This window comes from Halobellus sp. Atlit-38R (genome assembly GCF_003665925.1).
Taxonomy (GTDB): Archaea; Halobacteriota; Halobacteria; order Halobacteriales; family Haloferacaceae; genus Haloquadratum; species Haloquadratum inordinatus.
In genome coordinates this window covers 1-54,590 of sequence record NZ_QXIJ01000002.1, presented here as the reverse complement: position 1 = coordinate 54,590, position 54,590 = coordinate 1, and the positions used below count along the sequence as shown (strand labels likewise).

The following is a 54,590-nucleotide window of genomic DNA, read 5'->3' as shown; positions in this document are numbered from 1 at the left end:
TAGGCCCAGGTGAAAACGGCGACCTGGCGGCCGGCATCGTTGACGTAGTAGTGCGTTTCGACGTCGTTGCCGGCGTACTCGAGCAGGCGGGCGACGGCGTCACCGAAGATGGGATTCCGAGCGCGACCGACGTGGACCGGACCGGTCGGGTTCGCGCTCGTGTGCTCGACGACGACCGACTGACCCGTATCGGGGAGCGCTCCGTACTCGGGGTCGCGACCGGCCGAGAGCGTGTCCGCGTAGTAGGCGTCGGCGACGTAGAAGTTCACGTACGGTCCCTGCGTGTCGACGCTCGCGATGTACTCCGCGTCGTCGAGGTCGATCGCCTCGGCGACGTCTTCGGCGACTGCCGGCGGCGGTGCCCCGACCTCGCCGGCGAGACGGAAGGCGACGCTGGATGCGAGCGTCGCCGGGACGTCCTCCGGCGGCTCTTCGACCCCGAGGTCGTCGGTCGGGAGGTCGAGCGCGGCCAGCGCCGCCTCGACCGCGTCCTCGACCTCCGAACGGAAGGTTCTGAACATACTCGCCGTTCTCGAACCGCGGCTAAATGCCTTTCCGAACGCTCTCGCGCTCGGGAAGCACTCCCCCGCGGGCGACGAACATCGTGCGATTGCTGTCCGAAACGGAGGTGGTGCAACCAACCCGCCGCACTGCGATCGACGCCTTTAGAAGCGGGAAGACACAATACTGAGATAAGTCACGTCTCCGTGATTTCGGGGGACGGCCACCGTAACAATTCTGTTATACATCTCATAGCCGTTATACTTAACAGGGCAGCCTCCCAACTCCGGATAATGTCTGAATCGGCAGTCTCCGCCGTGGGAAACGACGAGTTGGCGGCGCTGAAATTCGTCGCGCTCGAAGGCGCGCTCTCCGGCCCGGTCAAGATCTCCTGTTCGAGCCTCGCCGAACGCCTCGACGCGTCGAGCCAGACCGCCTCGCGTCGGCTTCAGCGGCTCGAAACCGCCGGCCACGTCGAGCGCGATGTCGTCGCCGACGGCCAGTGGGTGTCGCTGACCGACTCCGGTGAGGCGGCGCTGCACCGCGAATACGCACACTACCGGCGGATCTTCGAGGGCACTGACCCCTCGGCCGTCGAACTCGAAGGGACCGTCACGAGTGGAATGGGCGAAGGACGACACTACATCTCTCTGTCGGGCTATATGGAACAGTTCGAGGAGCGACTCGGCTACGAGCCGTTCCCCGGCACGCTCAACGTCGACCTCGACGAGGAGAGCATCCGCGCTCGCTCGGCGATGACGTCGCTTTCGGGCGTCCCCATCGACGGCTGGGAAGACGACGAACGGACGTTCGGGCCGGCGACGTGCTACGACGCGACCGTCGAGTACGACGACGAAGTCGCCGAGACGACGCACATCATCGTCCCCGAGCGCACGCACCACGACGAAACGCAGCTGGAGATCATCGCACCCGTCCGGCTTCGGGATGCGCTCGATCTCGACGACGGCGACGCGGTTTCCGTTCGCGTGGAGGCGGTTCGATGACGCGCACGCGTTCGGACGTCGCTGTCGACACGACCGGTGAGAGCGCCGTCGACCGCGCCATCGAGGCGTTCCGCGAGGGCCAGCCGGTGCTCGTCCACGACGCCGCCGACCGCGAGGGCGAGACGGACATCATCTACCCCGCCGGCGCGGTCGGCGCCGACGACGTCGTCCGTCTTCGGAGCGACGCTGGGGGATTGATCTGCACAGCCGTCTCACACCCCGTCGCAGAGACCCTCGAACTGCCCTTCCTCGAAGACGAGTTCGACCACCCTGCGGCCGCGGACCACGACCTCGGCTACGACGACCGCTCGTCGTTCTCGCTGCCGGTGAACCACCGCGAGACGTTCACGGGCATCACCGACGACGACCGCGCGCTCACGATTCGCGAACTCTCGTCGGCCGCCGAACAGGCAGCGCAGTCCGACAGCGACTACGACGCCTCGGAGTTCGCCGCCGAGTTCCGCACGCCGGGCCACGTGCACGTCCTCCGCGGCGCACCGGGACTCCTCGACGACCGGCGCGGGCACACGGAACTCGGTCTCGCGCTCGCTGAGGCGGCTGACCGCCCGCCCGCGGTCGTCGTCTGCGAGATGCTCGACGCCGACTCCGGCGGTGCTCGAACGCCGACTGCCGCACTCGAATACGCCCGTCAGAACGATCTCGTCTACGTCGAAGGCGCGGACATCATCGAGCGACTGGCCGACGATATGGACCGCGTCTGAACCGACGGTTCCACGTTCCCACTCGAGGGCTGCCGCGCTGATCGGTGGCTGCCGATTCCGTTCACCTGCCCCCTTCAGATCCGCCTCACCGGCGGCGTGATTCGCCGCAAACACTCCTGTAGGGTTTTATATCCCGGGGAGTAAATCACGGCATATGGGATTCGACGAGATGGACGTCGAGACGATTTGGCAGGACGGTTCGTTCGTCGACTGGGACGACGCGACGGTCCACGTTCTGACGCACGGTCTGCACTACGGATCTGGCGTGTTCGAGGGCGTCCGCTGTTACGACACCGAAAACGGGCCGGCGATCTTCCGCTGGGAAGAGCACCTCGATCGGTTCTACGAGTCGACGAAGCCCTACGAGATGGACATTCCGTTCTCGCGGGAAGAACTCACGGAGGCGACACTGGAACTGATCCGCCGTGAGGAACTGCGCTCCTGTTACATCCGCCCGGTCGCGTTCTACGGCTACGGCTCGCTCGGCGTCAGCCCGAAAGACAACCCGGTGAACGTCGCGATCGCGGCGTGGCCGTGGGGCGCTTACCTCGGCGAAGAAGCGCTCGAACAGGGCGTCGACGTGATGATCTCCTCGTGGCGCAAGCACGCCTCCAGTCAGATCCCCACGAACGCGAAGACGACCGGGCTGTACGTCAACTCGCTCCTGGCCGGCGAGGAGGCCCGCCGCAACGGGTACACCGAGGCGATCGTCCTGAACAAGGAGGGCAACGTCGCGGAAGGCCCCGGCGAGAACATCTTCCTCGTCCGCGACGGTGAGATCTACACCCCCGGCCTCTCCGAGAGCATCCTCGACGGCATCACCCGAAACACGGTGATCGAACTCGCCCGCGAGCGCGGCTACACCGTCCACGACCAGGCGACCATCTCCCGCGGCGAACTCAACACCGCCGACGAACTGTTCTTCAGCGGTACTGCCGCCGAGGTGACGCCGATCCGGAAAGTCGACAACGTCGTTATCGGCGACGGCTCGCGCGGCCCCGTGACCGAAGAACTCCAGCAGGCGTTCTTCGACCTCGTCGAGCGTCGCGACGACGCCCACGACGAGTGGTTCACGTACGTCTAAACCCACCTTTTTCGACCGGGGCCTCGCGCCGCCGAAGGCGGCACTCAACCCCGGTCCAAAAACCTGGAGGGAAAAATTCCGCGAGGCTCGCGTTCGCTCGCCTCGCGGTACGACTTCTCGACTACCGCACAGCACCGCCCGACACTGCCCGGCACCGGGCCGCTTCCGCACCGGACCCGACGCTCAGTCTTCTGACCGGGCGTCGATCTCGATCGGCGCGTCCCGCTCCTCTTCGCCGAACCCCGCGGACAACACCCGAGTCAGCGCCTCTTCGACGCGCTCGTCGGTTTCGGTGATATCTTCGGGATCGACCTCCATCACGAAGCCAGTCGTGATGTTCGGAGCGGTCGGCATAAACAGCACCACGCGGCCGTCGTCGGTCACCTTTCCAGTCTTGAATGCCGTCATCCGCATCCCCTGCCAGGGCTCGACTTTCACCGGCTTTTGGAGGTCCTCGGTCCCAGTCACGGCCGTTTCGACGGCTAATTTGGAGGCATTGTAGAGCACGCGTATGAGCGGCACGCGATTCATCGCCGCATCCAGATACGTCTCGAACAGGCGGCCGACCGTCGTCCGCATCAGGTACCCCACCGACAGGACGAGCATAATGAAGACCACGACTGCGACGAGGAACCCGATAGGGTCGTCCAATCGTCGGATGACCGGGAGGTCGACGATCTTCGAGTAGAGGTAGTTGAGGACGAACAGAATGACGAGGATCGGCGTGAGAACGATCAAGCCGCTTGCGAAGTCGCGCCTCCAGGAGGACATCTATCTGCCAGTACGTCGCGCCGGAGAGTTAAAGGAACTGCTGTCGATCCAGTCACAGAACCGCTGTTCTGCGGCGGCGCGTCGCGGTGGTCGAATTGGGGAGACTTTTGTCGTCGCCGTCGGACGCGACACGTATGTTCGTTGATCTCGTCGTCGTCGCTTTCTGGGCGATGCTCCCCGCCTACGTCCCGAACAACGCTGCCGTCCTCGCCGGCGGCGGCGCACCGATCGACGGCGGCCGAACGATGGGCGGCCGCCGCCTCCTCGGCGACGGCAAGACGTGGCGTGGAACGGCCGTCGGCACGCTCGCGGGCGTCCTCCTCGCGCTCGGACTGAACGTTCTCGCGCCCGTCGTCGTCCGTATGACCGGATTCGAGATCCCGGTCTTCCCGCTCGCCGCCGCGTTCGGTCTCGCGTTCGGCGCGATGCTCGGCGACATCGCCGCCTCGTTTCTCAAGCGCCGGACGGGCCGCGAGCGCGGCGCGCCGTTCCCCGGTGTCGACCAACTGGACTTCGTCGCCGGGGCGCTCGCCTGTGCGGCCGTCCTCGACTTCGGGTGGTTCCAGACGACATTTACGCTCCCCGTTCTCGGGGTCGTGATCGTTCTCACGCCGGTCCTGCACGTCCTCACGAACGCCATCGCGTACGTGCTGGGGCTGAAAGACGAGCCCTACTAACCCACCTTTTTCCACGGTGGGTTTCCTCGCGGCGCGGAGCGCCGCTGCGGGAACCCACCGCGCAAAAACCTGGAGGGAAAAAAGCCGCGAGGCTCGCATTCGCTCGCCTCGCGGTACGAGCGCTTCGACTCCGCGCCGCCTCCGCCCTGCACCGTCTCCGCGCCGCCTCCGCCCTGCACTGCCTCCGCACCGCCTCCGAATCGCCCCGTTTAAGCGCCTCGCCCGCCCTCTCACATCCAATGGCGAACGACGAACTCATCGCGGCGCTCCGTGACGCCGACGCCGTCCAGTTCGGAGAGTTCGAACTCTCCCACGGCGGCACCTCCGAGTACTACGTCGACAAGTATCTCTTCGAGACGGACCCCCGCTGCCTCCAGCTGATCGCCGAGGCGTTCGCGGACGAACTGTCCGGCGAAAAGCTCGCAGGCGTCGCGCTCGGCGCCGTCCCGCTCGTCTCCGTCACGAGCGTCGAGACCGACACGCCGTACGTCATCGTCCGCAAGAAGACCAAAGAGTACGGCACGGCCAACCGCATCGAGGGACGCTTCTCGGAGGGCGAGGAAGTCGTCGTCCTCGAAGACATCGCGACCACCGGCAAGAGCGCACTCGACGCCGTCGAGGCACTCCGCGACGCCGGCGCGGTCGTCAACCGCGTCCTCGTCGTCGTCGACCGGCAGGAAGGTGCACGCGAGCGACTCGCCGAGGCCGACGTCGAACTCGACGCCCTCGTGACTGCGGCGGACCTCCTCGACGACGAGGACCGTTCGTAGCGCTTCTCGCAGACCTCGCGATTTCGGGCTGTTTTCAGCCCCGGGACCGGACGTTCTCTCTCGCTATCTAATCCACGTTCGTGGTTTTTTCACGCTGTATCTGTATCGACATATTCATACTTACGCAACATCGCAGATCGAAGTATGAACAGAGCGGAGAAAGCGGCCCTCCAGTTGCAGGCGGTCGCCGTCCTTCGGATGCTGAAGGAGACCCGGACGTACGACGAACTCGCCGAACTCAGCGGACTTCCCGCCGGCGATCTCAATCGGTACGTCAACGGTCACGTCCTGCCGGGCGTCGAGCGCGCCCGCGAAGTCGTCGACGGGGTCGGCCGCGACGCCCTCGCGACGGAACTGCGCGCGCGCGTCGAGTTCGACGACGAGGGCTACGTCGACAACTCCGGTATCGTCTTCGACCAGTCGTTTCTCGATCTCGTCGCTCCGGTCGCCGCCAACGCACTCGGCTTCGAGCGCCCGGACGTCGTCCTGACGGCGGCGACCGACGGCATCACGCTCGGTGCGGCGATGGCCGGGTACTTCGACGCCCGCGTCGCCTACGCGAAGAAGTCCAAAGAGACGGCCGTCGAGGACTTCATCGAGTCCCGTCAGCGCCTCGCTTCGGGTATCGAACTGACCTACTACCTCCCCGGCCGCGCGATCTCGCGCGGCGAGAACGTCCTCATCGTCGACGACCTCATCCGCTCGGGCGAAACCCAGGAACTTCTCCTCGACATTGCGAAACAGGCCAATGCGGACGTTACGGGCGTTTTCGCGCTCATTTCCGTCGGTGACGAAGGCATCGATCGCGCCCGGGAACTCACCGACGCACCCGTCGGTGCCCTCTCGACGTTCGACGCCGAGTGATCGGCCGATACGGGCCTCACTGTGCCCGACGTCGATGAAAACCCTTATCGACCGTATCGGGGTTATGCTCACACGTGCATTATGGGGCTCGCTGAAACACTCGGAAACTACTTCGATGTGCAAGAACACGGATCATCGGTCCGGACTGAACTCCTCGCCGGGCTGACGACGTTCCTGACGATGTCCTACATCGTCGTCGTCAACCCCTCGATCCTGACCGACCAGCCGAACATCCCCGGCGCCGACGGGATCTCGATCGCCGGCATCCCGCCGGGCGAGATCCAGTCGATGCTCGCTGTCGTCACGATCCTCGCGGCGGCGACGGCGACGTTCGTGATGGCCTTCTACGCCAACCGGCCGTTCGCGCAGGCGCCCGGCCTCGGCCTGAACGCGTTCTTCGCGTTCACCGTCGTCAGCGCGCTCGGAATTCCGTGGCAGACCGCACTCGCGGCCGTCGTCGTCGAAGGGATCATCTTCATCATCCTGACGGCGATCGGCGCGCGCGAGTACGTGATCAAACTCTTCCCCGAGCCTGTGAAGTTCGCCGTCGGGACGGGGATCGGGCTCTTCCTCGCCATCATCGGCCTGCAGGCGATGGGGATCGTCGTCGACGACACGGCGACGCTCGTCTCGATGGGATCGATCGCGTCGAATCCCGTCGCGATCGTCTCCGTGCTCGGGCTCTTTCTGACGTTCGCGCTCTACGCCCGCAACGTCCCCGGATCGATCATCATCGGAATCGCCCTCACGTCCGTCCTCGGGTGGCTTCTCACCGCGTTCGGCCCCATCGCGGCTGACGCTGGCCTCGTCGCCGGCTCTACGTCCGTCTCCTACGACATCACTCCGCTGGCCGGCGCGTTCATCTCGGGCCTCAGCGACGTCGAGGCGTTCACGTTCGCGCTGGTCGTCTTCACCTTCTTCTTCGTCGACTTCTTCGACACCGCCGGCACGCTCGTCGGCGTCGGACAGGCCGGTAACTTCCTCGACGAGGACGGCGACCTGCCCGACATCGACAAGCCGCTGATGGCCGACGCGATCGGCACCACGGTCGGCGGAATGCTCGGGACCTCGACCGTGACGACCTACATCGAGTCCGCCTCGGGCGTCGAGGAGGGCGGCCGCACCGGCCTGACGGCGCTCACCGTCGCTGTACTGTTCCTCATCTCGCTCGCGCTCGTCCCGCTGGCGGCCGCGATTCCCCTGTATGCCTCCCACATCGCGCTCGTCGTGATCGGCGTCGTGATGCTCCGCAACGTCGTCGACATCGACTGGGACGACCTCACGCAGGCGATCCCCGCCGGGATGACGATCCTCGTGATGCCGTTCGCGTACTCGATCGCCTACGGTATCGCCGCCGGGATCGTCTCGTACCCCGTGATCAAGTTCGCGGCCGGTGAAGGCGACGACGTCCGTCTGGGCCACTGGGCGCTCGCGGGCGCGTTCGTCGTCTACTTCGTCGTCCGCACCGGCGGCATTCTCGCCGCGCAGGTGTAACCGACCGCTCGCTCGCGCTTTTGGCCGTCTGACTCACTCCCGCGCTTTTCGCCTTCCAGCTCTCACCCCCGCGACTGCCATCGGACCGCAAGAGATTCATTATTCACTGTCGGATTCGAGTACGTGACGCTCCCCCCGCGCTCCCGAGCGAACGCAGTGCGAGTCCTCGCGCTGCTGCTCGTCGTCTCTCTCCTCGCACCGGCCGGCGTGTCGGCGCTGACGTACGACCCCTCGACAGACACGAGCCTCGAACCGGGCACGATCACGAGTCCCGCGAACGGATCGACCGTCATCAGCGTCCAAGGCTACACCTTCCAGGGCAATACGAATCCCAAAAAGCCCGCGCGACTCCTCTCGGTCGGCCCGCGCGGTGACCTCCAGTGGACCCACAACGACTCTGTCGGCGGGAGCGCGTGGTTCTTCGACGTCGACCCGCTGCCGAACGGGAACCTCCTGGTCTCCTCGCCGCGGGCCGGCGATACGGTCGTCTTCGAGTTGAACCCCGAGACGCAAGAACGCGTCTGGCAGGAGCGGTTCAATATGACCGACACCCACGACGTCGCGTATCTCGCTGAGGACCGCATCGCGATCGCGAATATGCGCGAGTGGAACGCGTCCGCCGAGGTCAGCGACGACCGCATCGTCATCTACAACCGGTCGACCGGCGAGTTCACCTGGGAGTGGTACTTCAAGAACCACTTCCCCGAGAGCACCGACGGCGGTTACAACGACGACTGGTCGCACGTCAACGACGTCGACCCCGTCGGTGAGGACCGCCTGCTGCTCTCGCCGCGGAACTTCGATCAGGCACTCGTCGTCGACATCGAATCCAAAGAGATCGTCGAGCGACTCGGCTCCGACGACGACTACGACGTGATGCGCGAGCAGCACAACCCCGACTGGCTCCTGAGCGAGAACGGCACGCCGACGATCCTCGTCGCCGACAGCGGTAACAACCGGGTCGTCGAGTACGCGAAGGAAGACGGCGAGTGGGTCCGGACCTGGGAGGTCGGCACGGGATCGCTCACCTGGCCGCGCGACGCGGACCGACTCCCCAACGGAAACACGCTCGTCACGGACACGCTCAACCACCGCGTGATGGAACTCACGCCCACGGGCGAAGTCGTCTGGGAGTACTACGCCACGTGGGGCCCCTACGACGCCGAGCGCATCGGCACCGGCCCCGAGTCGTCGGGGCCGACGATCCGCGATCTGAACGCCAGCGGGTCCTACGACATCACCGGCAGTGCGAACCTCACCGCCGGCGGGAACGAGAGCGTCGGCTTCGCCGGGCGGATTCGCGCGACGTTCGCCGGCACGGTCCTCGAAGGGCCGATGAACGAGTTCGCGACGCGCTGGGCACACGTGACGCCGTGGCTCCGTCCGGTCTGGATGTCCGGCTGGGACTTCGTCTGGGCGATCAGCGCGCTCCTCGTCGGCCTCGTGTGGGCCGGCGGGGAGTTGGTCGCCGGCCGCCGACAGATCGTCGCCGGCATCCGGCGGCTCGTGGACCGATAGCGACGCGATAACACGGTACGGGAGTGCGCCCGCCGCGCAGTCCACCACGTGACTCTTTAGGTCGGATCGCGTACCGGTCGTCGATGTCTGATCTCGTCCTGTACGAAGTCGGGGGCTGTCCCTTCTGTATCAGAGTCAGGAACAAACTGGAGGAACTCGATCTGGAGTACGAATCGGTGATGGTGCCGCGATCGCACGCCAACCGGACGGAAGTGAAAGAGATCAGCGGGCAGACGGGCGTCCCCGTGCTCGTCGACGAGGAACACGACGTCCACGGGATGCCGGAAAGCACCGATATTATCGCCTACCTGGAAGAAACGTACGGCGACGGCGCGAACTGATAGGGATTATCGTAACTGTTCGGAGATTTTCGCCGTATCGTCCGGCGAGAAATCTATGCGGACTTACGATAACCCCTATGAGCGCCGGGACCCGTCGGCGGCGACGGCTCGTCGTATTTGTCCTCAGTTACGGTCGCGCACTGGAACGTCTCTGAACACAGCCAGAAACAGCGCCCGCCCCCGCCGCTACGCTTCGGTCGGCTCTTGTGACCGCTCTCGGATGAGATCCCGGATGCGGTCGGGGTCGTCGATGTCCGCTAACTCCTCACAGCTGACGAGCGCTGTGCCTTCGACGGCGTCGCGCTTCGAGCGATCTTCGGTGAAGTAGACCGAACGGGTCTGTGTGACCTCGCCGAGCGAGGACATAATCCGGGCTCGCTTCTCTGCGCTCCGTGTGAAGGCTGAGTGCCCGGTGAGCATCGGCATGAAGTCCCGTCGGCGTTCGTCGTCCTCGCTGACTGCCTTGAACGGTGCGCGGGCGGTCGGGTGTACGGTGAAGCCGGCGCGCGTCAGAACGTGTACCACGTGCTCGTCGTCGGATTCTGGGTCGGGATCGTCGGGTGTCGGCTCGGCGTCGCGAACGTCTTCTGCACCCTCCATCACCTCGACGGGGCTGGAAAACGGCTGATCGAACATCTCCTCTAACCGGATCGCAACCTCGATGCTCGCGTTCATCCCGTCTTCGTACTTCGAGACGGTGCGGCGCGAGACGCCGAGTTCCGTCGCCAACTGTCCGAGACTCCACCCGCGATCGCGGCGCTCGTCTGCCAGGAGGTCGCCGTCGATGTTGACGTAGAGGCCGCCCGGCGCGGCGTAGATGAGCGGCGGGACGCCCTCGATGAACAGTTCCATCGCCGTATCGGGATTCAGGACCGGAACGCCGTGCCGGAAGTACACGACGCCGGGCTTCAGATCCTCGTCGCGCGTTCGCAGTCCCACGACCATCGGGGTCGCGTTGAGATAGGTGCCCAGCCGTCGCATCTCCTCACCGGTCGTTCCGTCGAACGCGTCGATGTTACCCAGAATCTTCAGCAGCACCAGGTCCTCGCCTCGCCTTGCGGCGACGTCGAAGCTCTTCGGCCGGATCGCACAGCGCTCGCTGACGAGGAATCCGGCGTCCTCGAGCATCGCTGTGACGTTTCCGACTAGCGCGGACCGAGACATACTCGGTTGTACGCGATTCAGCGCATATATGCGTTGTGCCGTCGAGGCCGTCTGCGTCCACCGGTTCTCCGGTTGTCGCTGCGACTGGGCTTTCCGAACGCCGTTAGCGAAAGCCGTTAGACGCCGCGTCGACTACGCCCCTCCGATGACTATCGTCGGCCTCGACGACACCGACTCCCGCGAGCGCGGGATGTGCACGACGTACCTCGCCGCGCGACTCGCCGAGGCCGTCGTCGACGCCGGGGGCCGCGTCGACCGCAAGCTGTTGGTCCGGCTCAACCCGGCGGTCGAGCACAAGACTCGCGGGAACGCCGCGCTCGCCCTCCACGTCGATCTCGAACCCGAACAGGCGCTCGATATCGCTACCGCCGAACTCGAACCGCTTGCGGAGACTGCGGATCCGCGGACGAGCCCCGGCGTCGTCGTCGCTGACGACGATCCGAGCGACGTTCCCGAGGCGGTGTCGACGTTCACGCGACGTGCAATCCGTGACTTTCTGGAGCCCGCCGACGCGCTTCGGGTCGCGGATGACGCCGGATACGTCCACCGCGGCTGGGCGGGGGGCCGCGGCCGCATCGGCGCGCTCGCGGCCGTCGGCGCGTGGGCCGCACTCGAGGAGTGGACCTACGAGCACATCTCCTACCGCGTGTTCGACCGGTGTGGCACTCCCCGAGAAGTCAACACGGAGTCCGTCTTCGATGCTGCAGCGAAATTCTACCCGCAGGCGTGGGACACGGTCGATCGCGAGGAGGACGAACCGGTCTGCGTCCCGAACGCGCCCGGACCGATCCTGTATGGGATTCGTGGCGACGATCCCGACGCCGTCAGCGATCTCGCAGCCCGCATCGACAGTGAGTCCATCGAACGGTCGGCGACGTTTCTGACGAACCAGGGCACCGATGTCCATCTCCGCGAGGGGACGCTCGGTGAACTGTGCGACGGGCGCGCCTATCGCGTCGACGGGACCGTCGCCTCCGACCCGGAGACGCGTCGTGGGGGTCACGTGTTCTTCGGCCTCGAAGCACGAGGCGACGCCGACGATTCGGTCGACTGCGTCGCGTTCGAACCCACGAAGCGGTTTCGGGACCGCGTGCGAGCGCTTCGCCCCGGTGACGAAGTCACCGTCTGCGGCGAGGTGAGCGACGGGACGATCAAACTGGAGAAGTTCGCCGTCCGGTCGCTCCGGCGCACCGTGGAGACGACGCCGACGTGTGGCGAGTGCGGACGGTCGATGGAGAGCGCCGGCCGGAACCAGGGGTACCGGTGTCGCGACTGCGGTACCTCGCGGTCTGGTCCGGAAACCGTCCCGGTCGACCGCGACCTCGACGTCGGGTGGTACGAGGTCCCACCCTGTGCCCGTCGACACATCGCTAAGCCGCTCGTTCGTGGCGGCTTCGACGCGCCGACGCACCCCGAGCGGTGATACTGTCGGACAGCAGTTCGTGAATTGTGTTGACACCCACAGTGTGCCGATACTTTTCACCTCGTTCTGTCCGACAGTATGAACGGCTGGCGCTGGCCAACGCTAACGTCGATCGCGCTACTCCGCGACGACGAGAATCTCCGTGTTCGCGCGGCGATCCACGAACTGGCTCCCCGACGGCGGTTTCACGTCGACGACGAGCGTTCCCGTCTCCTGATTCGCCCGGGTGTCGGCCTCGACGGTGACGGTCGCGACGCCATCGGCATCTGATTTGGCCGTCACCACGCTGTCGACCTCGGCGCTGCCGTCTTTCACGATCACCGTCGCACCTTCGACCCCGTCGCCGTCGTCGTCGACGACGGTCAGCGAGAGTTCTTGCTCGCCCGGCTGGACGACGTCGGGTGAGGGTTTGACGTCGAGTTCGGAGACTGCGAGTCCCTGCACGCCGGACAACATATTCAGCATCACGCTCATCGTCGCGACCCCCACGACGAGCGCGATGACGAGTCTGATCGGCAGTCCTTCGATCGCACGGTCGTCGTCGGCGAAGCGGCGGAGTTCGTCGAACATACCGGCCGTGGTCCCGTCTCAGTACATAAACAGTCGGCCGTGCGTTTATATGGGATCCCGAGGCCACTCTCGCTGATGCACACCGAAGTTCTCGGTCGTCGAGACGAGTGTGGCCGAACGGCTCCCGCCGGTCCCGCCGGCCGACTCGGGTCCCACCGCGCTCGCGACGGTAGCCGCGGCGCACCCGTCGGGATCGATCTCGACCGGCCGCACGCCGCGCTCGTCGTCGGCAAGCGCGGTTACGGTAAGTCCTACACGCTCGGCGTCTTGGCGGAAGAAGCAGCCAGAGCACGCGGTGTCGCCCCCGTCGTCGTCGATCCGATGGGCGTCTTTCGCGGCTTGGCGGACGACGCGGCCGGGACGCCCGTCCCCGCTCGGATCGTCGACGAGCCGACGATCCGCGCAGACGCGATTCCGCCCGCACGGTGGCCACGACTCGTCGGGAGTGACCCCGACCAGCCGGTCGGCGCGCTCGTCTGGCACGCCGCGTCGACGGCCGCAACGCTCTCGGAGATGCGTGCTGTCGTCGACGCGGCCGACGCAACGGTAGACGTTCGCCGTGCGGCCGACAACCGTCTCCGGCGTGCTGATTCGTGGGGTGTCTTCGATCCCGCAGGACTCGATGCACACGCACTCGCCGGCGGCGAGGCGACGATTCTGGACTGTTCCGATCTCGACGATGCACCTTCGAACGCGGTCGTCGCCGGCGTCGCAGCGGCGCTCTACGACGCCCGTCTCGGCCGTGGAACTGCGGGTGCGGCGGACGCCGAGCCGCCGCCGATCGAACGTCTCCCCTGGCTCTTCGTCGACGAAGCACACGTCTTCTTCGAGGGCGTCGCCGGTGCATCGCTCCGGGCAATCCTCACTCGCGGCCGCGCACCGGGCGTCTCGCTCGTCGCCGCGACGCAGCGCCCGAGCGCGCTCCCGTCCGTCGCCGTCTCCCAGTCGGACCTCCGTATCGTCCATCGGTTGACGGCCGGGTCGGACGTCCGCGCGCTCGCGGCCGCAGATCCTGCCTATCTCGATACGGACGTCACAGACGCGATGCCGACGGCTCCCGGGGAAGCGCTCGTCGTCGACGACACCGCGGAGGCGACTCGGACGGTCGCGGTCCGCGAGCGCGACACGCCGCACGGCGGGGCGAGTCCGCGCGCGTCGGCGATTGCAGCGGCGTCCCCCACATCGGCTGCCGCATCTCACGCCGACAGTGCGGAGGCGACCGACGTAGCACTGATTGACACGGAGATGATCGACACAGAAACGATCGACACGGACGCCAGCGACGCGACCGAAACCGACGAGTACACTCGCGTGTGATCCACGCCCGATGGCCGACAGGCTCGTCCCCGTGCTCGTCGCAGTCGGCGGATTCCTCGGAGCGACGTCACGCTATCTCGTCGGCACGGCCGTGCCGGGGCCACGCGGAACGTTTCTCGCGAACGTCCTCGGAAGTTTCGTCCTCGCGCTCTCGATCGGCGTCGTCCGTTCGAGTCGCCTCCGCTTCTTCCTCGCGACGGGATTGCTCTCCTCGTTCACGACGTACAGCACCTTCGCCGTCGAGACGACGTCGCTCGGCCCGACCTGGGGCCTCGCGAACGTCGGGGCCAACTACGCGTTCGGATTTCTCGCCGCACTCCTCGGACTCGCCGCAGGGAGGCGGTTCGCGTGACTATCTCCCTCGGCGTCGTTCTCGCGGTACTCACCGAACTCGACAGCACTCCCCTGCCGGTCCTCGTCGGACTCGGGGGAGCGGTCGGCGCACTCGGCCGGTACGCAGTCGACGTCGCACTCGGCGGCGGCCGTCGGAGTACCTTCGCCGTCAACGTCCTCGGGAGCGCCGCACTCGGGGCGCTCGTCACCTCGTCACCGCACGCGACGACTCTCGCTGTCGCTGGGACGGGATTCTGCGGCGCGTTCACGACGTTCTCCTCGTTCACCGTCAACGTGGTCGAGGCCGCCTCGAAGAGAGATTTGCGGCTCGCGGCTGTCGACGCTGTTGGAACACTCGCGTCGGCGCTCCTCGGCGTGGCTCTCGGAACCGTTCTCGTGGGAGTATAGATAGATCGTCTCGCGGCCATCGGCCCACGCGAAAAAGCATCTGCTACGACGTTGTGAAACCGAAAAAGCGCCCGAGGCGGGATTTGAACCCGCGTCACGACCGTGACAGGGTCGTATGATGGGCCACTACACCACCCGGGCACACATCGGAGCAAAGCACAAGCGCCCGAGGCGGGATTTGAACCCGCGTCACGACCGTGACAGGGTCGTATGATGGGCCACTACACCACCCGGGCTTGCTCCACTTCTTCGTTGCCCGGTAGTCTAATTAAGACTTATCATCTGATGGCGGCGTGGGAGAGGTCACCGCGCGGCCGACGACGCGGAGAAATCCCTGGACAGAGCCCAGGCTTCGGCGAGAGCAGCGACCGGACGAAAGACAGCAAAGAGAGCGAAGAGCGAGAACCGAAGACGCGCGGTTCCGTCGTTCGATTGGCGGGGGTTCCTCAGTCGTCCGCCGGGGCCGCTGCGGCCGCTTCCTCGGCCTCTTCTTCGGCTTTCTCCTCTTTTTCTTTCTTGTTCTTGATCTTCTTCAGACGGAAGATCTCCTCGCGCTCTTGCTCTTCGAGCTTCTGCTCGATGTACTCTTTGTTCTCGTTGAGTTCGGGGAGCAGCTTGAACTCCAAGGCGTTGACGCGGCGTTTCGTCGTCTCGATCTCTTTGAGCATCTTCTTCATCGCCGTCTCGACCTCCGCGGCGAGGATGATCGTCTCGAGCAGTTCCTCGTAGGCGTCTGCGGCCTCGTCGATCCGCGCTGAGGAGCCGAGGAGTCCGTAGCCGCGCTGGTCGAGGCTCTTTTTCACGCGCGAGGACTCGATCTGCGGGACGACGACGCCCATGATGTTCTTCGACTGCGTGGTGATTTCCGGATGCTCTTTGAGCGCCGCGGCGGCACCGCGCACGGCGACGTCGCCTTCCATCGCTCGCGCCATATTGATCTTCTCTTGAGCCGTCTCGTAGTTCTGGTTCAGCTCGGAGCGGACGTCCTGTGCCTGGTCCAGAATGTCCATAAACTCCATAATGAGGCCGTCTCGCTTCTGTTCGAGCGTGTCGTGGCCCCGCTCGGACAGTTGGATCCGATCCTCGATCGCCATCAAGTTCTTGCGTGTCGGTTTGACGTCTTCGGCCATTGCCTGCCAGTTGTGAACCGAGCCTGTTAACCTTTTACTGTTCGCGGACGAGGCCGGCCAGGCCGGCGTTCTCGGTGCGGTCCATCCACGTCACGATCACTACGTGGGGAAGCGTCAACACGGCGATGAAGACGAGGTACAGCGCGGCCAACGTCTGCAGGTCGGTCTGGACGCGTCCAACGAGCGCGACGCCGACGAGCAGTCCGACGGAGATCACCGTCAGCGGCAGCGCGTCGCGCCCCGTCCGCAGGAGGGCAGGGACGGCCCCGCGGTCGGCGAACGCCCGCCTGGCGCTCGGGTCGACGCCGACGAGCCGGGCGATGTGTCGCAGCGAGTGCCACACACAGAAGTACACGCCGATAGCGAGGATCGGCGGAACGACGAGGAAGTACACCCACAGCAGCCCCGTCTCGGCGGCGTCGAGTCGCCATCCGTCACCGGGACTGCGCCGATACCCAGCGAGGAGCGTCCCGACCGTCAGCGCCGCGAACACCGCGCCGACACCGAGGCGTACGTCGGGCGCGACTAGCCACGACGCGTCGAGGCTGCCGCCGAACAGCGCCACCCAGGCGTCGACGACGTCCCGGTATCGCCCCGGAAACCGGAGCAGCGGCACGAGCATCGGCAGTCCCCCGCGCACGAGAAGCGTCCCGGTGCGAACCGCGCGACTGTCGAGATGTGACCCGCCGAGCGCCTCGAGCGCGTAGAGATCGCCTTGGCCCCAGTGGACCCAGGTCATCCCGATGAAAAACGCGGCTGATGCTATCGGTGAGAGGAGCCACAGAACCGCGTAGGCCCCGCCGAGGAGTAGATACACGAGTCCGACGATCAGGAGCCAGCGCACCGACGGTCGCTCCCCGGCCGCCCGGGCCGGTGCCAGGTGGTCGACTGCGCCGTGCGGCAACCCGAACACGAGGAGGCTCACCGCCAGTGGGGCGTACCGCGCCCACGGCGGCAGCGTCGTCGCCGGCCCGACGAGCGCCGCACCGACCCCGAGAACCGCGACCCCGGCAGTGAGCAACCACGCAGGACGGCCGCCGATCGTGCGCATCAGCGATTGTGTCACGTCGTCTTCGCTCTCGACGGCGTTCTCGTCGATGCGCCGCGTCTCTCCGTCGTGAGCTGTCGAGCCAGCCATCGTTATCGGGCCGTTTCCGCGCCGGCGCGGAGGCGATCGTACCAGTGCCGCGCCGTCGCGGCCGTGCCGTCCGCCCACCGCTGCATCACGAGCCGATACAGGACGAGTCCCTGCACGACGAAGAGGTTCGTCACGAGGAAGAACATCGCTTCCTCGACGGGCAGTCCCGCGATGGAGAGGCCAGTCGTGTACTGCTTCGAGAGGATCCAGATGCCGTACTCGATGGCGATCCTGTCGGCGACGCAGAGATACAGTGTCGGGAGCACCGTTCCGAGGGCGACGGTGCGCCGGCGCGCCCACAACTGCGGTGCGCCGACGACCCATTGCAACGCCAACACCGGGGCCGCCCACGCGAGCGTCGCACCGAGGTAGAACGTCGCGTCGGTGCCGAGCAACTGCCAGCCCCCGAGACCGATGGCGACCGCGAGTCCGAACGCGAGGAGGCGGCCCCTGATCGGATGCGACGCCGACGGCCACACCGTCGAAAACGACAGGTGTGACAGCCACAGCGCAGTCAGCCACGGTTGGACGACGATGAAGAGGTACTCCTCCAGCGGCGCGTAACCGATCGTCAGGACGGTCGTCTCGGCGCCGTACCACCAGACCCCACGCGCGATGAGGTAGTTGTCCCACGGCGTCGTGTACACGAGCGCAACGACGGTGATGATGGCTACCCCCGCCCAGTAGTTGCGCCAACTACTGCTGTCCCACGAGGCGACACCGCTGATCCGTGATCGGCTCACGAAGCCGGTCGCAGACAGCAGCATCACTGCTGGCAGTAAAAACGCGAGGTGGAATTGGAGGTACGTGAACTGAAACGTCATCTGTAATCTCGTCTCGTTAGCGGCCGTCTGCGTCGTCTCGGCGCCGGCGACTCACGCGCCGGCGTACGGTCCAGACTGTGAACGCGGGGTGGGCGGGGTACGCGTTCGGTGCTGCGTTCGAGTCGCCGGTCTTCGTCGATTAGTCTGCCGGTTCGGCGCTCGACGCTCGCGCCCCGGCAGCGTCGAGCACCTCACGGCTCGACAGCAGGATGATCCCGAATCCGACCTTTGCGACTAGGTCCAGGACCATAAATCCGGCCGTCTCGATGTTGAGCGACACGAGCTGTAGGCCTTCCGTGCCGACGATCCACCAGACGGGGTAGACCAGCCAGACGACGACGATCAGCGTACGGAGTGTGCTGAACGTCGACGCGGCGTCGCCGGTGAGTTTGCTCGCTTTCTCGTCGAGGGAGCCGTACAGCATGTACAGCAGTACCAGCAGGAAGCCGGTGGAGATTCCCCACCAGATCAGTCGGCGTGCGCCTTCACTGAGGAAGCCGGGACCGGCGGACAGCGTCGCGACGACGCCCGTCCCGATCATCAGCATATCCAGTCCGACCAGCGAGGAGAGCTCGTTCCGGTTCGCCCCGACGAGCAGCCCGAGGTCGATGAGCAAAAGCGGCGTCGTGAAGAACCAGTCAGTGTACCGAGCCCAGTAGATCGGCAGTTCCTCGCCGCCGACCTCTATTATCGTCAACCCGAATCCCAACGCCATCGCGAGATAGTTTACAAATGCGATGGCGGTGATGAATATCGTGACGATGTAGAACTCCTGTCGCCGTCTGTCTGTTTCTCCCCAGCCCCTGGCGATGAAGTACAGCATCCCCAGGAACATTCCGAGCGTTCCGAGCCAGAGCCATATCGATTCACTACCTGGTTGTGGCATATTGCGTCCCAAAATTTGCAGGTAAATGATATAAGCAACGTTCCCAACTAGTTGGGCTTCGGTTAGACGGCACGGACCTCCGTACGCAACGGTTGCCAGTTGTCGAGGAGGTCACACGGCTGCAACGCTGTTGTACTTCTCGGGGACTGGACGTGTAGAAGTCGCGACTCCGTCGTGTCTCGGTGCATTCGGACCGTCTCGCGGCGGTACGTCAATCGAACAGCGCGGCCGCGACCTTTCGCTGCGCCGCTCGCAGATGCTGGTGGAACGTCGATCGGCAGACGCCCATCGACTCGGCGATCTCCTCGCCGCTGGTGTCGTGGGGCCACTCGAAGTAGCCGGCCGTGTAGGCCCGAAGGAACGCGGCGTGCTGTCGATCTGTTAATTCCGATTCCAGCTCGGCGACGAACCCCTGGCCCGTGTCGTCGCGTGTCTCGCGACGACAGTAGCTGATCACCTCTGCGCTCTCGAAGCGCTCCATCGCGGCTGCAGCCAACGACTGGGCGAGCGCTTCCCGGCCGACTTCGACCGTCACACGAGCGATCCCGGGCTCGATCACGGCTGCACGGAGTTCGCCGCTGTGCGCTGTGAGCAGTTCCTGCAGCGTCGGATCGGTCACCGCGAGTTCGATCACGGGGCCACAGGTGGTCTCGGCGAGCACCGTATCGACCTCGATGTCGTCGCGTTCTGCGGCCGCGCCGTGCACCGCCTCCTCGTCGAGTTGCGCCGTCGGCTCGGCCACCTCGAACAGCATCGTCGGCCGGTCTTTGTCGCCGACGCTGCCGGCGTACTGCAGTTGACTCTGCAGATCGGTGGCGAACCCGGCCAACGGGTGGTCACCGAGTGCGAGCCGCAGTTCGACGGTCTCCTGCGTCTGGAGCGTCCGCTGGGTCTCGTGTGCGTTGATCCCGGTTGCGAGGGTTCGCCCCAGTGCCGCCAGAATGGCCCGCTCGTGATCGTCGAATCCGTCGTTTCGCACGTACACGCAAACGACGCCGTACGTCGCCTCCCCGTAGTGTAACGGCACGGCGGCGACCGACGTCAACGCCGCCTCGGTGCCCCCATCGAGAGATTCGATGCGGACGTGGCGTTCGGCGAGCGCGCCGGCCACGGCTCGCTCGACCGGGTCGCGCGATTCGGCCCCGTCGCCGACGTCGCCGTCACCCCCGCCCATCGCGGCCACGTCGCCGACGACGAACCGACTACCCTGGGGGACGTCCGTCTCTCCGACTACCTCGTCGGGCTCGACCGCTTCGATCGAGGGATCGTACGCTCCGAACCACGCGCCGGCGTAAACCTCTCCGATCGCCTGGACGGCTTCACGCTGCAGGTCACTCCGTGACTGTGACTGGGTTACTGCGTCTGTGACCTCTGCGACGATGCCATCGAGCCGTTCGAGGAGATGCTGTTGTGCGGTGCGTTCCCGTTCGATCCGTTCGGCCCGATCCGCAGCGGCCTGCTCGGCGCGCTTTCGGCGCGTGACGTCCTGTTGGAATCCGACGTAGTAGGCGACCTTGCCCGTCCCGTCGTACAGTGGTGCGATCGTCACCTCGTTCCAGAACAGTTCGCCGCTTTTCCGGTAGTTCCGAAGCACGACGGTGGTGGCCTGCCCGTCTTCGATGGCTGCTCGCATCTGTGCGACGGGTTTCGCACGCGTCGCCTCTCCCTGCAGAAATCGGCAGTTTCGCCCGACCGCGTACTCCGGTGCGTAGCCGGTGATCCGCTCGAACGCGGCGTTCGCGTACACGAGCGGCATATCCGGCTTCGTCGCGTCGGCGATGGTGATTCCCACCGGGGCTTCGTCCATCGTGCGCGTCTTCAGCGACTCGTCGACGGCGTCGGTACTCGCAGACATCGTTCGCGAGTCGGTTTCGGGCCGCTCCCGTGCCGCACCCGACCGCACCCGCACGTCCGCCTCCGACCGCTGTGTCATAGGCTAGCTAGCGAGCGACGCAGTAAAACGTGTGTGGCCGATTCAGGACCCGAGCGAGTCCACCCGAGCAACCTGCATAGCGGTTCTCGCGGGGGTCGAGAGCAGTCACTCGCGGGAGTGTGAGTGCTCGGAACGAACGGAGCGCCGCAAAGAACGTCGAAAAATCGCCGCCCGCGATCAGTCGGCGGTCGCTTCCGCTTCGGTCTCGCCGCCGGCGTCTTCGCGGTAGTACTCCTCGATGAAGTCCTCGTCGACCCGGTTGAGTTCCTCTTTCGGTAGCATCGAGAGGAGGTCCCACCCGATCTCGAGGGTCTCTTCGAGTTCGCGGTTCGTCTCGAAGCCCTGGTCGATGAACTCCTCCTCGAACCGGTCGGCGAAGTCGAGGTACTTGTTGTCACGCTCCGACAGCGCCTCGCGACCGACGATGTTCACGAGGTCGCGTAGGTCCTCACCCTCTGCGTACGCGGCGTACATCTGATCGGAGACGTCGCCGTGGTCCGCGCGGGTGAGGCCCTCGCCGATACCGTCGTCCATCAGCCGCGAGAGGCTGGGCAGGACGTTCACCGGAGGCTGGAGCCCCTGACTGTTGAGGTCGGGGTCGACGTAGATCTGCCCCTCGGTGATGTATCCGGTCAGGTCCGGAATCGGGTGCGTGTCGTCGTCGCCGGGCATCGTGAGGATCGGAATCTGCGTGACCGACCCCTCACGACCCTCGATCCGGCCGGCGCGCTCGTAGAGCTGCGCCAGGTCGGTGTACATGTATCCGGGGTAGCCACGGCGGCCCGGGACCTCTTCACGAGCCGCACCGATCTCACGGAGCGCCTCGCAGTAGTTGGTCATGTCGGTGAGGATGACGAGGACGTGGTAGTCCTTCTCGAAGGCGAGGTACTCGGCGGTGGTGAGGACCATCCGCGGGGTGACCGTCCGCTCGACGGCGGGGTCGTCCGCGAGGTTCATGAAGACGACAGAGCGTTCGAGTGCGCCCGTACGCTCGAAGTCCTCCATGAACTCGTTGGCCTCTTCCTGGGTGATGCCCATCGCGCCGAAGATGACGGCGAACTCGGAGCCTTCTCCTTCGCCGTCCTCCTCTTCGGGCACGCTCGCCTGACGAGCGATCTGCATCGCCAGTTCGCTGTGGGGCTGGCCCGAACTGGAGAAGATCGGGAGCTTCTGCCCGCGGACGAGCGTGTTCATCCCGTCGATTGCGGAGACGCCCGTCTCGATGAACTCCTCGGGGTACTCCCGGGAGTAGGGGTTGATCGCCGCGCCGACGATGTCCTGTCGCTCGTCGGGGACGATGTCGGGGCCGCCGTCGATCGGGCGGCCGGACCCGTCGAGAACCCGTCCGAGCAGATCCTCGGTGACGGGCATCTTCATCGTCTCGCCGAGGAAGCGAACCGATGCGTGCTGGTCGATACCACTGGTGCCCTCGAAGACCTGGATGGCGACGACGCCGTCCGAGGATTCGAGCACCTGACCGCGCAGCGTCTCGCCCTGGGCCGTTTCGATCTCGACGATCTCGTCGTAACCGATGGCTTCGTCGACCTCGGCGTACACCAGCGGACCGCTGATCTCGGTGATGGTTTGGTACTCTTTCATATTAGTAGAGGCTCCGGAGCTGTTCGGTGATCTCCGATTTGAGCTCGTCGACGTACGCTTCGTAGTCTTCCTGGACGCCGATCCGGTTGATGTTCGGAGCGGCGTCGATGTCGATGATCTCGTCGACCGGGACGCCGGCTTCCAGCGCGTCGAACGCTTCGTCGTTGAACGTCTGGATCGTCGTCAGCATCAGGTACGTCTTCTCCGGCGGACAGTAGGTGTCGACCGGGTGGAAGGCGTTCTGCTGGAGGTACGCCTCACGCAGGTAGCGAGCGACCTCGAGGGTCAGCTGCTGGTCCTCCGGCAGCGCGTCCTTCCCGACGAGCTGTACGATCTCTTGCAGTTCGGTCTCCTCGTCGAGGACGTCGACCGCCCACTGGCGCTTCTCGGGCCAGTCGTCGGCGACTTCGTCCTGGAACCAGGGGTCGAGCTGATCTTTGTACAGCGAGTACGACTCGTTCCAGTTGATCGAGGGGAAGTGCCGACGCTCGGCGAGGTCTGCGTCCAGCGCCCAGAACGTCTTCACGATACGCAGAGTGTTCTGCGTGACCGGCTCGGAGAAGTCGCCGCCGGGCGGCGAGACCGCACCGATCGCAGAGACCGATCCCTCGGTCCCGTTGACGTTCTCGAAGTAGCCGGCGCGCTCGTAGAACTGCGAGAGGCGCGCGGCCAGGTACGCGGGGTACCCTTCCTCGCCGGGCATCTCCTCGAGACGCGAGGAGATCTCACGCATCGCCTCGGCCCACCGCGAGGTGGAGTCGGCCATCAGCGCGACGTCGTAGCCCATGTCGCGGTAGAACTCCGCGATGGTGATCCCCGTGTACACGCAGGATTCACGCGCGGCGACGGGCATGTTCGAGGTGTTTGCGATGAGCGACGTCCGGGCCATGAGCGGATTCCCGGTCGAGGGGTCTTCCAGCTCGGGGAAGTCGTCGATGACTTCGGTCATCTCGTTCCCGCGCTCGCCACAGCCGACGTAGATGATGATGTCGGCGTCGGCGTACTTCGCGAGCTGGTGCTGGGTGACCGTCTTCCCGGAGCCGAACGGCCCCGGAATCGCGGCCGTTCCGCCCTTCGCGATCGGGAACAGGCCGTCGAGGATCCGCTGCCCGGAGACGAGCGGCGTCCGCGGGGTCTTCTTCTCGACGGTGGGGCGGGCCTCACGGACCGGCCACTCCTGTCGCATCTGGATCTCTTCGCCGTTGTCGAGTTCGACGACCGTCTCTTCGACGGTGAACGACCCGGACTCGACGGCGACGACTTCGCCACCCTCGTAGTCCGGCGGGACCATCACCTTGTGGTCGATGGTGATCGTCTCCTCGACGACTCCGACGACGTCACCGGCTTCGACGACGTCGCCTTCCTCGACTTCGGGCTCGAACTCCCACTCTGTGTCGAGTTCGATCCCCGGCGCGTCGACGCCGCGGTCGAGGTAGGGGCTTCCCATCTTGTCTTCGAGGACGTCCAGCGGACGCTGGACGCCGTCGTAGATGGTGTCGAGAAGTCCCGGACCGAGGTCGACGCTCAGGGGCTCGCCCGTGTTCTCGACGGGTTCGCCCGGGCTGATGCCCGAGGTTTCTTCGTACACTTGAATCGTCGTCGTGTCGCCCTCGATCTCGATAACCTCGCCCATCAGACCCTCGTCGCCCACATAGACGACGTCGTTCATCCGGGCGTCGAGATCGCGGGCGGTCACGACGGGACCACTCACGCTCGCGATAATACCGTCTTCGCTGACGGTTTGTGCTGTCTGGCTCATAGTTAGTCTTCCTCCATCAGATCGATACCGATGGCTCGTTTGATCTGGTCGCGGAGGCCGCCTGCGCCCGCGCCGCCGCCGAGAGTCACCAGCGTCGGTTCGATGCTGGTCTCGACGGCGTTGCGGACCGATCGGGAGAGATGCTCGAGGTCGTCGTCGTGCATCACCACGATGCCGACGTCTTCGTCTTCGAGCACGTCCGTCACGGCCTCGTCGAGCTGTTCGTCTTTCTCTTCGTCGGAAACCGTCTCGAACTTCCGGACGCCCGCGAGGCGGAACCCGGTCGTGAAGTCCGGACTTCCGACGACGGCGATCTCCTGGCTCATAGGATCACCAATTCCTGTTCGATCTGCTCCTCGGAGAGTCCCGCCTCGCGTCCGCGTGCGATCGCCCGGATGTTGTCGACCTCGCGTTCCTTCGCGAGGATGTACGAGGCGATCGGCGTGATCGAGAGGGGGAACACGTGCCCGAGTGCGTCCGTGTACTCAAGGAGGATGGCGTCGAGCGCGCGCTCGAAGCCGATGAGGCTCTCGGCGGCTTCGAGTTCGTCGAGCGCCTCCGAGAGTTCGTCTCCGTACTTCGACTCACGGATCGCCGACACGAGTTCGTCGCGGTTCTGCGCCAGCGTCGCGAGTTCGCTCGCCGAGAACAGCGAGCCGCCGTCGATGTAGTAGTCGGCGGGGTCGATGTCCGCCCCGCTCTGTGCGAGGCGCAGCGCGTTCCGGGCGTTCCGGAAGTCGATCTCGGCTTCGAGGAACTCGCGGTACTGCTTGGTCGCTTCGTCGACGACGAGCCCTTCGAGGAGGTGGTCGTAGTACGTTCGATCGACCGCGTTCTCGAGGGGCACGAGGACGCCGGTGTCCTCGTAGTCCTCGTAGGCCTCCGCGAGCCCGGGACCGAAGATCGTCCCCGAGAGGCGGTCGACGACGTCCTCGATGCTCGGCGCATCGAGCAACTGATCGAGCAGTTGATCGTCGAACTCGCCAGCACGGATGAGGTCGTCGGCAATCGCGTCCCGGTCGGCCTCCGAGTAGAGGCCGCGGATGACGGTCTTGACGTTCCACGCGTCGAACTTGCGCAGGTACCGCGCGATGAGGTCGTAGAGACGCCCGTCGGCCCACCGAAGCAGATCTTCGAACTGCTTTGCGAGGTTCCGATTGAGCGCGTACTCGATGAGGTCGACGCCCGAGTGTCGCGATCCGAGCGCGTTGATCTCGGATTCGTAGTCGGACTCCTCCATAAACCGGGCGATCTCGGCCGGCCCCATCCGAATCAGCTTGCGGTACTCTTCGTCCCCGTACAGCGCGCTTCGACGCGCCCTGACGCGGGCCGTCACGTACTCCGGGTTGGAACCGCCGGCGGTACTCATTGTTCGAACAGGATCTCGCTCACGTTCTTGAGGTTATCCTCCCAGACGCCTGCAAGAACCGAGTCGAAGGTGTTGTTCACGCGAACGCGGGAGTCGGCTCCCTCGACGACGACGCCGCCGAGACAGTCGTACTCGCCGGCGTACTCGAAGCCGTCGTACTCGTCGGCGAGGTCTTCGAGCAGTTCCGCGTCGTCGGCGCGGCCGTAGACCGATACCGACTCCTCTTCGGCGAACTCCGTGGTCGCGTCCTCGAGAAGCGTCCGGGTAAGCGTTTCGCGCTTCTCACCGGAGAGTTCGACGAGTTCGTCCTCGACGCGCTGGCGCACGTCTTCGAGGACGTCGCGGCGGGCTTCGAGCCGCTCCTGTTTCGCTTCGAGCTTCGCGCTCGAGAGCGCCTGTTCGCGTTCCTGTTCGATCTGGCGCTCGACGTCGGCCTTTCGCGCCTCGAGGAGTTCGTCGGCGTCCGTCTCGGCCGTCTCGACGATGTCCTCGGCGCGGCGCTCACCCTGCTCGCGTATTTCCTCCGCACGCGCGCGGGCTTCGTCTCGGATGTCTTCGACGACGTTGTCCAAACTCATTGATGGAAAGAGGCGGGGGCGGTTAGACCAGGAATACGACGACGAGCGCGAGGATGACGAGTGTCTCCGGCAGGACGGTCAGGATGAGACCGTTGACGAAGAGATCGTTGTCTTCAGCGATGGCGCCCATCGCTGCGGCGCCGATACCACGCTCGGCGTAACCCGCACCGAAGGCGGCGAGGCCGACCGCGATCGCGGCGGCGGCGGTTGGTTCGAGAGCCGGTGCAGCTGCCTGAGCTTCCTGTAGGAGTGCGTACATTGTCTTAAATTTTCGACCGGATAGTCGTCTCCGAACGTGCGTAATTGAACAGAGGCATCTCATAAAGCTTCCCAAACTAACTCGCCGTATCGGGGACAGAAGCGGCCGCACTCGGCCGTATTCGTCGATTCGAGGAATTGGCTGCGCCGCTAGTCGCGCCGCGGCGACCGGGTCGCATAGAGCGAGTCCTGCCTGCGGTGCGGTCGGATGCGTCTGCCGTCAGATGAGTGGTCGCCGACGCACGCGGCGTCGGCGAGGAGGTTCGCGTTCGTCTGCTCAGTCTTCGGTCGTGAAGCGCCGTTCGTAGCCGAACGGCTCGTACTCGCGGCCGCCGCCGTCGAAGAACTTGTTGAAGAACTCGACGTACTCGAGACGCACCGCCTGCAGGCCCGCGCTCGTGACACCGAGCGCGAGGACGAGCAGGTGGCCGAGGACGAGCACCAGGAGGCCGATCAGGATCGTCGCGGCGTCGCCGTGGACGAGCCCGCCGAACATAATTTCGGTCACCTCGTAGCCGTGGTAGCTCAGGGTTTCACCCGGCCCGAGCGCCGCGACGGCGGCGGCGTCCGGCATCCCGCCGAGGCCGAAGTGCCAGCCGCCGTGGCTGTCGACGTACACGCCGAAGAACAGCAGGTTGACCGTGAAGGCCATTCCTGCCTTCGCCAGCAGCACCGCAGCGATACGCGTGTACGAGAGGACGTTCACGAGCACGTTCAGGAACTCGACGGCCTCGATCGGCTCGCCGACTGCGAGGAGGACGAGGCCGATGAGGAACACCACGAGCGGGACAGTGATCGGTCCAACGCCCGGGATCGTGAAGATCTCCATCGCCGGGAAGCCGCTGAACCCGAGCGGCAGCACGCCGTCGCTCGCGAACGTGGTGTAGAGGAACTCCGGAGCGACGCTACGGAGCGCGTCGCTGAAGACCCACACCCACAGGCCGTTCATCATCAGGAGCCACGAGCCGTTCTCGTAGATGGCGTGTTCGAGGTCGTGCAGTTCGAGGTCTTCGAGGAATCCGAAGATCCACGCGACGTTGAGGTGGAAGATCCCGATCAGCACGCTCACGACGAGCCAACCGCGGGCCCAGTCGATGCCCTCGGGCGAGAGCCCCTTCTCGATCGGCGGGTGTGCCATTCCGAGCGCACCCTCCCAGAAGTACGTCGAGATCAGGTGCAGGCCGAAGATCTCGCCGTAGAGGATCCCGAAGATCGCCGTGAACACACCGGCGGCGATCGTGACGCCGCCCATACTCCGGAAGGCCGGTCGGTCCGCGAAGGCGGTGTAGAGATAGTAGCCGATCCCAGTGTAAATGAGGCCGTAACCGAGGTCCCCGATCATGAAGCCGAAGAACGCCGGGAACGTGAGAAAGAGCACGATCGTCGGATCGAACTCGTAGTAGCTCGGCCGGTTGACCGCCTGAACCAGAATTTCGAACGGCTTGACGGCGCCGGGGTTGTCCTGCACCGTCGGCGGTTCGTCGTTGGCCATCACGACCGGGCTGCCGCCGTCGGCGCGTGCGTCGGCGTTCGAGCCGCCGTCGGCGGCCGCGGGCGAACCCGCACCGCCGCTGCCGCCGGCGGACACGTCTTCGCGCACGTGGTCGGTGCCGTCCTTCGAGAACGTCGCGCGTTCGATCTCCTCGATCTCGGCGCGCTCGCCGACGGCGTCTTTGATCGCGCCCTTGAACTCCGTGTAGCGCTCGCTCGGAATCCAGCCTTCTGCGATGAACGCGTTCTCGGTCGTCGCGAAGGAGAGCGGCGCTTCGGTCTTTTGGACGTCGATCGAGAGTTTCTCCTCGGCAGCGAGCAGGAAGCCCGCCGCGTCCATCTTCTCGGCTTCCAGTTCGTTTTCGACCGTCGAGAGCTTCGATTCGAGCTGCTGTTTCTCGTGTTCGAGCTCCTTTTTGTACTCGCTCGGCGTCCCCTCCCAGTCCGGGATCTCATACGAGGAGAAGTCCGCGCTGACGAGCGCGTCGACGAGCGCGGAGTCGTCGGCGTCGGGCGTCGGCCGCGCGAAGACCCCGAGGACGTCGTCGCCGGTGAAGATTTCGTGCGAGCGGAGGTCGTCGGCGTCGATGATCGCCCGCTCGATCGTGTCGCGGTCGCCGTCGCCGACGGCGACCTGTAGCGTGTCGTACCCCGACAACAGGTCGAGGTCGATGCCGAGATCCACGAACGGATCGATCGCGTCGAGTTGATCCTCCACGTCGCGGATCTCCTGTCGGAGTTCCTGCCGCCGGTCGTCGAGTTCGTTGACCCGCGTCCGGATCTCCTCGAGTTCCTCGTCGAGCGCCTCCTCGGTGACGATGCGCGTCGGTCCCGCGTCCGCTTCGTCGACGTCGAGGATGCTCTCCAGCGAGCGGACGGTGACGAGGCGGTCGGAGGACTCCTCGGCGCCTTCGACCGGATCGCCCGGCTCGAAGCCGTCCCAGGAGCCGTCGTACTCGGTGACGTGCAGGAGGTTCAGTCCGTGAGCGGTCTCGATGACCTCGTCCATCACGGCCTTTGATCCCGTCACCGAGACCTTGCTCATCTGCTCAGGTCTGAGCATTTACCGCCTCCTCGAACTGACTGATCGCGTATTCGACCGCCTCGTCGGCGTTCTCCTCGGCCGACGCGACCAGTTTCTTGCGCGCTTCCTGGCCCTCCTCGAGGAGCTCTTGACGCTCCGTTTCGATCTCCTCGCGGGCCTCTGTGAGCCGTTTCTCTTCGTACTCGTCGGCCTCTTGTTCTGCCTCGTTGCGGATCTCTTCGGCTTCGCGCCGAGCCGCCTCGATTCGCTCGTCGCGATCGTCCTCGGCCTCTGCAACGATGTCGTCAGCCTCGGATTCAGCCGTTTTGATCCGTTCGAGAACCTCTGGTCTCGGCATGCTCGTATCACCGAAACGTTGCGCAAGCGCTGTATAAGGTGTTTGCGGAACACACCCGGGAGGCCTCGGCGCTGCGTCGTCCGTGACGCCCCGCGACTCGGATCCGCACCGTTATGATTCTCCCGTTCTAACCGCCGTCCAATGGGAGTCCTCGAAGACAAGGCCAACGCGCGCCTGTTCTACAAGTACCTCTCGAAGGTGTACGACCGGATCAACCCCTTCATCTGGAACGAGGAGATGCGCGACGAGGCGCTGGAGTGGCTCGCCATCCAGCCCGACGACCGCGTCCTCGACGTCGGGTGCGGCACCGGATTCGCCACCGAGGGGCTGCTTCGCTACACCGACGACGTCCACGGGCTCGATCAGAGCCGCCACCAGATGGAGAAGGCGTTCGAGAAGTTCGGCACGCGCGACCGCGTGCGGTTCTACCGCGGCGACGCCGAGCGGCTCCCGTTCGCAGACAACTCCTTCGACGTGATCTGGTCGTCGGGGTCGATCGAGTACTGGCCGAATCCCGTGGCCGCACTCGAGGAGTTCCGGCGGGTCGTCAAACCCGGCCACCGGGTCTTGGTCGTCGGACCGGACTACCCGAACAACTCGCTCTTCCAGCACCTCGCGGACGCGATTATGCTGTTCTACGACGAGGCGGAAGCCCAGCGGATGTTCGAGGAGGCCGGCTTCGTCGACATCGAACACCACATCCAGCAGGCGTATCCGGGGAGCCCACGGGCGATCACGACCATCGCGCGCGCGCCAGAAGAATAAAGTCAGACTACAATCGAGATACGCGGACCGAGCGACTGGAACGGGCCATTCTGACGCTCAATCGATGGTCCCACGGACGCGACTCACCCGATTCTCACCAACGTAGATCGTGACCGATATGGTTCGTCCGGGCTCCAACTGCGGATCGTTCGTTCCGGCGATCCGAAATGACCCTGTCTCGTCGACCGACCAGACCCCGTCGCTCGCGACGTTGAACGGGCCAGTCGGCCCGCCTCCGAACCCAGCCGCGGCGAAGAACGGGACAGGCGGCTGGTGTGCCAGCGGCTCACCGTTTATTTCAACGACGAGACGAACCCTCGCGAGCCGAAGCGGTGCGCCGGCCTCGTGGGTCAGTGCGACCGTGTCGCCGTCTACATAGAGCGACACTGCGACTGGGCCCGGACGGGCAGTATCGCGCGCATCGCTGCCGGTCGCCACGCCCTCCGTCGCCGTCGCGACGGCTTCGGCACCGGCCGCGACGACGCCGCCTAAGACGATACCGACGAGAAGCAGGACGACCACGCCGATCACCGGAGCCGAAGCACGGGTCCTCACGGGTGGTGTGGCCGCCCCATCGGTGATGAACGTTCGGAACCGGCCTCACCGCCGCCGGACGAGGTGACGTTGGGGTTCAGTCGGCTCGGCTTCCCGCCGCTGGTCGCTCAGAAACCGGATGTCGTCGCGGTTCCGTCAGTCCCGGTGCTGTTGTTGACCGGTCCGTAGACGCTGGGCGTCGCCGTCGGTTCCACCGAGAGCAGGACGACCGAACTCCCGTCGATGGCTGTCACCTGGTACGTCCCGCTCGGCGCGAGCGTCCACAGCGATCCGTCTTCGCCAGTCCGTCCGACAACCGAACTCCGCCCACCGGCCGGCCCGACCGTGATCTGGGCGTCGACGGGATCGCCGGTCGTCGTACTGTTGAGTTGTAGCCGCACGGGGCCGCCGGGGTAGGTCCGGTGCGCCGTCAAGTTCAGCGCATCCTTGACGGCTGACGTCGAGGAGCCCGTCCGGACCTGATCGAGCGGCCGGTACTGGTACTCCTCGAACACGCGCTGACTTTCGCTGTCGACGAAGGCGACGAGGCGGCCGCGCTGGTGCTCGATGGTGACGCGCGTGCTGTCGCTGTCGGGGTTCCCGAGCGTGTCGTCGCGGAGACGGAGCGCTGCGATCGTCGGGTACGCTTGCTCGGTCGCGTTGACCGCCTCCGCGAGCGAGAACGGGCCACTGCTGTCGCCCTGCCGGAGCGCCCCGCGGTACGTCTCGCGGACGTACGTGCCGTCGCGGATGACGCTGAGCGTGACGCTGTCGGCTCCGGTCTGCACGTAGAACCGCGCGGAAGCGGCCTCACCGCGCAGAACGGAGCCCGCGTAGCCACGGACGGGACCGCTCAGCGTGTTCAACTCGAGCCCGATGTTCCCGAACCGCGCCGAGGAGATGCTGAACCCGGGCGTCGACCGGGCGAGGGATTCGAGTCGGTCCCGCCGTTGTTCGAGTTCACGCGCTTCGGCGTCGATCAGCGCGAGTTCGTAGAGGAACCGCCGCGGCGGGAGCTCGTCGCGGCCGTACGCGGCGACGGCCTGTTGCTGGCGCGCGCGCAGCGCGACGACCCGCTGCTCGATCGCGCTGACCTCCTGCAGCAGGTAGCGCTGGCGTGCCTCGGTCGTCTCCGCGGATTCGATCCGTTCGACCGCCGTCGCCGTTGCCAGGTGGGCGTCGGTCGTGGCCGACGAGAACGCGAGGCCACTCCCGAGTTCGACGTACTCGGTTTCGAGCGTGCTTCGGGTCGACTCCGCGGACGGGATTCCGAGGACGTTGATCTGCGCCTCGCTGGCGTTCGAATCGACCACTTGTGCCGGTGTGCCGCTTCCGGGACCCAACCGCTCGGTCGGTTGTGCGGCCGACGGCACTGGGGCCGACACCGACGAAGCAGACGGCGTCGACCCGTCGACCGACGGGGCAGACGCTCCGTCCGCGTCGGACAGCGCCGGCACTGCGCCGACGACCGCCGAGAGGACCAAGAGGAGGGCGAGCGAGAGGGAAACGGCACGCATATCGCGATATATGCCGTGACGTTACTAAAAACGACGCCTTTCGTCGCAGTGCACGCCGCTGCGGTCATCGGGCCACGACGGGGAAGGTCACGAACGGGTCTGAGGCGGACCGAGAGGTACGCTTCGGCGCCGAGACAGTGCGATCGGGGCGTGAGAGGCGGTTGATGGAAAGCGTTTTGAGCGTTCCACGTGCAGTTTCGTCAAATGCGGACGTCCGCGCTGTGGTTGGCCCTCCTCGTCGTCGTCGCCGCGGTCGCCCCAGCATCAGCGCTCGCTCTGGACGCGTCACAGACGGCCGCGCTGGGTGACTCGGCTCCGGTTCCGCAAGTGGACGAGGGATCGGACGCCACGCAACCGCGGACGACGGTCGACATCTCACTCCGTTCGGACCGGAGCGCGTCTTGGCGCGTCGAGACGCACTACGCGCTCGATTCCGAAAACGAGACGCGCGCCTTCGAGACGCTCGCGAGGCAGTACGAAGCAGGCGAAGCGAACGCCGGACCTGACATCGTGCTCTTTCGGTCGCTTGCGGACCGAGCGAGCGAGTCGACCGGTCGGCCGATGGCGATCGAGAACGTCACGTATCACAGTTCGATCGACGCGGCGGACGATCGCGGCACGCTCGCGCTCACTTTCCGGTGGACGAACTTCCTCCGCCGCGGCGACAACGAGACGCTCGTCCTCGACGACGTGTTCGCGCTCCCGACCGCCGAAAGCGACGATCAAAAGACGTGGCTCTCGATCTTCGACGCCGACCAGGAGATCCTCATCCGGCCGCCGGACGGGTACACGGTGACGGGCACGAGTATCCCCGTCCAGCAGCGCGAGAGCGCTATCGTCCTCGCGGAACCGTCCGACTTCGAGGGCGAGACGAGCGAACTCCGCGTCACCTACACCGCCATCGGGCCGGCCGGGGCGCTTCCGATCGGTCTTCTCGCGGGCGGTGGCTTCGCCGCACTCGTAATTCTTCTCGCGGGCGCGTGGGTGCTCCGGGGTCGTGAGGAGAGCGGCCGCACGCTTCCCTGGGAGGATCCTACCGCTTCTGACGACCGGTCCTCGGTCGCTTCTGGGGCCGTCGCTGGACCGAACGGCGGTGACAGCGGTCCCTCGCCGAACGGGCGGCCCGAAAATGGCGAGTCCGCGTCGGAACCCGAAGCCGCGGCAGCGGTCGGCGGAGCGGCGTCGGGCGCCGCCGTGAGCGCAGACGACGCCGAGAGCAGTGTCGAATCCGAGGTCGATCTGTCGCTGCTCTCCGACGAAGAGCGGGTCGAACACCTGCTGGAACAGAACGGTGGGCGGATGAAGCAGGCGACGATCGTCGACGAGACGGGCTGGTCCGACGCCAAGGTCTCGCAGTTGCTGTCGGCGATGGCTGATGAGGACCGGGTCGACAAACTCCGACTGGGCCGCGAGAACCTCATCTCGCTTCCCGACGATACAGGAGACGAAGAGGGCGGCGACGGTGGATCGCCCGGTAGTACTGGCGTCCCCGGCGACGGAACGTGACGATACGCGTCCCAAAACGCGAGCGAACCCCCACTCGCCCCCACTGAAGCGGACGCGCTTCCGGAACCTCTTTTGCTGCGCCATCCTCAGCGACGGGTAATGGAGTACCTGGAGCGTCGGGTTTCGATGGTCGAAGAGCGCCTCGAGGCGGTCATCGAGGCGGTCGACCCTCAGGAACTGTCCGACGAGGTGGCACACGTCGCGCTGGCCGGCGGCAAGCGCGTCCGGCCGGCTGTCACGGTTCTCGCGTGTGAAGCGTGCGGCGGCGACCCCGCAGACGCGGTCGACTTCGCCGTCGCCATCGAACTGGTCCACAACGCCTCGCTCGTCATCGACGACATCATCGACCGCTCCGACGTGCGGCGCGGCACGGCGAGCGCGTGGGCCGAGTACGGCTACGGCCCCGCGATCATCGCCTCCGACGGCCTCCTGGGCGAGGCGTTCGCCCTCCTCTCGCGGAACGACCACGCGACGCAGATCGTCGCGGAGTCGATGGTCGAACTCGGCGAAGGTGAAGCGACGGAACTGGTCGCCCGTCCGAGCAACGAGCGCGAGTATATGGATCTCGCTCGCCGGAAGACCGGCGCGCTGTTCCGCGCGGCGGCCGAACTCGGTGCCGTCGCGGCCGGCGCCGACCCGTTCACCGTCGAGGCGTTCGGCGAGTACGCAGAGCGCGTCGGCGTGGCGTTTCAGATCCGCGACGACGTTCTCGATGCGACGGCCGACGCCGCCGACCTCGGCAAGCCGACCGGCCAGGACGAGGAGATGGACCGTCCCTCGCTGGTGCAGGTCACCGACCTGTCTGCCGAGGAAGCCAACCAGCGTGCACACGACCAATCCGAGCAGGCGCTCGAGGCCCTCGCGGCGTCGAACGTCGACGACAGCGAACCGCTCGGCTACCTCCAGGACCTCGCAGAGTTCGTCGTCGTCCGCGAGCGCTGACTCCGATATCTGTCGCGACCTCCGACATTCTCAGTCACCCCTTGGCTGCCTCTGCGGCGGTCGGGAACCGTGATTCCGCGATCGCGAACACGAGCGTGCTGAACACGCCGAGGAGCGTCCCGGCCGTGAGCCCGATCGCCAACTGCGTCATCGAGAACGACTGGACGCCGGCGATGTCCCGGGGCAGGAAAAAGCCGGAGACGACGTAGAGGACGACCGCGATCGCGACGACGTAAAACGGCGCGTTGAGGTAGCGCCACTTGAACTGGTCGGCGAGGTACTCGTCGGTCACCTGTCCGAGACTGGAGGTGACGCCTGCGGCGGCGAACCACTGGACAGCGCCGTGGACGAGCGCCGCGAGGACGATCGGCGGCGTCGGGTCGGGGACGCTCGCGCGGACGGTCTCGAAGAGCGCGTAGCCCCTGAACCCACCCACGACGAGCAGGGCGGCGGCGGCGACGTAGGTGATGAGCGTAACCCGGCCCTCGTAGAGCACGTCGCGGACGCGGTCTGCGGTGTCGTCGACGGCGTTTTCGAGCCCCAGGCCCCGAAAGAGCGTGTACAGGCCCAACAGCGCCGAGATGATGCCCAGCACGACCGCGCCGGGCACGTCGAAGAGGCTCGCGATCGTCACGAAGGGGTAGATGAGAAGCAGGATGCCGAGCGGGACGAGGATCGTCCCGCGGGTCTCCGGATCCGCGAGGACCTGCTTCATCGTGTAGTAGATCGACTCCAAGTCCTGCGCCTGTCTGACGACGACGCGCCGGACGCTGTCGATGGGAACCCGCGAGCGGACGATCGGCAGCACCGACTCGTCCTGTGCGCCGTCGGTGATGACGATGGCACTGACGTTCTCACCGGTCGAGAGGCCGGCGAGGACGCGGTCGATCTCTTCGCCGATCGCGCGGTTCGCCTTCACGTCACCGCCCTGTGTCCCGGTGACGGCGGCGACGGTCACTTCCTCGTCGACGTCGGGATCGGCGTACAGCGCGTCGTACTCGTGGATCCCCTGGAACAGAACGTTGACGTCTGAGTCCTCCGGGTCGGCGGTTGCGAGTTCGACCGCCGCCGATTCGACGCGATTCCGGCCGACGATGGGGGTGTCCAGTCCCGTCTTGCGGCCGAGGTCGTCGTCGAGGTCGACACAGAGGACCAACAGCATCTGGCGGACGTACGCCATCGGAGTATATCTGTTTTCGGGAGCAGTCACGAGCGACGGACCAGCGTCGCGGGCGCCGGCGTGTCCCTGCGCGGCCGAAGTAGCACGACTTTTGAGTCTCGGACCGCTATCGAGAAACGAATGATCTCGAAGGGCTGTGAGCAGTGCGCGAAGGGCGGTAAGATGGTTCTCTTCGTCTACGGTTACTGCGACCAGCGCGACTGCTTTTACTGCCCGCTCGGCGAGAACCGCAAGAACGTCACCGACGTCTACGCGAACGAGCGACTCGTCGAATCCGACGACGACGTCATCGAGGAGGCCCAGCGGATGCAGGCGCTCGGCACCTCGATCACCGGCGGCGAACCGCAGGAAGCGCTCGATCGCACCTGTCACTACCTCTCGCTTCTGAAAGACGAGTTCGGCGAGGACCACCACACGCACCTCTACACCGGCATCACCGGCGGCCGCGAGAATATGCGCCGGCTCTCGGAGGCCGGCCTCGACGAGATACGATTCCACCCGCCGTACGAACAGTGGGGCGATCTCCACGGGACCGAGTGGGAGGAGATCCTCTATATCGCTCGCGAGGAGGGTCTCACGCCCGCTTTCGAGATCCCCGGCATCCGCGCCGAAGAGGAGTTCCTCGAGTTCCTCGACGAAGGCGCCGCGGAGTTCTGCAACGTCAACGAGTTCGAGATGAGCGACGGGAACTACCGCCGGATGCAAGAACAGGGCTTCGAGCTGCAGGATGGCCATATGTCCGCGGTCGACGGCTCCAAAGAGGAGATTCTCGACACGATGGGCGACCACGAGCGCGTGTACTTCTGTACCTCCGTGTTCAAAGACGCCGCACAACACCGCAACCGCCTCAAGCGGATGGCGCGCACCATTCGCCGCCCCTTCGACGAGGTGACCGACGACGGGACGCTCGTCTACGGGAAGACGTGGATCACGGCCGACGAACTCGACGCGCTCGGCGTTCCCGAGGAGTTCTACACGGTCAAATCGAACCACGTCGAGGTCGCGTGGTGGCTCTTAGAGGAGATGATCGAGGAGGGCGACGTCCCCGAAGGTGAGATCGTCGAGCAGTATCCGACCGCCGACGGGACAGTCGTCGAGCGGACGCCGCTGGCGTAGCGCTTCGCGCTGCCGTCAGCGACCGAACTTGCAGACAATACGTCTCGCCCCGTCAGTGAAACCCGCGGACCGCTGCCGAATCCGGAACCCTATTATAACATCACTGAAACGTGTGCGATATGGTTTGTCGGCGCACGTTTCTATCCACCCTCGGTGCTGGTCTCGCGGGCACGTACGCAGCGAGCCAGCGGGCGAGCGCGGCCTCGACAACCGTCAGTGGGACCCTCGAGTCGGCGGTCGCAGGGCCGATCGACGGGAGCACAGTCGAGTTCTTCTCGCCGGACGTCAACGACTTCACGAAAGCGACCGTCGAAGACGGCCGTTTCGAGGCGGCGGTCGAAGCAGACGTCACGTATTATCTTACCTTTTACCAGCAGGACCGGTCGGGGAGCTATCGCACCAGCTTCGACGACGTCCCGCTCCTATACGGGCTCGACGATACGATCCACACCGACGAGACAGCCACCGACCTCGGTGCATACGAACTTCCGGAGGGCTATCTCACTCAGATCCGGTTCGAGGATTTAAACGGTAATCCGATCCGACACCTCGATGTCGTATTCCGCGCCTCGACCGGGAGCGGGACTGGCCCAGGGCGTTTCACGACGAACTCCGATGGGTACGTCTACATAACCGACGAAACGGATCCCGGAATCGAACTGTCGGGCGAGGTCGGCGTCGAACTCCAAGAGCCCGGAAGCGGGGGAGGCGGGTCACGAGTCGACCACCTCCGAGTGACCGAAGACAGCGAGTTCACGATTCCGATACGGGACCCGGAGGCGTACGGCGGCGTCGTGATGGACGCGTCCGCCGACGGGACGGCGACGTCTACCGGCCACGTCGAAAGTGCGGACGCGGCATCGCGCGAGGCATCCACCGAGAGCGACGGGTCGGCCACAGTAGATAGTAGGCGAGAGTCATCGACCCCTGCAGAGGATGCGGCCGACTCGGAGGCGTATCGCGGCTTCCTGACGAACGATTCGGACTCCTCGCTCGCCTTCCTCAACGACCCGGTAACGCTGACGTGGGCGGGGATCGGCGTGTCGATCGTCGGAATCGTCGCACAACTGCTCGGACGGCAATCATAATCACAGATGGCACGAGGATTACCCGGTGTCTGGAGTACGCTGTTGAGTGTCCCCTTCTTCGGGAGCGGTGCCTACGTCTACTTCGGAGAGACGCCGTTTCCCGAGGTGTTGGGTGTTCCGTTGCTGGTGTTCGGAGGGTTCGTTCTCCTCGTCGGCTGGTATATCCACCTGATTGCGGCCCCTCCCGCCCCGACGCTCCGCGAGGGTGAAGAGATCATCGCGAGCCGACACCCCACACAGAAGGCTGCGGTTACGAAGATTCTTCTCGGATTACCGTTCCTCTTGCTTGCTGGCTACCTACTCTTTCTCACGTCGGTTCCGTACGTCTATCCGACGGCCGGGTTCGCCGTAGGGCTGTATTTCTTCTCGACGGGCATCTTGACCTACTGGACGAACTCGCTGACGACGTACTCGATCACGAACCAGCGGGTGATAAGCGAGTTCCGCCTGCTCAGCCTCGTTCGGAAGGAAGTCCCGATGGACAAGATTCGGGCGGTCCGGGAGAGCAAATCGCCGATCGAGGCGATCGTCGGTGTCGGAAACATCCGGGTGTCCAGTGGGACCGGTGCCGGCCTCGAGATTCTCATCAGAAACGTCGACGCGGCAACTGACTTCGCGGAGAAACTCCGACAGTACACCTGAGCGAGGCCCTACTCTGTCGCGTTAACTTCGACGCCCCGCCGCTCCGACTCGGTCCACGGTCAGCGCAGCGTAGAGGCTCGGAACCAGCGCCGTCGCCGTCCCGACCAGGAGCCACTCGCCCAGCGGTCCGCCGCGGACGACGCCGACAGCAACGATTCCGACGCCGAGCACGCCGCCTCCGGCCGCAGCAAGCCGCTTCGTCCGCCGGTCGAAGGTGACGCCGCGTGCAGTCCCGTACAGCGCCGCTCCGAGTCCGATTGCGACTCCGGCACCGACGCCGACGTACGGAGTGCCGACGAGTACGCCGGCGACGACGAGGACCACCCCAGCCATCGCCCCGACAAGGACTGTCGTGCGGGGCGAGAGCGGATTGACGTCGGCCCCGTATCTGGTCGCGTAGCCAGCGGCGGGCGCACCGAGCGCGGCGGCAACGAGGATCGCGAAGAGGACGCCGCGCGGCGACGGGTCGTCGAGGAGAACGCCGAACGCGCCGGCCGCGGCGACGACGCTCCCGGCGGCGAGGAGCCACCGCGGTCGGATCGTCGCTGCGGGGTCGTCGTCGCGAACGATGCCGAATCCGACGAACGGGTACGAGACGAGCGCCCCGACGACGACCGTCGCATAGAGGCTCCAGCCGAGGAGCAATCCGGAGACGAGTACGGAGATCCCGAGGAAGACGCCCGTGATGACGGCGAACTCGGGGACGCGTCGGCTCATACCGGCAGTCGGGGCGAGACGGCTGAAAGCGTTGCGGTGGGCGTCGCTATCGTGTCGCAGGCGTGCACTGTCGTTTCGAGACCCGCAAGCGTTTAGACACGCCGTGGAGTAACATCCGCTATGTCAGACTGTCCGCTGGCCGACGACTGTCCCCGGTATTCGGAGCGAATCGACGGGATGGGGTGTCAATACTACGGCGACCGCGGTGGCGCCGAGTGGTGTAACAACTACGACCAGCCGATCCGCGACCTGAAGGCCCAGCCCGTCAAGCCCGGCGAGGAAGTCGTCGTCGACGTCGACGACATCCACGAGAGCGGAGCGGGCGTCGGCCGGACCGACGACGGTTTCATCGTGCTCGTCGACGGCCTCCTGCCGGAGGCGCGCGCCGTCGTCCGCATCGACCGCGTGAAATCCAACCACGCGACCGCGAAGAAGGTAGTCGAACGGCTGCCGCTCGACGAAGACGTCGAAGAAGCCGCAGACGAGACGGCCGCGTCCGACGCCACAGACGACGGCTCCGAGGACCGGACGGGCGGCCCGGACAGGCCGACCGCGCTCGGCAGCCGCGACAACTTCTGGGGCGGATAATCGACCGCCGCCGGCGGGGCGAGACGGCACGGACAGTCACTCTTCTGCATCTTTTTTGCGCGGGGCCGCCAACGCGACAGTATGGACGACGCCGAGAGAGACGGCGACAGCGCGAAATCGGACGGGGTCGACGGGTTGCACACCGAGGAGGGAGAGGACCTCTCGGCGTTCGATGTCGACGCCGCGCTCGCGGAGGCGGGCTTCGACGCCGACGAAAGCGTGTTGACGCGCCGTCAGGCCGAAGTGCTGGTGCTCCGAGAGCAGGGAATCCGCCAGTCGAAGATCGCGTCGATGCTCGGGACGTCCCGTGCGAACGTGTCGAGCGTCGAATCGAGCGCGCGCCGAAACGTCGAGAAAGCGCGCGAGACCGTCGCCTTCGCCGAGGCGCTGACCGCTCCGGTGCAGGTCTCCGTCGAGGCGGGCACCGACCTCTACGACGTCCCGAAACAGGTGTACGACGCCTGCGACGAGGCCGGCGTGAAGGCGAACCGGACGGCACCGGAGCTGATGAAAGCGGTCTCGGACGCCGCCGGCGACGCCATTCAGGGTCGCGAGGTTCGTGAAGCGCTCCTCGTCGGAGTGACGACGGGGGGCCGCGTAGAGGTGCGGCGCTCGGCCGAGTAGCCCTCTTTTCGAGCCGATTCATACTGTCGGACAGAACTGTGTGAAGCGTATCGACACCCTATGGGTGCCAACAGAGTTCACGGACTGCTGTCCGACAGTATCAGAACTCGCCGCGCTCTTCGAGCGATCGAACGAGCCGTTTGACGTCCTGCGCGCGCTCTTTCGGCACGACGAGGACGCGGTCGTCCCACGCGACCACGGCGAGGTCCGAGACGCCCACGAGCGACACGTGCGCGCCGTCTGCGGCGACGACGTTGTCCGCGGCATCCAGCGTCCGCAGCGTGACGTCCTCGCCAGCGACGTTTCCGGTCCCGTCGGCGCCGAGGACGCGTTCGAGCGCGTCCCAGGAGCCGACGTCGTCCCAGGGGAACGCGACCGGGACGACCGCCACGTCGTCCGCGCCCTCGAAGATCGCGTGGTCGACGCTGACCGACTCGGTCGCCTCGAACGCGGCGGTTACGTCCGGGTGGTCGCCGGTGATCACGTCGGAATGGTCCTCGGATTCCACATCGGAGTGATCGCCGGATATCACATCGGAGTGGTCGCCGGAGAGATCGCCCGCGGATCGAAGTGCGTCGAGAAGATCAGCCAGCGGTGAGGTCGCGGCCGCGTCCAGAAAGACCGCCGGCCGCCAGGCGAACAGCCCGGCGTTCCAGTAGTGGCCGGCCGCGAGGTACGACTCGGCGGTTTCTGCGTCCGGCTTCTCGTGGAACGACCGGACAGGTTTCCAGGCGGGGTCGGAGCCAGTGGTCGGTTCGGCACCTTCTGCCGTCGTGGGCGCCGCCGGTTCGATGTAGCCGTAGCCCGTCTCGGGCCGGGTCGGCTCGACGCCGAACGTGACCAGCCGGTCCTCGGTCGCCGCGACGGCGACGCCGCGCCGGACTGCGGGCGCGAACCCCTCGCCGACGAGGTGGTCGCTCGGGAGCGCGAGGACGACGCAGTCGCCGTAGCGTTCTGCGGCGTCGTGCGTCGCGTACAGGAGCGCCGGCCCGGTGTCGCGTCCGGCGGGTTCGACGAGCACGTCGGCGTCGGGGGCGCGGTCTCGCACGCCCGCTGTGTACTCCTCGCGGGTGACGACGACGACCTCGTCTGCGACGTCGCGCGCCCGTGAGACGGTCCCTTCGAGGAGCGATTCTTCGCCCACGAGCGGGAGGAACTGTTTCGGGCGATCCGACCGACTGGCGGGGTAGAGCCGCGACCCCGTCCCGCCGGCGAGCACGACGGCGACGACGGGAATCGAAGCCTCGGTCTTCTCGGTGGCTGAAACGTTGTCGGTCATCACCACGTCTCCACGATCCCGTCGTGGAGGTCTTCGACGCAGCCCTCACAGTCCGGATGCCCCGCCTCGAAGCACGCCGGGCGCCCCTCGGCGTCGACCGCGACGGTGCGGCGGTCGGCTTCACGGCGGCAGACGATGCGGAGGCGGCCGTCGTCGTCCCGAGGGATGGCGGTCGGGATGGCCGTTCGATCCTCGTCGCCCGTCTCCGCGTCGCGACCTTCGCGGTAGGCATCGCGGGCGCGGGCGTACTGGCGGCCGGCCTCGCGGAACTTCGCTCGCAGGAGGCGTTCGAGACGGTCGCTCATCGGGAGAGAGTGCGAGGGCGAGTCGTATAGGTCCGTTGGTGGTCGCGACGACCCGATCGCGGACACAAGTCCGTCGCGTCGGTCTCACGTTCGTCCGTCACGCCGGCTTCACTTTCACCCCGGTTACGATACTTTATTACTGATCGGGAACCAATCGCCCCGTGCCTCCCAACGGAAAACAAGGCGGAGGCGAGTGAAACTATGTCAGACCTGCGAACACACGCAGCGGAGATAGCGGAACAGTTCTCGGACCACCTCGACGTGGACGAAGACGACGTCGAAGAGCGACTGCGCAACCTCGTCGACGAGTACCGCGTGCCTGTCGACGAAGCGCGCCGCTCGGTGGTCAACAGCTACCTCGAAGAGGCCGGCCTCGAACGCGACGAGATCGGTCGCGGCGGTAACGACGAGGTCCGCCTCGCCGACATCGACGAGGACGAACAGTGGATCGACGTGACCGCGAAGGTCGTCGAACTGTGGGAACCTCGCAGCGAGTCGATCGCCCAGGTCGGCCTGCTCGGCGACGAGTCCGGGCGCACGAAGTTCGTCGCCTTCGAGACATCGGATCTCCCCGAACTGGAGGAAGGTGCGGTCTACCGCCTCGGGAACGTCGTCACCGACGAGTACCAGGGTAACTTCTCGGTGAAACTCAACAAGACGACGTCGATCGAGGAACTCGACGAGGACATCGAAGTCGGCGACGACGCGGTCTCCGTCGACGGCGCGCTCGTCGACATCCAGTCCGGCAGCGGACTCATCAAGCGCTGCCCCGAGGACGGCTGTACACGCGTCCTCCAGAACGGGCGCTGTTCGGAACACGGCGACGTCGAAGGCGAGTTCGACCTGCGGATCAAAGGCGTGCTCGACGACGGTGAGGAGGTCTACGAGGTGATCTTCGGCCGCGACGTCACCGAGGAACTCACCGGCGTCACCCTCGACGAGGCCCAGCAGATGGCGATGGACGCCCTCGATACGACGGTCGTCGTCGAGGAGATGCGCGAGGACCTACTCGGGACGTACTACCGCGTCTCGGGCCCCGAACTCGGCCGCTACGTGCTGGCCGACGACGTCGAACGGCTCACCGAACCGGCGGATCCGGAAGCGGTGCTGATCAAAGCGAGGTCGATCTAAATGAGTTCCAACGAGATCCCATCCCGAGAAGTCGCCCGGCGTGTGTTCGCAGACGAGTTCAACGACGCCGCCTTCACGTTCAAAGAATCCGACGACGATCGCGCGCCGGTCTACCTGCTGCTCCCGACGGGTGAGAAGGCCAACCGCGTATTCTTCGTCGGCACGCTGACCGAGAAGGACGACGTCGGCGAGGACAACGAGTACTGGCGCGGCCGGATCGTCGACCCCACGGGGACGTTCTTCGTGTACGCGGGTCAGTATCAGCCCGAGGCGGCGAGTATGCTCCGCGAACTCGAACCGCCCGCCTACGTCGCAGTCGTCGGCAAGCCGCGGACGTACGAGACCGACGACGGCTCGGTGAACGTCTCGGTCCGCCCCGAGTCGATCCAGGTCGTCGACGCCGCGACCCGGGATCGCTGGGTCGTCGAGACCGCAGAGCGGACGCTCGAACGCATCGAGGCGTTCGACCAGGAAGGCAACGAGTACGCGCGGATGGCCCGCGAGGAGTACGACCTCCCCACCGACCGCTACAAGGAGTCCACCATCTCCGCCTTGGAGAGCCTCGACGAGTCCGACGGCGACGAACTCGGGCTCGACGGCGGCCGCGTCGTCGACGCGGCCGGAGAAAGCGAACGCGACGCGCACGCCGACCTACAGACCGAACCGTAGGCGGCGAGCCGCCGACGAATCCGCATTTCCCCGATTTCACCTTCGGACCCGCACCGAGAGTCGGCGCTCTCGTCCCGTCGCCGGACCGGCTTCGAATCAAATCCTGTTGTTTCAGTTACACTGTCTGACGAAGCATTAAGTGGATCCGCCGACGAACGACGAGACGAGACAATGGGCAACAAAAACAAGACCATCTCGTTCCGCGTCAACGAGGACGCGTTCGAGACGCTCCGTGAGATCGCCGAGGAGCGCGACATCTCGCTCTCGGCGGTCTTCCGCGACTACGTCGACACGCTCGTTGCCCACGACGGCCAGGTCCAGGTCGTCCCCGAGCACGAACTCGAACAGTTGCGCAACGGCGATGACGAAGACGAGAGCTTCCCGCCGAAGGTGACGGTCCCTAAGAGCTTCGTCCGCGAACACGAGCGCCTCGAACTGGAGGCCGAACACCTCCGGGAGCAGCTCGAAGAACACAAGCGATACGTCAACTACCTCCGGGAGCAACTCGAAGACGGCGAAGACGACGTCATCCAACTCGAAGACCTCGACGAGAGCGAGGCCGACGAACCGTCGTTCCGACTGGGCTGAGGCGTCGACGCCGTTGGGGTGAGGTTGAGGTGCCGAGCCAGCGATGGCGTTACCCCGAGAGCGCCTTCCGGGCGCGCCGCATCTTCTGTTCCATCTCCTCGTTGCCTTCGACTTCCGCGAGCGTCTCGGCCGCCTCCAGCGTTCGGACGGCACTGTCGAGGAACGAGAGGATGTCGCCAGGGTACGCATACAGCATATACTCGTCGCTCATCACGTCGACGATGGCGTCGGGACCGAGGCCCTGCGCCCGGAGCTCCAGCAGGTACGAGACGAACTGCCGCTCGGGGTAGCCCGTATAGAGGTCGTCGGGGTTCTTGGGATTGAGGAAGTCCTCGGCGAAATCCAGGAGTCGATCGCGCGTGGCGTCGTCGAGTTTCGAGAGCCCCTCCCCGGTGTAGAGGACGTCCATCGTCGCGCCCTTGAACGCTCCCTTCGGGATGTTGACGTCGATCTGCGAGACGATCTGGCGGTGGTTCTTGAGATAGATCTTGTCCGTGATAGCCACGGTTACCGATCGTACGCCGCTGTGCGGCAAAAGCGTCCCGGTGCCGGTCCTCGATGGACAGTTGCGACTGCCGGTGGCCAAGAGTCGTCGGATCGACGGCCTGTGTGAGGCCGGCGCACCCCGGTGGTGAGTCGTAACGTATTTGACTTCGACGGGGGTACCTGAAGATGCGTGTCCGGGTTAGGGTAGTGGACTATCCTTCAGCCTTGTGGAGGCTGAGACGCGGGTTCAATTCTCGCACCCGGACCTTTCTGCCTGCGAACAACGCGAGTAGGTGAACGTCCGTACAGAGGATTGATGCGGCGAACAACCGTGCGAAGCGAGGTTGCGAGTGGGGTTCGATTCTCGCACCCGGGCCTTGTTACTTATTAGCTCGCCCGCGTTGTGCGTTTTTGCTCACTCTGAAAGAGGAGTGAACCGGTGACTCGCTTCTTGTCGACAACTTACACTACGTTTTCCTTCAGAAGCTCCGAGAGTTGTGTCTCGTCAGACTCGGGAAACAACTTTGTCGCCGTGAATATCTACGCCGATTCGAGGTGAGCTTTGATTCAGCATCTTTAACAAGACTGGAACGATATTCAGGATTGATGTTAGGTAAAAATTTCAAGACAGTTAGTATATTTGTCGTTTTATTGGTTCTCTTTTCGGGTGTCTCTGCGGGAAATTCTACACAAGAAACTCAGATCGTCAATGAAGTCTCAAATGATGTCTATGCGGCATCTGATTCCTTGATAATATCTGTCACTGGTAGATATGGATCGGACGCATCTGGAGCGAAAGTCGATTTGTATCAGAGTGATGGAAACAAAGTGGGATCAAAAACAACTGACACCGATGGAGACGTTTCTTGGGATGTCTCCTCTGGCGATTATTACATCAATGTCTACTCTGCGGAAGGTGGCTATATGGGCGATCAAAGTTTCTCAGTGGATGGCTCTACGTCTATAGAATTCAGTCGAGAGACTCCTTGGGCAGGGCCACAAAAAGGGGAAACTATGGACGGGACGGAATTCGGTCCCGGAGAGACAGTATATTTAGATGACAAAACAGTCACCTACTACCAGACTTTTGAAAATCCTGGAGCTTCCTCATACAGTGTCCGTGTCACGCTCAAAGTCGATCAAGATAGTGATGGATCTGTTGATGATAGCCAAGTCTTTGATTCCGCTACGATATCTGCTAACAGTGAAAAACGTTTTAACAGCGATTTCGAAGCGGCACTAGGTGGAGATTACGACAATCTGGGCTCAAAAATAGAAATCAAAAAGAATGGAGATTGGATAGTGACGGACCCGTTTCGTTGGAGTTTGGGATTCTATGCTGAAGAAGATACTTCAACGCCCACGCCGACGCCAACAGCTACCCCCACTATGACGCCGACGCCAACACCGACGCCAACACCGACTCCCACTGCCACGTCAACACCGACCCCTACTGTCTCCCCCACACCGACTTCCACTGCCACACAAACCCCTACTCGCACCGCCACGCCAACACCGACCGAAGTGTCTCAGTCTACGACCGTGACCCAGACGCCGACTACGGTGCCAACATCTACTGAAACGTCCACCCCGACACAAACAACACTTCCTGCAAAATCCGCGACTACAGCCACACAATCAACGGGTTCTGATGGGGCGAGCGCAGATAGTAGCGAAGCGAATACTGACCAGCATACTGAATCTGATGGGGGGAATTCGGTTATGAAAACATTATCTGATATAATAACCCGAATCGCCGAACTGTTTTCATAACAAGAGAATATTGCACGGGTGTCCCGTACAATTCCAATATTTTTGTACTGAGTGTTAGTAGTCTAACACCTCTCTCGTGGTGATAGACGCGCCCCATCCGTGCTAGCGCAAACAACTTCCACGTAACGCAGAGTTTGTGGTGACTGAGACGCGGGTTCGATTCTCGCATCCGGGCCGTCTCCGAAACGCCACGCCTGCAGAGCGGTCGCTCTCTGCTGTGAGACGCCGCTCAGACGATCTGATTCGCGAGAGCGTCGTCAGTGCGGATCCGCTTGGTGTTTTCTTCGACTAACGCGGCGACCCGCTCGCCGTACGCTCGGGTCGCGCCGGCGGCGTGTGGCGTGACGATGACGTTCTCCATCTCCCAGAGCGGCGAGTCGTCCGGTAGCGGCTCCTCTTCGAAGACGTCCAGTGCGGCCCCAGCTATCCCGCCGGCTTCCAGTGCTCCGATTAGACTCGCCTGGTCGACGACCGGCCCGCGCGCGACGTTGACGAGATAGGCGTCCTCTCGCATCGCGTCGAGTTCCTCGGAGCCAACGAGACCGCGCGTGCGGTCGGTGAGCGGCGGGGTCAGCACGACGAACCGCGCGTCGGCGATCGCATCGGAGAGCGCGTCCGGCGTGTAGATCTGTCTGACTGACGGGACCGGCGTCGGCGTTCGCCGAACGCCCACGACGTCCATCCCGACGCCGTCGGCGCGCGCGGCGACGCCCTGCCCCAGCGTGCCGAGGCCGACGACACAGACAGTTTCGCCCGCGAGCGTGAACGTCTCGTCCCAGTCGGGATACCGCCACTTGCGCTTCGGTTCGTTGTCGCGATAGACGTGCAGCCGCCGCGCGAACTGGAGCATATACCCGAGCACCGTATCGCCGACTGCGTCGCCGTGAATCCCGGAACTGTTCGTGAGCCTGATCCCGTGCCGCTCCAGCGCGTCGAGCGGGAACGCATCGACACCGGCGAGGACGCAGTGGACCCACTCCAGGTCGGCGGACAGGAACGCATCGTCGTACGTGAACGTCACGAGTCCGTCGAGGCCGTCGAGATCCGAGTCGTCGGTCAACAACTCCACACGAGCGGACACGTCGTCTAACTCGTCTCGCAACGTCGCTGGCGGAAAGATCGTCGCTACCGACGGATGAATCCCGATCACCAGCCCATCGTCTGCCATACAGCGCACATCTGTTCACGCACACAAAAAGACTCACTTGCGGCCCGCATCACCGGGCCGGATCGTCGGTGATGGTTTACGTCGCTGTGTGTCACTCTCTGGAACGATTTCTGATCATTTGAGAACCAGATACCTGTTATATTGGTACTATATGCGACTGTTCACGTGTAAGGTGGACGATTATGAGTGCGAATCCGACAACCCAAACTACGACACCCGAGACAGCCTTCAGCACCATCCTCGACTTCGATCTCCAGGGCACAGTCGCCGGCTACTGGCTCGCGATCCTCCGCGCCGTCACCGGCTACTGGTTCCTCCACGCCGGCTTCACGAAGTTTAGCTTCGTCGCCGGCGAACCGTTCGACGCGGCGGGGTACCTCCTGCACGGCACGACCGCCAGCCCGATCCACGGCTTCTTCGCGTGGGTCGCCGGCACACCGTGGCTGATCGAGTTCACGAACTTCGCTATCCCTGCCGGGGAATTCCTCATCGGACTCGGCCTCGTCGTCGGCGCGCTCGTCAGACTGGCCTCGTTCTTCGGGGCCTTCCTGATGGTGTTCTTCTATCTGGGGAACGCCGACTGGGCGCACGGTCTGGTCAACGGTGACCTGATGGGACTGCTGCTGTTCGTCACCATCGCAACGCTCGGCGCAGGCCGGATCCTGGGCCTCGACGTCTTCGTCGAGCGCCTCGACCTCGCACAGACCCGGATCGCGAAGTTCCTGCTCGGATAGGACTGCGCGGCCGGGGTGTGCGGCGGTTCAGTCGTTTTTCGCCTGCTACTCCTCTCGGTTTCCGTATCGATCCGCGGATATTTCTCGCTCGCCGTCGACGCTCAGGTATGTCGATCGATCTCCGAAGCGATACGGTAACCCGCCCTTCCGACACGATGCGTGAAGCGGCAGCAGCGGCCGCTGTCGGCGACGACGTCTACGGCGAAGATCCCACGGTGAACGAACTCGAAGCCGCCGCGGCCGACCGTGTCGGCCTCCCGGACGCGATGTACGTCCCCACGGGGACAATGGGCAATCAGATCGCTGCCCACGTGCACGCCGACCGCGGGGAGGAGGTCGTCCTCGATCGGATGGCGCACATCTACGACTGGGAGCTCGGCGGGCTGGCACAGCTCTCGGGCCTTCAGACCCGTCCGGTCGACGCCGTCGACGCCGTCCTGACGCCCGAACAGATCGACGCGGCGTACGTCGAGGAGAGCCTTCACCGCCCGGGAACGGGCTTGATCGCGCTCGAAAACACACACAACGCCCGCGGCGGTGTCGCCGTTCCGCCAGAGTCTATCTCGGCGGCTGCCGACGCGGCCCACGACCGTGGCGTGCCAGTACATCTCGACGGCGCGCGTCTGTTCAACGCCTGCGTGGCGCTCGACGTCGACCCGGCGCGGATGACTCGCGATGTCGATTCAGTGCTGTTCTGCCTCTCGAAGGGCCTCGGCGCGCCGGTCGGGTCTATTCTCGCCGGCGACGAGGAGTTCATCGCGGACGCGCGACGCGTCCGAAAACTGTTCGGCGGCGGGATGCGCCAGGCCGGGCTGATCGCTGCGCCCGGACTGCTCGCGCTGGAGAACGTCGACCGACTCGCGGAGGACCACGAGAACGCGGCCCGGTTCGCGGCCGGACTCGACGAGATCGACGGGCTTCGGGTGTCGGATCCCGACACGAACATCGTCCAGGTCTACACCGACGAACTCGGTGTCGACGCTGAGACGTTCGAAGCAGTCTGCGCAGAACACGGCGTCCTCGGCGGCGAACACGGCGACTACCTCACCCGGTTCTGCACGCACCTCGACGTGACTCGCGAGGACGTCGAAGCGGCGGTCGACCGGATCGAAAACGCGGTCGACGACCTTCGGGACTGATTGTCACCGCACAGAAACTGAGTCGCTGTGCGACTACACTTCGGGTTCGACGTAGACGTGTTTGATTCGGTCGTCTGCCTCGCGGAGTTGGGTTTCGATCTCGGCGATCAGTTCGTCTAACTCCGTTGCCTCGGTGCCCGGTTCGAAGCTCACGTCCGCCGTGACGAGAGCGCTCTGGGGGCCGACGAACACCGTCCGGAAGGCATCGATGTGGGTGACGTGAGGTGATTTCTCGATGACGGCCTGTAAGTCGGCCTCGACGTCGACGGAGAGACTTTCGCCGAGGATGAGCCGCTTGTTCTCCCAGGCGAGCGCGAGCGCGAAGCCCATCAGCAGGAGTCCGATGAGCAGCGCGGCGACGGCGTCGTACACCTCGTTGCCGGTCGCCTTCGAGAGGAGGATCCCGGCGAGTGCCAGCCCCGCGCCGAGGAGCGCGATCGTGTCCTCGGTGAGCGCCGTCAGCGTCGTCACGTCGCTCGTCTTCTGGAAGGCCTCGCGCATCCCGGTCCAGTTGTACTGGTCGATCTGTCGCTGCATCTCCGTGTTCGCCTTCACGAAGGCGTAGCTCTCGAAGCCAATCGCGCCGAGGAGGACGACCACGTTGACGTACCAGGAGGGGAAGGTCGCGCCCGCGATCGACACTGTTCCCGCGGCGCCGTGTCCGCCGTGAACGATGGCGTTGTAGCCGTGTTTGACCGACTCCCAGCCGGCGATGCCGAACAGCAACACGGCCACGAGGAACGAGTAGAAGAACTGCGCTTTGCCGTAGCCGAACGGGTGATCGCGGCTCGTCTCCTTCTTGCTGTATCGAATCCCGATGAGGAGAAACACCTGATTGCCCGTATCGGAGATCGAGTGGTACGTCTCCGACAGCATCGAGGGACTGCCGGTGAGGAGAAAGCCGATGAATTTCAGGACGGCGATGGCTCCGTTCGCGACGAGGGCTGCGAGGACGACGCCTCTACTTCCGGCCATACCATCCCTCTCTGGTGACGGGACTAAAGTGGTTTTCACCCGACGGCAACGCTCGTTCGCGCTCGCACTTGCGCAGAATCCCGACGAAACGGACGCCGCACGGTTCTTGTCCCCCGGTCGCTTACAGCGGCCTATGCTCACCGTCGTCTCCGACACCCACAGTACTAACTCCCACCGGCTCTCCGGGCGGACGCTCCAGGCTGTTCGCGACGCCGACGTCGTCGCTCACGCGGGCGACTTTATGCGCGAATCGGTCCTGGACGACTTCGAGCGCGAGTCGGCCCGACTCCTCGGCGTCACCGGCAACAACGACGACGCCGGGATCCGCGACCGCCTTCCGGAGGCCCGCAACTTCACCTTCGGCGGCTTCACGTTCGCGATGACGCATCGCCAGCGCGGTGGGTCGACGGCGCTCTCGCTGTTCGGTCGGCAGCGCGGCGCAGACGTCGTTCTCTTCGGCCACAGTCACCGTCCGACCTACGAACGGGCGCCCGACCTCGTCCTCGTCAACCCCGGCAGCCACGCACAACCGCGCGGCTACCGGGCAGCGCACGCCGAGTTCGAGCGGCGCGACGATGGCGGCCTCGACGGCCGACTCGTCACTGTCGACGGCGAGGTGTTCGAGTCGTTTACCGTCGACGGCGATCGGTCACGCGAGGCGTGATGCTGTCGGACGTCTCTGTCTGAAGGTTTTCGGTACTCCCGGGGTGCCCGCATTGCGTTACCGATTATCTCCGACAGCGTGAGTCGGCGAAAAACGGGAAGGATTTCGGGTCGTCGCCGCTCAGCAGCGTCGGGCGACCGGTGCAGTCTCGGGTGAGGGGCAAGGGGAGGGATGACTGCGGCGACCGACGCGACGGTCCGTTCGGGGCTCGTCGGGGGGAGACGAATACCGATGGGGAGCCGAAACGGCGACGACCCTGCAGGCAGCACTCGGGCGCGTAGAATAATATAGACGGCGTAGGCTCAAATTGCTGTTTCAGCATTTACACGACGGCGCTCGCCGTCCGGCCACGGTCACCGCACGTAATTTTCACCACCGGCGAGGTGGTCGCAGGCGATCGAAGCCCCCACGTGCTCACTGCCGCCAGACCAGCGCGACGAACGACAGCGCGACGACGCCGCCGAGGAAGAAGAGCGCGCCAGGTTGCAGTCCCGCGACCGCCGACGCGACGACGTCGAGCGGGTCGCCCCCGCCGCCCGCGGCCGTCTGTGTCGTCTCGACGGCTGTCCGGGCCGCGTCCGTGACCGTCTGCGTCGCCTCCGCGACAGTCTCCGTGGAGACGCTCCCGGGGGTCTCCGTCGGCGTTGGCGTCGGCGCTTCTGTGGCGGCCGGGGTCGCTGTGCCGGTCGCGTCGGGAGCCGGCGTCCCCGTCGCTTCTGGCGTCGGCGTCTCTGTCGCTTCCGCGATCTGGAACCCGCCTCCGTCGCCACCGCTCGTCGTCTCGACGGCGGTCTGGGTTTCGGTCGGCGTCGCCGTCTCCGGTGCGGGCGTCGCCGTCGCGTCTGCGGCCGACGCGTCCGATTCTTCCGTCGTGCTGAGGTTCGTTGCAGCTCCCGAACCGCCTTCGCTCCCGCCGCCGGCACCGCTCGATCCGACCGAGAGCGACGGCCCGGCTCCGCTTCTGACGAGGCGGTCCACGACGACGCTGCCAAGCGCGACGACGCCGAGTCCCCCGAGCAACTGCGTCAGCGCCGATTGGAGGCCGCTCGTGTCGTCCTCGTTCCCGGCGACGACGACCAGAGCGCGGTCCGAGGGCGCGTAGACGGTCATCTCCCGCCCTTTCTCGGAGTACGCCGTACCTGCCGATTCGATGAGTCCCGCGTTTTCGAGTCGGTCCAGGTGGTACTGCGCGTTCTGGATGGAGGTATCGACTCTGCCGGCGACGTCAGAGGGCGCCCCCGGTTCGTCGTGTAACTCGTCGAGGACCCGCCGCGCCGTCTCCGAGGAGATCGCAGCGAGGAGATCGTCCACCTCGTCACTGTCGAGGCCGACGACGCGTGGCTCCTTCTCGTCGTCGTCGGGCAGATCTGGCCGGGTAGGGAGGATGTCGGCCATTTCTCAGGAACGTTTCGTCGCGTCTGTGATGAGTCTTCCTCTCCGTATGGCAGCCCTCGCTCGCTTCTCTCTCGTGTTCGCCGCTCCCGCTCCGGGAGACGGCGAAACGTCTTTACTGACGCCGCGGAAACCCCCGCGTATGCTCACTCGTCAGCCGGGAACCGTCGGCCGGTCTCAAGCCGTGGGTCCGGGTGGCGATCCCGCACAGGTCGACGTCGTCGTCGACTTCGTCGCGTCGAATCCCGCGTTGATGATTCTCCTCGTGTTTCTTCTCGGATTCGTCTTCTTCGCGTACCTGTTCATCAGGCGGACGATGACGGGGCTCCGCGACGGATACGACGAGGGCTACCGGGGGAAGTAATCGGCGATGGTCGCGGGCGCTACCCTTGCCACGCTCGTCGTCGCCGCCCTCGCCAGCCTGTTTATGTCGTGGTCCATCGGCGCGGGCTCGTCGGGGTCGACGCCGTTCGCTCCGGCCGTCGGCGCGAATGCCATCTCCGTGATGCGCGCCGGATTCATCGTCGGCGTCCTCGGGCTCTCGGGCGCGATTCTCCAGGGCGCGAACGTCACCGAAGCCGTCGGAACCGAACTCGTCGTCGGCTCCGTCCTCACGGCGACGGCGTCGACGGTCGCACTGCTCGTCGCGGCCGCGCTCGTCGCCATCGGTGTGTTCGCCGGCTACCCGATCGCCACTGCGTTCACCGTCACCGGAGCAGTCGTCGGTGTCGGGCTCGCGAACGGCGGTGGCCCCGCGATCGCGAAGTACCAGCAGATCGTCTCGCTGTGGGTGCTCACGCCTTTCGTCGGCGGCGGGATCGCCTACGGCACGGCGCGACTCCTCCGCAACGAGTCGATCCCCGAACGCACCGCCGTCCCCGTGCTTGGCGGGGTCGTCGGCCTCCTCATCGCGAACATCCGATTCGCCGCGCTCGGCGGGGACGGCGGCCGCTCGCTGGCCGAAGTCGGTGCGGCGGCGACCCCGCCGATCGTCCTCCCGGTCGTCGACGTAGACCTCGGCGTCGCGGTCGTGTCGGGGCTGTTCGTCGCCGTCGCGGCCGCGCTCGTCCGCCGCGAGATGAACGCCGATCAGGCCCGCGGCCAGCGCCGCTTTCTCCTCGTCTTGGGTGGTCTCGTCGCGTTCTCTGCCGGCGGGAGCCAGGTCGGTCTCGCGATCGGCCCGCTCGTGCCGCTTCTCGACGCGGTCGCGGTCCCCCTCCCGGCGCTCCTGGTGGGCGGTGGTCTCGGTCTCCTCGTTGGCTCGTGGACCGGCGCGCCGCGGATGATCAAAGCGCTCTCACAGGACTACTCCTCGCTCGGCCCGCGCCGTTCGATCGCCGCGATGATCCCGTCGTTCGCCATCGCGCAGACGGCCGTCGCGCTCGGCATTCCGGTCTCGTTCAACGAGATCATCGTCAGCGCGATCATCGGGAGCGGGTACGCCGCCGGCGGTTCGGGCGTCAGCCGCGAGAAGATGGCCAAAACGGCGCTCGCGTGGATCGGGTCGCTCGTGCTCGCGTTCGGCGTCGCCTACGCGACGTTCGCCGGCTTCGACGCGCTGCTGTAAATGAAAAATCGGGTCGGCGTTCCGAGTCTGCCGAGACGGGGCGGATCAGCGGTTTACCGCTTTTTCGTGACGAACCACCAGTCGTAGTAGTCGAGTTCGTCGTCGTCTTCGGCTTCGGCTTTGCGTTCTTCGGCGTCGGCGTCGGTGCCGGGGGGCGACAGGAGGACGCGGTCGCCGAATTTCTCGTTTTCGG

The 54,590-nt window shown here is 65.3% G+C and carries 57 protein-coding genes and 3 tRNA genes (1 of these 60 running past the window's edge); 31 read left to right on the top strand and 29 right to left on the bottom strand.

Translation table 11 applies throughout. The features are described from left to right. Positions 1 to 521 carry the start of an arginine--tRNA ligase gene (gene argS / locus D3D02_RS02855; RefSeq protein ID WP_121568485.1) on the bottom strand. 1,234 nt of this gene lie to the left of the window's left edge, so 521 of the gene's 1,755 nt are visible here — the first part of the coding sequence; the start codon lies at positions 519 to 521; its stop codon lies beyond the left edge, outside the window. Positions 522 to 794: 273 nt separating this feature from the next. Here argS and D3D02_RS02850 point away from each other — a divergent pair, with 273 nt between their 5' ends. The 3 genes from D3D02_RS02850 (at position 795) to D3D02_RS02840 (ending at position 3,311) form a co-directional block, all read left to right on the top strand. Beyond that, positions 795 to 1,505 carry a DUF120 domain-containing protein gene (locus D3D02_RS02850; RefSeq protein ID WP_121568484.1) on the top strand — a complete coding sequence of 237 codons (711 nt, stop codon included), beginning with the start codon at positions 795 to 797 and terminating at the stop codon, positions 1,503 to 1,505. Beyond that, positions 1,502 to 2,227 (top strand): 3,4-dihydroxy-2-butanone-4-phosphate synthase, encoded by a 726-nt coding sequence (ribB, locus tag D3D02_RS02845; protein WP_121568483.1) that lies wholly within the window; start codon positions 1,502 to 1,504, stop codon positions 2,225 to 2,227. Before D3D02_RS02850 ends, ribB begins: the two co-directional genes overlap by 4 nt. A 154-nt stretch (positions 2,228 to 2,381) precedes the next feature. Beyond that, complete coding sequence (locus D3D02_RS02840; protein ID WP_121568482.1) at positions 2,382 to 3,311, top strand: branched-chain amino acid transaminase; 930 nt, start codon at positions 2,382 to 2,384, stop codon at positions 3,309 to 3,311. 183 nt (positions 3,312 to 3,494) lie between these two features. On the opposite strand, the gene D3D02_RS02835 is transcribed toward D3D02_RS02840, so the two are convergent. Next, positions 3,495 to 4,082 carry a DUF502 domain-containing protein gene (locus D3D02_RS02835; RefSeq protein ID WP_121568481.1) on the bottom strand — a complete coding sequence of 196 codons (588 nt, stop codon included), beginning with the start codon at positions 4,080 to 4,082 and terminating at the stop codon, positions 3,495 to 3,497. A gap of 134 nt (positions 4,083 to 4,216) precedes the next feature. On the opposite strand from D3D02_RS02835, the gene D3D02_RS02830 reads away from it, so the two are divergent. The 6 genes from D3D02_RS02830 (at position 4,217) to D3D02_RS02805 (ending at position 9,746) form a co-directional block, all read left to right on the top strand. After that, on the top strand, positions 4,217 to 4,759 hold the full coding sequence (locus D3D02_RS02830; protein ID WP_121568480.1) for a CDP-2,3-bis-(O-geranylgeranyl)-sn-glycerol synthase: 543 nt from the start codon (positions 4,217 to 4,219) through the stop codon (positions 4,757 to 4,759). 239 nt (positions 4,760 to 4,998) lie between these two features. After that, positions 4,999 to 5,529 (top strand): orotate phosphoribosyltransferase, encoded by a 531-nt coding sequence (gene pyrE / locus D3D02_RS02825; RefSeq protein ID WP_121568479.1) that lies wholly within the window; start codon positions 4,999 to 5,001, stop codon positions 5,527 to 5,529. Positions 5,530 to 5,673: 144 nt separating this feature from the next. Continuing rightward, positions 5,674 to 6,393 carry a phosphoribosyltransferase family protein gene (locus tag D3D02_RS02820; RefSeq protein ID WP_121568478.1) on the top strand — a complete coding sequence of 240 codons (720 nt, stop codon included), beginning with the start codon at positions 5,674 to 5,676 and terminating at the stop codon, positions 6,391 to 6,393. A gap of 81 nt (positions 6,394 to 6,474) precedes the next feature. After that, positions 6,475 to 7,887: an NCS2 family permease gene (locus D3D02_RS02815; RefSeq protein WP_121568477.1), complete on the top strand. Its 1,413-nt coding sequence runs from the start codon at positions 6,475 to 6,477 to the stop codon at positions 7,885 to 7,887. A gap of 123 nt (positions 7,888 to 8,010) precedes the next feature. Further along, on the top strand, positions 8,011 to 9,405 hold the full coding sequence (locus tag D3D02_RS02810) for an aryl-sulfate sulfotransferase (RefSeq protein WP_233560567.1): 1,395 nt from the start codon (positions 8,011 to 8,013) through the stop codon (positions 9,403 to 9,405). A gap of 83 nt (positions 9,406 to 9,488) precedes the next feature. Next, positions 9,489 to 9,746, top strand: a complete 258-nt coding sequence (locus D3D02_RS02805) for a glutathione S-transferase N-terminal domain-containing protein (protein ID WP_121568475.1) — start codon at positions 9,489 to 9,491, stop codon at positions 9,744 to 9,746. 186 nt (positions 9,747 to 9,932) lie between these two features. Here D3D02_RS02805 and D3D02_RS02800 read toward each other — a convergent pair whose 3' ends face one another. Then, positions 9,933 to 10,910 carry a transcriptional regulator gene (locus D3D02_RS02800; protein WP_121568474.1) on the bottom strand — a complete coding sequence of 326 codons (978 nt, stop codon included), beginning with the start codon at positions 10,908 to 10,910 and terminating at the stop codon, positions 9,933 to 9,935. Between the two features lie 145 nt (positions 10,911 to 11,055). Between D3D02_RS02800 and D3D02_RS02795 the strand changes: the two genes are divergently transcribed. Next, the gene (locus D3D02_RS02795; protein ID WP_121568473.1) at positions 11,056 to 12,333 is read left to right on the top strand and encodes a tRNA(Ile)(2)-agmatinylcytidine synthase; all 1,278 of its coding nucleotides are present in this window, start codon (positions 11,056 to 11,058) and stop codon (positions 12,331 to 12,333) included. 117 nt (positions 12,334 to 12,450) lie between these two features. Here the strand turns inward: D3D02_RS02795 and D3D02_RS02790 are convergent, their stop codons facing one another. Next, the gene (locus tag D3D02_RS02790; RefSeq protein WP_121568472.1) at positions 12,451 to 12,903 is read right to left on the bottom strand and encodes a carboxypeptidase regulatory-like domain-containing protein; all 453 of its coding nucleotides are present in this window, start codon (positions 12,901 to 12,903) and stop codon (positions 12,451 to 12,453) included. 75 nt (positions 12,904 to 12,978) lie between these two features. On the opposite strand from D3D02_RS02790, the gene D3D02_RS02785 reads away from it, so the two are divergent. Genes D3D02_RS02785 through D3D02_RS02775 form a run of 3 tightly spaced genes read left to right on the top strand, consistent with a single transcriptional unit; the run spans position 12,979 to position 14,961 of the window. Beyond that, on the top strand, positions 12,979 to 14,220 hold the full coding sequence (locus D3D02_RS02785; protein ID WP_233560566.1) for an ATP-binding protein: 1,242 nt from the start codon (positions 12,979 to 12,981) through the stop codon (positions 14,218 to 14,220). 10 nt (positions 14,221 to 14,230) lie between these two features. Then, positions 14,231 to 14,572 (top strand): CrcB family protein, encoded by a 342-nt coding sequence (locus D3D02_RS02780; protein ID WP_121568471.1) that lies wholly within the window; start codon positions 14,231 to 14,233, stop codon positions 14,570 to 14,572. A 2-nt stretch (positions 14,573 to 14,574) separates the two neighbouring features. After that, positions 14,575 to 14,961, top strand: coding sequence for a CrcB family protein (locus D3D02_RS02775; protein WP_121568803.1), 387 nt, complete (start codon positions 14,575 to 14,577; stop codon positions 14,959 to 14,961). A gap of 68 nt (positions 14,962 to 15,029) precedes the next feature. On the opposite strand, the gene D3D02_RS02770 is transcribed toward D3D02_RS02775, so the two are convergent. The 15 genes from D3D02_RS02770 to ahaH form a co-directional block, all read right to left on the bottom strand. Continuing rightward, positions 15,030 to 15,102 (bottom strand) — tRNA-Asp (locus D3D02_RS02770). A 22-nt stretch (positions 15,103 to 15,124) separates the two neighbouring features. Then, positions 15,125 to 15,197: transfer RNA gene (locus tag D3D02_RS02765), tRNA-Asp, on the bottom strand. Between the two features lie 210 nt (positions 15,198 to 15,407). Next, entirely contained in the window at positions 15,408 to 16,091 is a 684-nt protein-coding gene (locus tag D3D02_RS02760) for a V-type ATP synthase subunit D (RefSeq protein ID WP_121568470.1), read from the bottom strand. Positions 16,092 to 16,125: 34 nt separating this feature from the next. After that, positions 16,126 to 17,229 (bottom strand): Brp/Blh family beta-carotene 15,15'-dioxygenase, encoded by a 1,104-nt coding sequence (locus tag D3D02_RS02755; RefSeq protein WP_199722995.1) that lies wholly within the window; start codon positions 17,227 to 17,229, stop codon positions 16,126 to 16,128. A 2-nt stretch (positions 17,230 to 17,231) separates the two neighbouring features. Continuing rightward, a complete protein-coding gene (locus tag D3D02_RS02750) occupies positions 17,232 to 18,053 on the bottom strand; it encodes a lycopene cyclase domain-containing protein (RefSeq protein WP_121568469.1) in 822 nt (273 codons plus the stop codon). 139 nt (positions 18,054 to 18,192) lie between these two features. Continuing rightward, on the bottom strand, positions 18,193 to 18,939 hold the full coding sequence (locus D3D02_RS02745) for a bacteriorhodopsin (protein WP_121568468.1): 747 nt from the start codon (positions 18,937 to 18,939) through the stop codon (positions 18,193 to 18,195). Positions 18,940 to 19,150: 211 nt separating this feature from the next. After that, complete coding sequence (locus D3D02_RS02740) at positions 19,151 to 20,872, bottom strand: PAS domain-containing protein (RefSeq protein WP_121568467.1); 1,722 nt, start codon at positions 20,870 to 20,872, stop codon at positions 19,151 to 19,153. A 177-nt stretch (positions 20,873 to 21,049) separates the two neighbouring features. Continuing rightward, positions 21,050 to 22,471, bottom strand: coding sequence for a V-type ATP synthase subunit B (locus D3D02_RS02735; RefSeq protein ID WP_121568466.1), 1,422 nt, complete (start codon positions 22,469 to 22,471; stop codon positions 21,050 to 21,052). Position 22,472: 1 nt separating this feature from the next. Beyond that, positions 22,473 to 24,230, bottom strand: coding sequence for an ATP synthase subunit A (locus D3D02_RS02730; RefSeq protein WP_121568465.1), 1,758 nt, complete (start codon positions 24,228 to 24,230; stop codon positions 22,473 to 22,475). 2 nt (positions 24,231 to 24,232) lie between these two features. Then, positions 24,233 to 24,556, bottom strand: a complete 324-nt coding sequence (locus D3D02_RS02725; protein ID WP_121568464.1) for a V-type ATP synthase subunit F — start codon at positions 24,554 to 24,556, stop codon at positions 24,233 to 24,235. Further along, positions 24,553 to 25,599 carry a V-type ATP synthase subunit C gene (locus D3D02_RS02720; RefSeq protein ID WP_121568463.1) on the bottom strand — a complete coding sequence of 349 codons (1,047 nt, stop codon included), beginning with the start codon at positions 25,597 to 25,599 and terminating at the stop codon, positions 24,553 to 24,555. Before D3D02_RS02720 ends, D3D02_RS02725 begins: the two co-directional genes overlap by 4 nt. Then, positions 25,596 to 26,177, bottom strand: coding sequence for a V-type ATP synthase subunit E (locus tag D3D02_RS02715; RefSeq protein ID WP_121568462.1), 582 nt, complete (start codon positions 26,175 to 26,177; stop codon positions 25,596 to 25,598). Before D3D02_RS02715 ends, D3D02_RS02720 begins: the two co-directional genes overlap by 4 nt. A gap of 22 nt (positions 26,178 to 26,199) precedes the next feature. Next, entirely contained in the window at positions 26,200 to 26,436 is a 237-nt protein-coding gene (locus D3D02_RS02710; protein WP_121568461.1) for a hypothetical protein, read from the bottom strand. Between the two features lie 276 nt (positions 26,437 to 26,712). Then, positions 26,713 to 28,989 (bottom strand): V-type ATP synthase subunit I, encoded by a 2,277-nt coding sequence (locus tag D3D02_RS02705; RefSeq protein ID WP_121568460.1) that lies wholly within the window; start codon positions 28,987 to 28,989, stop codon positions 26,713 to 26,715. Continuing rightward, positions 28,976 to 29,308 (bottom strand): ATP synthase archaeal subunit H, encoded by a 333-nt coding sequence (gene ahaH / locus D3D02_RS02700; protein WP_121568459.1) that lies wholly within the window; start codon positions 29,306 to 29,308, stop codon positions 28,976 to 28,978. The genes D3D02_RS02705 and ahaH overlap by 14 nt, the downstream gene beginning before the upstream one ends. 141 nt (positions 29,309 to 29,449) lie before the next feature. On the opposite strand from ahaH, the gene D3D02_RS02695 reads away from it, so the two are divergent. Next, a complete protein-coding gene (locus D3D02_RS02695; RefSeq protein WP_121568458.1) occupies positions 29,450 to 30,073 on the top strand; it encodes a methyltransferase domain-containing protein in 624 nt (207 codons plus the stop codon). A gap of 57 nt (positions 30,074 to 30,130) precedes the next feature. Here the strand turns inward: D3D02_RS02695 and D3D02_RS02690 are convergent, their stop codons facing one another. Beyond that, positions 30,131 to 30,628, bottom strand: coding sequence for a type IV pilin (locus D3D02_RS02690; RefSeq protein WP_121568457.1), 498 nt, complete (start codon positions 30,626 to 30,628; stop codon positions 30,131 to 30,133). A gap of 107 nt (positions 30,629 to 30,735) precedes the next feature. Further along, positions 30,736 to 32,124, bottom strand: a complete 1,389-nt coding sequence (locus D3D02_RS02685) for a hypothetical protein (RefSeq protein ID WP_121568456.1) — start codon at positions 32,122 to 32,124, stop codon at positions 30,736 to 30,738. A 204-nt stretch (positions 32,125 to 32,328) separates the two neighbouring features. Here D3D02_RS02685 and D3D02_RS02680 point away from each other — a divergent pair, with 204 nt between their 5' ends. Next, a complete protein-coding gene (locus D3D02_RS02680) occupies positions 32,329 to 33,630 on the top strand; it encodes a hypothetical protein (protein WP_121568455.1) in 1,302 nt (433 codons plus the stop codon). Positions 33,631 to 33,729: 99 nt separating this feature from the next. Then, complete coding sequence (locus D3D02_RS02675) at positions 33,730 to 34,572, top strand: polyprenyl synthetase family protein (protein ID WP_121568454.1); 843 nt, start codon at positions 33,730 to 33,732, stop codon at positions 34,570 to 34,572. A 34-nt stretch (positions 34,573 to 34,606) separates the two neighbouring features. Here D3D02_RS02675 and D3D02_RS02670 read toward each other — a convergent pair whose 3' ends face one another. Then, entirely contained in the window at positions 34,607 to 35,734 is a 1,128-nt protein-coding gene (locus tag D3D02_RS02670; protein WP_121568801.1) for a DUF373 family protein, read from the bottom strand. A gap of 138 nt (positions 35,735 to 35,872) precedes the next feature. Between D3D02_RS02670 and D3D02_RS02665 the strand changes: the two genes are divergently transcribed. From D3D02_RS02665 to D3D02_RS02655, 3 genes are all read left to right on the top strand, one after another. Then, the gene (locus D3D02_RS02665) at positions 35,873 to 36,868 is read left to right on the top strand and encodes a radical SAM protein (protein ID WP_121568453.1); all 996 of its coding nucleotides are present in this window, start codon (positions 35,873 to 35,875) and stop codon (positions 36,866 to 36,868) included. 119 nt (positions 36,869 to 36,987) lie between these two features. Beyond that, the gene (locus D3D02_RS02660) at positions 36,988 to 37,956 is read left to right on the top strand and encodes a hypothetical protein (RefSeq protein ID WP_121568452.1); all 969 of its coding nucleotides are present in this window, start codon (positions 36,988 to 36,990) and stop codon (positions 37,954 to 37,956) included. 42 nt (positions 37,957 to 37,998) lie between these two features. Further along, positions 37,999 to 38,598: a PH domain-containing protein gene (locus D3D02_RS02655; RefSeq protein WP_233560565.1), complete on the top strand. Its 600-nt coding sequence runs from the start codon at positions 37,999 to 38,001 to the stop codon at positions 38,596 to 38,598. Positions 38,599 to 38,619: 21 nt separating this feature from the next. Here the strand turns inward: D3D02_RS02655 and D3D02_RS02650 are convergent, their stop codons facing one another. Next, positions 38,620 to 39,315 (bottom strand): hypothetical protein, encoded by a 696-nt coding sequence (locus D3D02_RS02650; RefSeq protein ID WP_121568450.1) that lies wholly within the window; start codon positions 39,313 to 39,315, stop codon positions 38,620 to 38,622. Positions 39,316 to 39,435: 120 nt separating this feature from the next. Between D3D02_RS02650 and D3D02_RS02645 the strand changes: the two genes are divergently transcribed. Both D3D02_RS02645 and D3D02_RS02640 read left to right on the top strand, forming a co-directional pair. After that, positions 39,436 to 39,903: a TRAM domain-containing protein gene (locus D3D02_RS02645; RefSeq protein WP_121568449.1), complete on the top strand. Its 468-nt coding sequence runs from the start codon at positions 39,436 to 39,438 to the stop codon at positions 39,901 to 39,903. 81 nt (positions 39,904 to 39,984) lie between these two features. Next, the gene (locus D3D02_RS02640) at positions 39,985 to 40,527 is read left to right on the top strand and encodes a Tfx family DNA-binding protein (RefSeq protein WP_121568448.1); all 543 of its coding nucleotides are present in this window, start codon (positions 39,985 to 39,987) and stop codon (positions 40,525 to 40,527) included. A gap of 100 nt (positions 40,528 to 40,627) precedes the next feature. Here the strand turns inward: D3D02_RS02640 and D3D02_RS02635 are convergent, their stop codons facing one another. Both D3D02_RS02635 and D3D02_RS02630 read right to left on the bottom strand, forming a co-directional pair. Further along, the gene (locus tag D3D02_RS02635; protein WP_121568447.1) at positions 40,628 to 41,806 is read right to left on the bottom strand and encodes a mannose-1-phosphate guanylyltransferase; all 1,179 of its coding nucleotides are present in this window, start codon (positions 41,804 to 41,806) and stop codon (positions 40,628 to 40,630) included. Continuing rightward, positions 41,806 to 42,111, bottom strand: coding sequence for a hypothetical protein (locus tag D3D02_RS02630; protein ID WP_121568446.1), 306 nt, complete (start codon positions 42,109 to 42,111; stop codon positions 41,806 to 41,808). The genes D3D02_RS02635 and D3D02_RS02630 overlap by 1 nt, the downstream gene beginning before the upstream one ends. A 201-nt stretch (positions 42,112 to 42,312) precedes the next feature. On the opposite strand from D3D02_RS02630, the gene D3D02_RS02625 reads away from it, so the two are divergent. From D3D02_RS02625 to D3D02_RS02615, 3 genes are all read left to right on the top strand, one after another. Continuing rightward, a complete protein-coding gene (locus D3D02_RS02625; protein WP_121568445.1) occupies positions 42,313 to 43,242 on the top strand; it encodes a replication factor A in 930 nt (309 codons plus the stop codon). Continuing rightward, a complete protein-coding gene (locus D3D02_RS02620) occupies positions 43,243 to 43,911 on the top strand; it encodes an RPA family protein (RefSeq protein ID WP_121568444.1) in 669 nt (222 codons plus the stop codon). Between the two features lie 171 nt (positions 43,912 to 44,082). Beyond that, positions 44,083 to 44,499: a ribbon-helix-helix protein, CopG family gene (locus tag D3D02_RS02615; protein WP_121568443.1), complete on the top strand. Its 417-nt coding sequence runs from the start codon at positions 44,083 to 44,085 to the stop codon at positions 44,497 to 44,499. Between the two features lie 49 nt (positions 44,500 to 44,548). Here D3D02_RS02615 and D3D02_RS02610 read toward each other — a convergent pair whose 3' ends face one another. Further along, the gene (locus D3D02_RS02610) at positions 44,549 to 45,004 is read right to left on the bottom strand and encodes a DUF5814 domain-containing protein (protein WP_121568442.1); all 456 of its coding nucleotides are present in this window, start codon (positions 45,002 to 45,004) and stop codon (positions 44,549 to 44,551) included. Between the two features lie 174 nt (positions 45,005 to 45,178). On the opposite strand from D3D02_RS02610, the gene D3D02_RS02605 reads away from it, so the two are divergent. After that, positions 45,179 to 45,251, top strand: a tRNA-His gene (locus tag D3D02_RS02605). Between the two features lie 289 nt (positions 45,252 to 45,540). Beyond that, positions 45,541 to 46,758, top strand: coding sequence for a hypothetical protein (locus D3D02_RS20810; RefSeq protein ID WP_199722994.1), 1,218 nt, complete (start codon positions 45,541 to 45,543; stop codon positions 46,756 to 46,758). 229 nt (positions 46,759 to 46,987) lie between these two features. On the opposite strand, the gene ddh is transcribed toward D3D02_RS20810, so the two are convergent. After that, positions 46,988 to 47,926 carry a D-2-hydroxyacid dehydrogenase gene (gene ddh, locus D3D02_RS02595; RefSeq protein ID WP_121568441.1) on the bottom strand — a complete coding sequence of 313 codons (939 nt, stop codon included), beginning with the start codon at positions 47,924 to 47,926 and terminating at the stop codon, positions 46,988 to 46,990. Between the two features lie 182 nt (positions 47,927 to 48,108). Between ddh and D3D02_RS02590 the strand changes: the two genes are divergently transcribed. Next, the gene (locus D3D02_RS02590) at positions 48,109 to 48,660 is read left to right on the top strand and encodes a DoxX family membrane protein (protein ID WP_121568440.1); all 552 of its coding nucleotides are present in this window, start codon (positions 48,109 to 48,111) and stop codon (positions 48,658 to 48,660) included. 107 nt (positions 48,661 to 48,767) lie between these two features. Continuing rightward, positions 48,768 to 49,799 (top strand): low specificity L-threonine aldolase, encoded by a 1,032-nt coding sequence (locus D3D02_RS02585; protein ID WP_121568439.1) that lies wholly within the window; start codon positions 48,768 to 48,770, stop codon positions 49,797 to 49,799. A 33-nt stretch (positions 49,800 to 49,832) separates the two neighbouring features. On the opposite strand, the gene D3D02_RS02580 is transcribed toward D3D02_RS02585, so the two are convergent. Next, complete coding sequence (locus tag D3D02_RS02580) at positions 49,833 to 50,774, bottom strand: cation diffusion facilitator family transporter (protein WP_121568438.1); 942 nt, start codon at positions 50,772 to 50,774, stop codon at positions 49,833 to 49,835. Positions 50,775 to 50,907: 133 nt separating this feature from the next. On the opposite strand from D3D02_RS02580, the gene D3D02_RS02575 reads away from it, so the two are divergent. Continuing rightward, on the top strand, positions 50,908 to 51,438 hold the full coding sequence (locus tag D3D02_RS02575) for a metallophosphoesterase (protein ID WP_121568437.1): 531 nt from the start codon (positions 50,908 to 50,910) through the stop codon (positions 51,436 to 51,438). A 414-nt stretch (positions 51,439 to 51,852) separates the two neighbouring features. On the opposite strand, the gene D3D02_RS02570 is transcribed toward D3D02_RS02575, so the two are convergent. Continuing rightward, positions 51,853 to 52,833 carry a winged helix-turn-helix domain-containing protein gene (locus D3D02_RS02570; protein WP_121568436.1) on the bottom strand — a complete coding sequence of 327 codons (981 nt, stop codon included), beginning with the start codon at positions 52,831 to 52,833 and terminating at the stop codon, positions 51,853 to 51,855. A 139-nt stretch (positions 52,834 to 52,972) separates the two neighbouring features. Between D3D02_RS02570 and D3D02_RS02565 the strand changes: the two genes are divergently transcribed. Together D3D02_RS02565 and D3D02_RS02560 are read left to right on the top strand one after the other, a co-directional pair. Next, complete coding sequence (locus D3D02_RS02565) at positions 52,973 to 53,194, top strand: hypothetical protein (protein WP_199722993.1); 222 nt, start codon at positions 52,973 to 52,975, stop codon at positions 53,192 to 53,194. A gap of 6 nt (positions 53,195 to 53,200) precedes the next feature. Further along, positions 53,201 to 54,397, top strand: coding sequence for an inorganic phosphate transporter (locus D3D02_RS02560; RefSeq protein ID WP_121568435.1), 1,197 nt, complete (start codon positions 53,201 to 53,203; stop codon positions 54,395 to 54,397). Positions 54,398 to 54,590: the final 193 nt, after the last annotated feature.

What these genes read in the sequence shown, in the direction of transcription:
- D3D02_RS02850 (WP_121568484.1), top strand. Translation starts at nt 795, where the DNA reads ATGTCTGAATCGGCAGTCTCCGCCGTGGGAAACGACGAGTTGGCGGCG.
- ribB (WP_121568483.1), top strand. Translation starts at nt 1,502, where the DNA reads ATGACGCGCACGCGTTCGGACGTCGCTGTCGACACGACCGGTGAGAGC.
- D3D02_RS02840 (WP_121568482.1), top strand. Translation starts at nt 2,382, where the DNA reads ATGGGATTCGACGAGATGGACGTCGAGACGATTTGGCAGGACGGTTCG.
- D3D02_RS02835 (WP_121568481.1), bottom strand. Translation starts at nt 4,082, where the DNA reads ATGTCCTCCTGGAGGCGCGACTTCGCAAGCGGCTTGATCGTTCTCACG.
- D3D02_RS02830 (WP_121568480.1), top strand. Translation starts at nt 4,217, where the DNA reads ATGTTCGTTGATCTCGTCGTCGTCGCTTTCTGGGCGATGCTCCCCGCC.
- pyrE (WP_121568479.1), top strand. Translation starts at nt 4,999, where the DNA reads ATGGCGAACGACGAACTCATCGCGGCGCTCCGTGACGCCGACGCCGTC.
- D3D02_RS02820 (WP_121568478.1), top strand. Translation starts at nt 5,674, where the DNA reads ATGAACAGAGCGGAGAAAGCGGCCCTCCAGTTGCAGGCGGTCGCCGTC.
- D3D02_RS02815 (WP_121568477.1), top strand. Translation starts at nt 6,475, where the DNA reads ATGGGGCTCGCTGAAACACTCGGAAACTACTTCGATGTGCAAGAACAC.
- D3D02_RS02805 (WP_121568475.1), top strand. Translation starts at nt 9,489, where the DNA reads ATGTCTGATCTCGTCCTGTACGAAGTCGGGGGCTGTCCCTTCTGTATC.
- D3D02_RS02800 (WP_121568474.1), bottom strand. Translation starts at nt 10,910, where the DNA reads ATGTCTCGGTCCGCGCTAGTCGGAAACGTCACAGCGATGCTCGAGGAC.
- D3D02_RS02795 (WP_121568473.1), top strand. Translation starts at nt 11,056, where the DNA reads ATGACTATCGTCGGCCTCGACGACACCGACTCCCGCGAGCGCGGGATG.
- D3D02_RS02790 (WP_121568472.1), bottom strand. Translation starts at nt 12,903, where the DNA reads ATGTTCGACGAACTCCGCCGCTTCGCCGACGACGACCGTGCGATCGAA.
- D3D02_RS02785 (WP_233560566.1), top strand. Translation starts at nt 12,979, where the DNA reads ATGCACACCGAAGTTCTCGGTCGTCGAGACGAGTGTGGCCGAACGGCT.
- D3D02_RS02780 (WP_121568471.1), top strand. Translation starts at nt 14,231, where the DNA reads ATGGCCGACAGGCTCGTCCCCGTGCTCGTCGCAGTCGGCGGATTCCTC.
- D3D02_RS02760 (WP_121568470.1), bottom strand. Translation starts at nt 16,091, where the DNA reads ATGGCCGAAGACGTCAAACCGACACGCAAGAACTTGATGGCGATCGAG.
- D3D02_RS02755 (WP_199722995.1), bottom strand. Translation starts at nt 17,229, where the DNA reads ATGGCTGGCTCGACAGCTCACGACGGAGAGACGCGGCGCATCGACGAG.
- D3D02_RS02750 (WP_121568469.1), bottom strand. Translation starts at nt 18,053, where the DNA reads ATGACGTTTCAGTTCACGTACCTCCAATTCCACCTCGCGTTTTTACTG.
- D3D02_RS02745 (WP_121568468.1), bottom strand. Translation starts at nt 18,939, where the DNA reads ATGCCACAACCAGGTAGTGAATCGATATGGCTCTGGCTCGGAACGCTC.
- D3D02_RS02740 (WP_121568467.1), bottom strand. Translation starts at nt 20,872, where the DNA reads ATGACACAGCGGTCGGAGGCGGACGTGCGGGTGCGGTCGGGTGCGGCA.
- D3D02_RS02735 (WP_121568466.1), bottom strand. Translation starts at nt 22,471, where the DNA reads ATGAAAGAGTACCAAACCATCACCGAGATCAGCGGTCCGCTGGTGTAC.
- D3D02_RS02730 (WP_121568465.1), bottom strand. Translation starts at nt 24,230, where the DNA reads ATGAGCCAGACAGCACAAACCGTCAGCGAAGACGGTATTATCGCGAGC.
- D3D02_RS02725 (WP_121568464.1), bottom strand. Translation starts at nt 24,556, where the DNA reads ATGAGCCAGGAGATCGCCGTCGTCGGAAGTCCGGACTTCACGACCGGG.
- D3D02_RS02720 (WP_121568463.1), bottom strand. Translation starts at nt 25,599, where the DNA reads ATGAGTACCGCCGGCGGTTCCAACCCGGAGTACGTGACGGCCCGCGTC.
- D3D02_RS02715 (WP_121568462.1), bottom strand. Translation starts at nt 26,177, where the DNA reads ATGAGTTTGGACAACGTCGTCGAAGACATCCGAGACGAAGCCCGCGCG.
- D3D02_RS02710 (WP_121568461.1), bottom strand. Translation starts at nt 26,436, where the DNA reads ATGTACGCACTCCTACAGGAAGCTCAGGCAGCTGCACCGGCTCTCGAA.
- D3D02_RS02705 (WP_121568460.1), bottom strand. Translation starts at nt 28,989, where the DNA reads ATGCTCAGACCTGAGCAGATGAGCAAGGTCTCGGTGACGGGATCAAAG.
- ahaH (WP_121568459.1), bottom strand. Translation starts at nt 29,308, where the DNA reads ATGCCGAGACCAGAGGTTCTCGAACGGATCAAAACGGCTGAATCCGAG.
- D3D02_RS02695 (WP_121568458.1), top strand. Translation starts at nt 29,450, where the DNA reads ATGGGAGTCCTCGAAGACAAGGCCAACGCGCGCCTGTTCTACAAGTAC.
- D3D02_RS02685 (WP_121568456.1), bottom strand. Translation starts at nt 32,124, where the DNA reads ATGCGTGCCGTTTCCCTCTCGCTCGCCCTCCTCTTGGTCCTCTCGGCG.
- D3D02_RS02680 (WP_121568455.1), top strand. Translation starts at nt 32,329, where the DNA reads ATGCGGACGTCCGCGCTGTGGTTGGCCCTCCTCGTCGTCGTCGCCGCG.
- D3D02_RS02675 (WP_121568454.1), top strand. Translation starts at nt 33,730, where the DNA reads ATGGAGTACCTGGAGCGTCGGGTTTCGATGGTCGAAGAGCGCCTCGAG.
- D3D02_RS02670 (WP_121568801.1), bottom strand. Translation starts at nt 35,734, where the DNA reads ATGCTGTTGGTCCTCTGTGTCGACCTCGACGACGACCTCGGCCGCAAG.
- D3D02_RS02665 (WP_121568453.1), top strand. Translation starts at nt 35,873, where the DNA reads ATGATCTCGAAGGGCTGTGAGCAGTGCGCGAAGGGCGGTAAGATGGTT.
- D3D02_RS02660 (WP_121568452.1), top strand. Translation starts at nt 36,988, where the DNA reads ATGGTTTGTCGGCGCACGTTTCTATCCACCCTCGGTGCTGGTCTCGCG.
- D3D02_RS02650 (WP_121568450.1), bottom strand. Translation starts at nt 39,315, where the DNA reads ATGAGCCGACGCGTCCCCGAGTTCGCCGTCATCACGGGCGTCTTCCTC.
- D3D02_RS02645 (WP_121568449.1), top strand. Translation starts at nt 39,436, where the DNA reads ATGTCAGACTGTCCGCTGGCCGACGACTGTCCCCGGTATTCGGAGCGA.
- D3D02_RS02640 (WP_121568448.1), top strand. Translation starts at nt 39,985, where the DNA reads ATGGACGACGCCGAGAGAGACGGCGACAGCGCGAAATCGGACGGGGTC.
- D3D02_RS02635 (WP_121568447.1), bottom strand. Translation starts at nt 41,806, where the DNA reads ATGACCGACAACGTTTCAGCCACCGAGAAGACCGAGGCTTCGATTCCC.
- D3D02_RS02630 (WP_121568446.1), bottom strand. Translation starts at nt 42,111, where the DNA reads ATGAGCGACCGTCTCGAACGCCTCCTGCGAGCGAAGTTCCGCGAGGCC.
- D3D02_RS02625 (WP_121568445.1), top strand. Translation starts at nt 42,313, where the DNA reads ATGTCAGACCTGCGAACACACGCAGCGGAGATAGCGGAACAGTTCTCG.
- D3D02_RS02620 (WP_121568444.1), top strand. Translation starts at nt 43,243, where the DNA reads ATGAGTTCCAACGAGATCCCATCCCGAGAAGTCGCCCGGCGTGTGTTC.
- D3D02_RS02615 (WP_121568443.1), top strand. Translation starts at nt 44,083, where the DNA reads ATGGGCAACAAAAACAAGACCATCTCGTTCCGCGTCAACGAGGACGCG.
- ddh (WP_121568441.1), bottom strand. Translation starts at nt 47,926, where the DNA reads ATGGCAGACGATGGGCTGGTGATCGGGATTCATCCGTCGGTAGCGACG.
- D3D02_RS02590 (WP_121568440.1), top strand. Translation starts at nt 48,109, where the DNA reads ATGAGTGCGAATCCGACAACCCAAACTACGACACCCGAGACAGCCTTC.
- D3D02_RS02585 (WP_121568439.1), top strand. Translation starts at nt 48,768, where the DNA reads ATGTCGATCGATCTCCGAAGCGATACGGTAACCCGCCCTTCCGACACG.
- D3D02_RS02580 (WP_121568438.1), bottom strand. Translation starts at nt 50,774, where the DNA reads ATGGCCGGAAGTAGAGGCGTCGTCCTCGCAGCCCTCGTCGCGAACGGA.
- D3D02_RS02575 (WP_121568437.1), top strand. Translation starts at nt 50,908, where the DNA reads ATGCTCACCGTCGTCTCCGACACCCACAGTACTAACTCCCACCGGCTC.
- D3D02_RS02570 (WP_121568436.1), bottom strand. Translation starts at nt 52,833, where the DNA reads ATGGCCGACATCCTCCCTACCCGGCCAGATCTGCCCGACGACGACGAG.
- D3D02_RS02565 (WP_199722993.1), top strand. Translation starts at nt 52,973, where the DNA reads ATGCTCACTCGTCAGCCGGGAACCGTCGGCCGGTCTCAAGCCGTGGGT.
- D3D02_RS02560 (WP_121568435.1), top strand. Translation starts at nt 53,201, where the DNA reads ATGGTCGCGGGCGCTACCCTTGCCACGCTCGTCGTCGCCGCCCTCGCC.